General features: G+C 64.2%; 60 protein-coding genes (2 of these 60 cut by a window edge). 30 read left to right on the top strand and 30 right to left on the bottom strand.

What is annotated here, in order from left to right:
• On the bottom strand, positions 1–662 hold the 5' portion of the coding sequence (locus IVB29_RS30485) for a C-terminal binding protein (protein WP_247507116.1). Its footprint begins 382 nt before the window's first position; 662 of the gene's 1044 nt are visible here — the first part of the coding sequence; its start codon is at positions 660–662; its stop codon lies off the left edge, out of view.
• Between the two features lie 261 nt (positions 663–923).
• On the opposite strand from IVB29_RS30485, the gene IVB29_RS30480 reads away from it, so the two are divergent.
• A complete protein-coding gene (locus tag IVB29_RS30480) occupies positions 924–2609 on the top strand; it encodes a methyl-accepting chemotaxis protein (protein WP_247507115.1) in 1686 nt (561 codons plus the stop codon).
• Positions 2610–2746: 137 nt separating this feature from the next.
• On the opposite strand, the gene IVB29_RS30475 is transcribed toward IVB29_RS30480, so the two are convergent.
• Positions 2747–3724 (bottom strand): tripartite tricarboxylate transporter substrate binding protein, encoded by a 978-nt coding sequence (locus tag IVB29_RS30475; RefSeq protein WP_247507114.1) that lies wholly within the window; start codon positions 3722–3724, stop codon positions 2747–2749.
• Between the two features lie 238 nt (positions 3725–3962).
• Complete coding sequence (locus tag IVB29_RS30470) at positions 3963–4898, bottom strand: DMT family transporter (protein ID WP_247507113.1); 936 nt, start codon at positions 4896–4898, stop codon at positions 3963–3965.
• Between the two features lie 105 nt (positions 4899–5003).
• Here IVB29_RS30470 and IVB29_RS30465 point away from each other — a divergent pair, with 105 nt between their 5' ends.
• Positions 5004–5393, top strand: a complete 390-nt coding sequence (locus tag IVB29_RS30465; RefSeq protein ID WP_247507112.1) for a DUF1330 domain-containing protein — start codon at positions 5004–5006, stop codon at positions 5391–5393.
• 12 nt (positions 5394–5405) lie between these two features.
• Here IVB29_RS30465 and IVB29_RS30460 read toward each other — a convergent pair whose 3' ends face one another.
• Positions 5406–6038, bottom strand: a complete 633-nt coding sequence (locus tag IVB29_RS30460; protein WP_247507111.1) for a TetR/AcrR family transcriptional regulator — start codon at positions 6036–6038, stop codon at positions 5406–5408.
• A gap of 73 nt (positions 6039–6111) precedes the next feature.
• Here IVB29_RS30460 and IVB29_RS30455 point away from each other — a divergent pair, with 73 nt between their 5' ends.
• The 3 genes from IVB29_RS30455 to IVB29_RS30445 all read left to right on the top strand — a co-directional run bounded on the left by IVB29_RS30455 (position 6112) and on the right by IVB29_RS30445 (position 7579).
• On the top strand, positions 6112–6516 hold the full coding sequence (locus IVB29_RS30455) for a hypothetical protein (protein ID WP_247507110.1): 405 nt from the start codon (positions 6112–6114) through the stop codon (positions 6514–6516).
• 125 nt (positions 6517–6641) lie between these two features.
• Positions 6642–7046 (top strand): VOC family protein, encoded by a 405-nt coding sequence (locus IVB29_RS30450; RefSeq protein ID WP_247507109.1) that lies wholly within the window; start codon positions 6642–6644, stop codon positions 7044–7046.
• Positions 7047–7222: 176 nt separating this feature from the next.
• The gene (locus IVB29_RS30445; protein WP_247507108.1) at positions 7223–7579 is read left to right on the top strand and encodes a hypothetical protein; all 357 of its coding nucleotides are present in this window, start codon (positions 7223–7225) and stop codon (positions 7577–7579) included.
• Between the two features lie 189 nt (positions 7580–7768).
• Here IVB29_RS30445 and IVB29_RS30440 read toward each other — a convergent pair whose 3' ends face one another.
• Both IVB29_RS30440 and mgtA read right to left on the bottom strand, forming a co-directional pair.
• A complete protein-coding gene (locus IVB29_RS30440; protein ID WP_247507107.1) occupies positions 7769–8701 on the bottom strand; it encodes a DMT family transporter in 933 nt (310 codons plus the stop codon).
• A 157-nt stretch (positions 8702–8858) separates the two neighbouring features.
• Positions 8859–11357: a magnesium-translocating P-type ATPase gene (gene mgtA, locus IVB29_RS30435; RefSeq protein ID WP_247507106.1), complete on the bottom strand. Its 2499-nt coding sequence runs from the start codon at positions 11355–11357 to the stop codon at positions 8859–8861.
• A 306-nt stretch (positions 11358–11663) separates the two neighbouring features.
• Here mgtA and IVB29_RS30430 point away from each other — a divergent pair, with 306 nt between their 5' ends.
• Both IVB29_RS30430 and IVB29_RS30425 read left to right on the top strand, forming a co-directional pair.
• On the top strand, positions 11664–12956 hold the full coding sequence (locus tag IVB29_RS30430) for an adenylosuccinate synthase (RefSeq protein ID WP_247507105.1): 1293 nt from the start codon (positions 11664–11666) through the stop codon (positions 12954–12956).
• Between the two features lie 37 nt (positions 12957–12993).
• A complete protein-coding gene (locus tag IVB29_RS30425) occupies positions 12994–14658 on the top strand; it encodes a hypothetical protein (protein ID WP_247507104.1) in 1665 nt (554 codons plus the stop codon).
• A gap of 105 nt (positions 14659–14763) precedes the next feature.
• Here the strand turns inward: IVB29_RS30425 and IVB29_RS30420 are convergent, their stop codons facing one another.
• The 3 genes from IVB29_RS30420 to IVB29_RS30410 form a co-directional block, all read right to left on the bottom strand.
• Positions 14764–15315: a hypothetical protein gene (locus tag IVB29_RS30420; protein ID WP_247507103.1), complete on the bottom strand. Its 552-nt coding sequence runs from the start codon at positions 15313–15315 to the stop codon at positions 14764–14766.
• An 87-nt stretch (positions 15316–15402) separates the two neighbouring features.
• On the bottom strand, positions 15403–15699 hold the full coding sequence (locus IVB29_RS30415; RefSeq protein WP_346731315.1) for a hypothetical protein: 297 nt from the start codon (positions 15697–15699) through the stop codon (positions 15403–15405).
• A gap of 284 nt (positions 15700–15983) precedes the next feature.
• Positions 15984–16229 (bottom strand): hypothetical protein, encoded by a 246-nt coding sequence (locus IVB29_RS30410; RefSeq protein WP_247507102.1) that lies wholly within the window; start codon positions 16227–16229, stop codon positions 15984–15986.
• A 149-nt stretch (positions 16230–16378) separates the two neighbouring features.
• On the opposite strand from IVB29_RS30410, the gene IVB29_RS30405 reads away from it, so the two are divergent.
• Positions 16379–16804, top strand: coding sequence for a DUF5413 family protein (locus tag IVB29_RS30405; protein ID WP_247507101.1), 426 nt, complete (start codon positions 16379–16381; stop codon positions 16802–16804).
• Between the two features lie 61 nt (positions 16805–16865).
• The gene (locus IVB29_RS30400; RefSeq protein WP_247507100.1) at positions 16866–17420 is read left to right on the top strand and encodes a DUF4112 domain-containing protein; all 555 of its coding nucleotides are present in this window, start codon (positions 16866–16868) and stop codon (positions 17418–17420) included.
• A gap of 247 nt (positions 17421–17667) precedes the next feature.
• On the opposite strand, the gene IVB29_RS30395 is transcribed toward IVB29_RS30400, so the two are convergent.
• The 4 genes from IVB29_RS30395 to msrA form a co-directional block, all read right to left on the bottom strand.
• Positions 17668–17961 (bottom strand): hypothetical protein, encoded by a 294-nt coding sequence (locus tag IVB29_RS30395; protein WP_247507099.1) that lies wholly within the window; start codon positions 17959–17961, stop codon positions 17668–17670.
• A 212-nt stretch (positions 17962–18173) separates the two neighbouring features.
• On the bottom strand, positions 18174–18338 hold the full coding sequence (locus IVB29_RS30390; protein ID WP_129275289.1) for a DUF3309 family protein: 165 nt from the start codon (positions 18336–18338) through the stop codon (positions 18174–18176).
• Positions 18339–18444: 106 nt separating this feature from the next.
• The gene (msrB, locus tag IVB29_RS30385; protein WP_247507098.1) at positions 18445–18879 is read right to left on the bottom strand and encodes a peptide-methionine (R)-S-oxide reductase MsrB; all 435 of its coding nucleotides are present in this window, start codon (positions 18877–18879) and stop codon (positions 18445–18447) included.
• A 45-nt stretch (positions 18880–18924) separates the two neighbouring features.
• Positions 18925–19629 carry a peptide-methionine (S)-S-oxide reductase MsrA gene (gene msrA, locus IVB29_RS30380; RefSeq protein ID WP_247507097.1) on the bottom strand — a complete coding sequence of 235 codons (705 nt, stop codon included), beginning with the start codon at positions 19627–19629 and terminating at the stop codon, positions 18925–18927.
• Positions 19630–19956: 327 nt separating this feature from the next.
• Here msrA and IVB29_RS30375 point away from each other — a divergent pair, with 327 nt between their 5' ends.
• Positions 19957–21645: a caspase family protein gene (locus tag IVB29_RS30375; RefSeq protein WP_247507096.1), complete on the top strand. Its 1689-nt coding sequence runs from the start codon at positions 19957–19959 to the stop codon at positions 21643–21645.
• 130 nt (positions 21646–21775) lie between these two features.
• Here the strand turns inward: IVB29_RS30375 and IVB29_RS30370 are convergent, their stop codons facing one another.
• From IVB29_RS30370 to napE, 6 genes are all read right to left on the bottom strand, one after another.
• Complete coding sequence (locus IVB29_RS30370) at positions 21776–22891, bottom strand: ATP-dependent RecD-like DNA helicase (protein WP_247507095.1); 1116 nt, start codon at positions 22889–22891, stop codon at positions 21776–21778.
• A gap of 88 nt (positions 22892–22979) precedes the next feature.
• Positions 22980–23633 carry a NapC/NirT family cytochrome c gene (locus tag IVB29_RS30365; protein WP_247507094.1) on the bottom strand — a complete coding sequence of 218 codons (654 nt, stop codon included), beginning with the start codon at positions 23631–23633 and terminating at the stop codon, positions 22980–22982.
• On the bottom strand, positions 23630–24100 hold the full coding sequence (locus IVB29_RS30360) for a nitrate reductase cytochrome c-type subunit (RefSeq protein WP_247507093.1): 471 nt from the start codon (positions 24098–24100) through the stop codon (positions 23630–23632). Before IVB29_RS30360 ends, IVB29_RS30365 begins: the two co-directional genes overlap by 4 nt.
• A complete protein-coding gene (gene napA, locus IVB29_RS30355; RefSeq protein WP_247507092.1) occupies positions 24097–26610 on the bottom strand; it encodes a nitrate reductase catalytic subunit NapA in 2514 nt (837 codons plus the stop codon). Before napA ends, IVB29_RS30360 begins: the two co-directional genes overlap by 4 nt.
• A gap of 16 nt (positions 26611–26626) precedes the next feature.
• Complete coding sequence (locus tag IVB29_RS30350) at positions 26627–26941, bottom strand: chaperone NapD (RefSeq protein ID WP_247507091.1); 315 nt, start codon at positions 26939–26941, stop codon at positions 26627–26629.
• Positions 26942–26967: 26 nt separating this feature from the next.
• Positions 26968–27153, bottom strand: a complete 186-nt coding sequence (gene napE / locus IVB29_RS30345; RefSeq protein WP_247507090.1) for a periplasmic nitrate reductase, NapE protein — start codon at positions 27151–27153, stop codon at positions 26968–26970.
• A 266-nt stretch (positions 27154–27419) separates the two neighbouring features.
• Between napE and IVB29_RS30340 the strand changes: the two genes are divergently transcribed.
• The 7 genes from IVB29_RS30340 (at position 27420) to IVB29_RS30310 (ending at position 34279) form a co-directional block, all read left to right on the top strand.
• Positions 27420–28625 carry an LLM class flavin-dependent oxidoreductase gene (locus IVB29_RS30340; protein WP_247507089.1) on the top strand — a complete coding sequence of 402 codons (1206 nt, stop codon included), beginning with the start codon at positions 27420–27422 and terminating at the stop codon, positions 28623–28625.
• 241 nt (positions 28626–28866) lie between these two features.
• Positions 28867–29655, top strand: a complete 789-nt coding sequence (locus tag IVB29_RS30335) for a LuxR C-terminal-related transcriptional regulator (RefSeq protein ID WP_247507088.1) — start codon at positions 28867–28869, stop codon at positions 29653–29655.
• A gap of 235 nt (positions 29656–29890) precedes the next feature.
• Positions 29891–32050, top strand: coding sequence for a PQQ-dependent dehydrogenase, methanol/ethanol family (locus IVB29_RS30330; protein ID WP_247507087.1), 2160 nt, complete (start codon positions 29891–29893; stop codon positions 32048–32050).
• Between the two features lie 141 nt (positions 32051–32191).
• On the top strand, positions 32192–33064 hold the full coding sequence (locus IVB29_RS30325) for a L,D-transpeptidase (protein ID WP_247507086.1): 873 nt from the start codon (positions 32192–32194) through the stop codon (positions 33062–33064).
• A 109-nt stretch (positions 33065–33173) separates the two neighbouring features.
• Positions 33174–33476, top strand: coding sequence for a plasmid stabilization protein (locus tag IVB29_RS30320; RefSeq protein ID WP_247507085.1), 303 nt, complete (start codon positions 33174–33176; stop codon positions 33474–33476).
• Positions 33477–33485: 9 nt separating this feature from the next.
• Positions 33486–33809 carry a four-helix bundle copper-binding protein gene (locus IVB29_RS30315; RefSeq protein ID WP_247507084.1) on the top strand — a complete coding sequence of 108 codons (324 nt, stop codon included), beginning with the start codon at positions 33486–33488 and terminating at the stop codon, positions 33807–33809.
• Positions 33810–33892: 83 nt separating this feature from the next.
• Positions 33893–34279, top strand: coding sequence for a hypothetical protein (locus IVB29_RS30310; protein ID WP_247507083.1), 387 nt, complete (start codon positions 33893–33895; stop codon positions 34277–34279).
• A 164-nt stretch (positions 34280–34443) separates the two neighbouring features.
• Here the strand turns inward: IVB29_RS30310 and IVB29_RS30305 are convergent, their stop codons facing one another.
• Entirely contained in the window at positions 34444–34656 is a 213-nt protein-coding gene (locus IVB29_RS30305) for a hypothetical protein (RefSeq protein WP_247507082.1), read from the bottom strand.
• A gap of 409 nt (positions 34657–35065) precedes the next feature.
• Here IVB29_RS30305 and IVB29_RS30300 point away from each other — a divergent pair, with 409 nt between their 5' ends.
• A complete protein-coding gene (locus tag IVB29_RS30300) occupies positions 35066–35242 on the top strand; it encodes a hypothetical protein (RefSeq protein ID WP_247507081.1) in 177 nt (58 codons plus the stop codon).
• 99 nt (positions 35243–35341) lie between these two features.
• Here IVB29_RS30300 and IVB29_RS30295 read toward each other — a convergent pair whose 3' ends face one another.
• Complete coding sequence (locus tag IVB29_RS30295) at positions 35342–36031, bottom strand: Crp/Fnr family transcriptional regulator (protein ID WP_247507080.1); 690 nt, start codon at positions 36029–36031, stop codon at positions 35342–35344.
• 235 nt (positions 36032–36266) lie between these two features.
• Between IVB29_RS30295 and IVB29_RS30290 the strand changes: the two genes are divergently transcribed.
• The 9 genes from IVB29_RS30290 to IVB29_RS30250 all read left to right on the top strand — a co-directional run bounded on the left by IVB29_RS30290 (position 36267) and on the right by IVB29_RS30250 (position 43225).
• Positions 36267–36497, top strand: a complete 231-nt coding sequence (locus IVB29_RS30290) for a hypothetical protein (RefSeq protein ID WP_247507079.1) — start codon at positions 36267–36269, stop codon at positions 36495–36497.
• 167 nt (positions 36498–36664) lie between these two features.
• Positions 36665–36922 carry a hypothetical protein gene (locus IVB29_RS30285; RefSeq protein ID WP_247507078.1) on the top strand — a complete coding sequence of 86 codons (258 nt, stop codon included), beginning with the start codon at positions 36665–36667 and terminating at the stop codon, positions 36920–36922.
• A 110-nt stretch (positions 36923–37032) separates the two neighbouring features.
• Complete coding sequence (locus tag IVB29_RS30280) at positions 37033–38229, top strand: cytochrome P450 (RefSeq protein ID WP_247507077.1); 1197 nt, start codon at positions 37033–37035, stop codon at positions 38227–38229.
• Between the two features lie 148 nt (positions 38230–38377).
• The gene (locus tag IVB29_RS30275) at positions 38378–39340 is read left to right on the top strand and encodes a sulfonate ABC transporter substrate-binding protein (protein WP_247507076.1); all 963 of its coding nucleotides are present in this window, start codon (positions 38378–38380) and stop codon (positions 39338–39340) included.
• Positions 39341–39539: 199 nt separating this feature from the next.
• Complete coding sequence (gene ssuD / locus IVB29_RS30270) at positions 39540–40697, top strand: FMNH2-dependent alkanesulfonate monooxygenase (RefSeq protein ID WP_247507075.1); 1158 nt, start codon at positions 39540–39542, stop codon at positions 40695–40697.
• Complete coding sequence (gene ssuC, locus IVB29_RS30265; RefSeq protein WP_247507074.1) at positions 40694–41500, top strand: aliphatic sulfonate ABC transporter permease SsuC; 807 nt, start codon at positions 40694–40696, stop codon at positions 41498–41500. The genes ssuD and ssuC overlap by 4 nt, the downstream gene beginning before the upstream one ends.
• A gap of 19 nt (positions 41501–41519) precedes the next feature.
• Positions 41520–42368: an ATP-binding cassette domain-containing protein gene (locus IVB29_RS30260; protein ID WP_247507073.1), complete on the top strand. Its 849-nt coding sequence runs from the start codon at positions 41520–41522 to the stop codon at positions 42366–42368.
• A 32-nt stretch (positions 42369–42400) separates the two neighbouring features.
• A complete protein-coding gene (locus IVB29_RS30255; protein ID WP_247507072.1) occupies positions 42401–42982 on the top strand; it encodes a flavin reductase family protein in 582 nt (193 codons plus the stop codon).
• An 87-nt stretch (positions 42983–43069) separates the two neighbouring features.
• Complete coding sequence (locus IVB29_RS30250) at positions 43070–43225, top strand: hypothetical protein (protein WP_247507071.1); 156 nt, start codon at positions 43070–43072, stop codon at positions 43223–43225.
• 84 nt (positions 43226–43309) lie between these two features.
• Here the strand turns inward: IVB29_RS30250 and IVB29_RS30245 are convergent, their stop codons facing one another.
• From IVB29_RS30245 to IVB29_RS30205, 9 genes are all read right to left on the bottom strand, one after another.
• On the bottom strand, positions 43310–44458 hold the full coding sequence (locus IVB29_RS30245) for a M20 family metallopeptidase (protein ID WP_247507070.1): 1149 nt from the start codon (positions 44456–44458) through the stop codon (positions 43310–43312).
• Positions 44459–44714: 256 nt separating this feature from the next.
• The gene (locus IVB29_RS30240) at positions 44715–46100 is read right to left on the bottom strand and encodes a sigma-54 dependent transcriptional regulator (protein ID WP_247507069.1); all 1386 of its coding nucleotides are present in this window, start codon (positions 46098–46100) and stop codon (positions 44715–44717) included.
• Positions 46101–46150: 50 nt separating this feature from the next.
• Positions 46151–46501 carry a flagellar motor switch protein FliN gene (fliN, locus tag IVB29_RS30235; protein ID WP_211382323.1) on the bottom strand — a complete coding sequence of 117 codons (351 nt, stop codon included), beginning with the start codon at positions 46499–46501 and terminating at the stop codon, positions 46151–46153.
• A gap of 3 nt (positions 46502–46504) precedes the next feature.
• Positions 46505–47125, bottom strand: coding sequence for a FliH/SctL family protein (locus IVB29_RS30230; protein ID WP_247507068.1), 621 nt, complete (start codon positions 47123–47125; stop codon positions 46505–46507).
• The gene (gene fliG / locus IVB29_RS30225) at positions 47125–48216 is read right to left on the bottom strand and encodes a flagellar motor switch protein FliG (RefSeq protein ID WP_247507067.1); all 1092 of its coding nucleotides are present in this window, start codon (positions 48214–48216) and stop codon (positions 47125–47127) included. The genes IVB29_RS30230 and fliG overlap by 1 nt, the downstream gene beginning before the upstream one ends.
• An 18-nt stretch (positions 48217–48234) precedes the next feature.
• Positions 48235–49851, bottom strand: coding sequence for a flagellar basal-body MS-ring/collar protein FliF (gene fliF / locus IVB29_RS30220; RefSeq protein ID WP_247507066.1), 1617 nt, complete (start codon positions 49849–49851; stop codon positions 48235–48237).
• A gap of 188 nt (positions 49852–50039) precedes the next feature.
• A complete protein-coding gene (locus IVB29_RS30215; RefSeq protein ID WP_002714638.1) occupies positions 50040–50315 on the bottom strand; it encodes a DUF1153 domain-containing protein in 276 nt (91 codons plus the stop codon).
• 216 nt (positions 50316–50531) lie between these two features.
• Complete coding sequence (locus IVB29_RS30210; protein ID WP_247507065.1) at positions 50532–51242, bottom strand: flagellar hook capping FlgD N-terminal domain-containing protein; 711 nt, start codon at positions 51240–51242, stop codon at positions 50532–50534.
• 13 nt (positions 51243–51255) lie between these two features.
• Positions 51256–52857, bottom strand: coding sequence for a flagellar hook-length control protein FliK (locus tag IVB29_RS30205; protein WP_247507064.1), 1602 nt, complete (start codon positions 52855–52857; stop codon positions 51256–51258).
• Between the two features lie 347 nt (positions 52858–53204).
• Here IVB29_RS30205 and mnmA point away from each other — a divergent pair, with 347 nt between their 5' ends.
• The 3 genes from mnmA to IVB29_RS30190 all read left to right on the top strand — a co-directional run.
• Complete coding sequence (mnmA, locus tag IVB29_RS30200) at positions 53205–54386, top strand: tRNA 2-thiouridine(34) synthase MnmA (protein WP_247507063.1); 1182 nt, start codon at positions 53205–53207, stop codon at positions 54384–54386.
• A 250-nt stretch (positions 54387–54636) separates the two neighbouring features.
• The gene (locus tag IVB29_RS30195) at positions 54637–55275 is read left to right on the top strand and encodes a class I SAM-dependent methyltransferase (RefSeq protein ID WP_092034816.1); all 639 of its coding nucleotides are present in this window, start codon (positions 54637–54639) and stop codon (positions 55273–55275) included.
• Positions 55276–55319: 44 nt separating this feature from the next.
• Positions 55320–55381: the beginning of a hypothetical protein gene (locus IVB29_RS30190; protein ID WP_247507062.1), read on the top strand. Its footprint extends 295 nt past the window's final position; only the first 62 of its 357 coding nucleotides appear in the window; its start codon is at positions 55320–55322; the stop codon falls past the right edge of the window.

Below are 55381 nucleotides of genomic sequence, written 5' to 3'. Positions count from 1 at the left end.
TGATGCACTTCGGGCCTTGCAGGTGCGTGCATCGAGACGAAGTCGGATTGCGACAGCACCTCGTTCAGCGTCGCCGGGATCACGCCGTGGTCGGACATCAGCGTTTCCTGGATGAAGGGATCGTAGGCTATCATGCGCAGGCCGAACGGCGCCGCGCGCTTCGCAACCGCACGTGCGACGCGGCCGAACGAGACGAAGCCGAGCGTCTGGCCCATCAGCCGCGGGACTTTCAGCAGCGCCGGCCGGCCTTCAGTCCAGCGGCCGTCGCGCACCATCCGGTCCTGCTCGACCAGGCGGCGGAAGCCCGCGAGCAAGAGCATCATGGCGTGGTCGGCAACCTCCTCGATGAAGGTATCGGGGATGTTGGTGACGGGAATGCCGCGTGCGGTCGCGGCCTTGACGTCGACGCTGTCGACGCCGACCGAGCCGAGCGTGATGACCTTGCAGCTCTCCAGTGCATCGATGATGGTCTTGGTGATCGCGATGCCCTTGGCGTAGATCGCGTCGGCATTCTTGGCGGCGGCGATGAACTCCGCCTCGTTGGCCGGAGCCTCGACGATCTCGGCACCGATCGGATCGAGCGCCTCGCGCTCGTAGGAATAATCGCTGCCCGCGACCGTGAAGCTCGCGCCCTTCGGCGTTACCACCCTGTATTTCGGCATTTCCTGCTCCCGATTTGGTTTGTCGGTTCTTGTTGCGGGCCCGGCCTTCTTGGCGGGCCTTTGCGTCTTTTACGCGAAATCGATACGCGTGCGTACAATTCACGGTTGTCCGGCGCGATGATTATTGCCGATTTTGATGGCATCGTCCGGGCTTCTACGGAGGCACGTAAGTAACTTGCTAAGGGGTCTCACACTAAAAGTTGATTCAATTTCGAGCGATTCACTCGCGTACCCGTATCCCTTTTTTGCCGGAGCCATCCCGTGAAGTTGAGCAATCTGAAGATCGCCCCAAAGCTTGGCATCCTTGTCGGCGTCACCCTGTTCGGCCTGTGCGTCTCCGGAGTTCTCGCCGGCTATCTGATGAAGCAGGAGATGGTGAACGCGCGCATCGACCAGGCCAAGGCCATCGTCGACATGGGGCGCAATTATGCTGTCGCGCTGAAGAAACGGGTCGACGCCGGCGAGATGACCAAGGACGCCGCGATTGCCGACCTTCGTCGCTATGGCAACGCGATGACCTACGACAAGGGCGCCGGCTACCTGTTCGGTACATCTTTTGATGGCATCACCCAGCTCGCGCCCGATCCGAAGCAGATTGGCACCAACCGCATGGACGTCGTGACCAACGGTCGCAAACTGTCGTTGGAACTGATGAATGGCGTGAAGGCCAACGGTTCTATCCTGCTGACCTATGAATATGCAAAGCCGGGCCAGGAAGGGCTGATCCGGAAAATGGGTTACGCAGTGGCCGTCCCCGAGTTCGAGATGTATCTCGGCACCGGTGCTTATCTCGACGACATCGACGCCAAGATGGGCCCGGTCTACTGGATGCTCGGCTTCGCCATGCTCGGCATCGTCATCGTCGCCGGCAGCGTCGCCTGGATGATCGGCCGCAGCATCAGCCGTCCGCTGGCACTGCTCGGCGCCCGCATGAAGGATCTCGCCGACGGCAAGCTCGAGGGTGACATCCCCGGCGTCGGCCGCGGCGACGAGGTCGGTGCGATGGCTGCGACCGTCCAGATCTTCAAGGACAACGCGCTTCGTATCCGCGAGATCGAGAAGGCCGAGGTTGCTGCCAAGGAGCGTGCCGCGGCGGAACGTCGCAGTGCGATGGAAGATATCGCCAGCGACTTCGAGCGCAGCGTCAACGGCATCGTCCGCTCGGTCTCCTCGGCCGCGGCCGGCATGCAGACCACCGCGCAATCGATGACCGCGACCGCGAGCGATGCCTCGTCGCGCGCTGCCACCGTCGGTGCGGCCTCGTCGAAGGCCTCCGGCAATGTCGGCACGGTTGCGGCGGCCGCCGAAGAGCTGTCGAGCTCGGTTGCGGAAATCTCTCGCCAGGTGACGCGCTCGACTGAAGTTGCGAGCCGCGCCGTCAACGACGCCGAGCGCACCAACGCCACGGTGCAGGAGCTCTCCACGGGCGCCGAGAAGATCGGCGAGGTGGTCAAGCTCATTCATTCGATCGCGGCGCAGACAAATCTGCTCGCGCTCAACGCCACCATCGAAGCGGCACGGGCGGGCGAGTCCGGCCGCGGCTTCGCCGTCGTCGCCTCCGAGGTCAAGGCGCTGGCCAACCAGACCGCCAAGGCCACCGAGGAAATCTCCGCTCAGGTCGCGGCGATGCAGACTTCGACCAGCGATGCGGTCGCCGCGATCGGCGGCATCACCCAGACCATCGCCGAGATGAGCGAGATCACGGCGGGCATCTCCGCCTCGATCGAGCAGCAGGGCGAGGCGACCCGCGAGATCGCCCGCAACATCCAGTCGGTCGCGGCCGGGTCGAGCGAGATCAATGCCAATATCGGCAGCGTCACCTCGGCCGCGGAAGCGACCGGCAGTGCGGCCAGCGACGTGCTCACCAACGCCCGCGAGCTGGACAGCCAATCCGGCGCGCTGCGCAGCGCGGTGGATGGCTTCCTCTCCAAGGTCCGTGCGGCGTAAAGCAGGTCTCGTGCCCCGGGCGCAGCGCAGCACGAAAGTGACGCGCTGCTGAACCGGGGCCCATGCCGCAGCATTCTGGGTCCCGGCTCTGCGCGGCAGCGTTTCACGCTGCAGCGCGTCCGGGACACGATACCGTCCTACTGCTTCTCGATCCCCGCGTCCCGGATCAGCCGCTCCCACAGCACCAACTGCTCGTTCACGAATTTGCCGAGCTCCTCCGGCGTTCCGGAAAACGCATCCATGCCGAGCGTGGCGAGCTGGGCCTTGATCTCCGGCTTCTCCACGATCTTGCGGATCTCGGCATTGAGCCGCGTCACGATCTCCTTCGGCATGCCGGCCGGGCCGAAATAGCCCTGCCATGACGAGATGTCGAAATCAGGCACGCCGGCTTCCTGCATCGAGGGCAGGTTCGGCACCAGCGGCGTGCGGTCCCTGGTGGTGACGGCGAGCGCCCGCAGCGCGTTGCCCTGCACATGCGGCAGCCCGGTCAGGATGTCCACGAACATCATCGAGACGCGGCCGCCCATGACGTCGTTGAGCGCCGGCGGCGAGCTCTTGTAGGGCACGTGCAGGAGGTCGAGCCCGGCATTGTGCGCGAACGTCGCCCCCGACACGATCGCCGACGACGAGCCCGAGGCGTAGCTCAGCTTGCCCGGATTGGCCTTGCCGTAGGCGACCAGCTCGGCGACGGTCTTGGCCGGCACCTCGGGATGGATCACCAGCATGAAGGGCAGATCGCCGGTGCGCGCGATCGGGGTGAAATCCTTGACGGGATCGTAGGTCAGGCTTTTGAGCAGATAGGGATTGGCCGAATGCGTGGTGTTGGTCGTCACCAGCAGCGTGTAGCCGTCGGGCGCCGAGCGTGCGACATAGGTCGCAGCGATCATGCCGTTGGCGCCGGCCTTGTTCTCGATCACGATGCCGACGCCGAGCGCCTGCGCGAGAAGCTGCGAGATCAGCCGCGTCGTGGTGTCGGTGCCGCTGCCGGCCGCAAACGGCAGCACCAGCGTGATGTTGCGGCTCGGCCAGGTATCGGCTTGCGCGGCGGATGCGGCTGCAAGGCAGAGCGCGGCCGCGCCGGCGGTCCGCAGGGCCCGGATCAGTGATGACAGCATGTGTTGGTCGTTCCCTCTTTTTCGTTGGCGGGGAACCTAGCGGGTCCAAATCGAAACCGAAAGACGGGAGTTAACTCGATCTCGTGCCCCGGACGCAGCGCAGCGCTTCCCCGGCGATGCGAAGCATCGTCCGGTGCAGCGGTGCGCTGCAGAGCCGGGGCCCATGCCGCTGCAGTCTGGGTCCCGGATCTGCGCTTCGCTTGTCCGGGACACGACACCGCGTGTCCGCGCCGCGGAATTACTTCACCGCAGACCCCCGGCGCGCGGCGATCACGACGCCGGCGAGCACCAGCGCGTAGCCGATCAAATGAAACGGCTGCAGCTTTTCGCCGAGCAGTAGGATCGCCATCGCCGAGCCGAACACCGGCACCAGATGGAAAAACGGTGCGGCCCGGTTCGGACCGATCAGCGCCACGCCGCGATTGAAGAAGAGATAGGCGAGCGTCGAGGGGAAGATCAGGATGTAGCCGAGCGTCGCCAGCGTCACCGTATCGAATTGCAGCACGCGGCCGCTGAGGGCTTCCCAGATTGCGGTGGGCAGCAGCATGATCGCGCCACAGCAGGTGGTGAAGGAGAGGAAGGAGAGTTGATGAACTTTTGGCCGGCGCGGAATGAAGGCGGAGTAGATTCCGAACGCCACCAGCGAGGAGGCGAACATGAGGTCGCCCCTGTTGAAGCTGATGCTCGCGAGCGTCGCGAGATCGCCGCGCAGGATGATGATGAGCACGCCGAGAAGCGAGATCCCGATGCCGGCGAGCTGTCCGCCCGTCAGCCGCACGCCGAACAGCACCAGCGACCACAGCGCCACGAACAACGGTCCGGCCGACTGGATCAGCAGCGCGTTCAGCGCCTCCGTGTATTGCAGCGCCCAGTAGGAGATCGCGTTGTTGAAGGCGAAACCCACCAGCGACAGGAACAGCATCAAGGGCAGGCTGTTGCGCAGAGCCGGCCAGTCGCGCTTCAGATGTGGCCAGGAGAACGGCAGCAGGATCAGGAACACGCCGAACCAGCGGATCGTGGTCACCGTCAGCGGCGGCACATGCGCGCCGACATGGCGCGCGAGCACGATATTGGCCGCCCAGAACAGCGAGCTCAGGCTGAGCAGCAGATAAGGCTGGTTGTTGAGCCAGCTGGCCGGACTGGAGGCCTTTGGCGCGGGCGAAGCAATCGTCATTGGCGTCAGATACGACCTTGCGCCGGATTGCCGTCGTGACACAAGTCACGCCGCCGCAATGCTACAATGCAGGCATGACCTGAGGAGGTGCCGTTGGCGGTTAATATGTTGAACATCGAAGGCCTGAATGGTCTCGACCGGAACGCGCCTGTCGTGATGCTGAACCTGATGCGTTTCCACGCACGCTCGCGCGACGGCGATGGAACGGGTTGGGACGCTTACTTGCGTTACAGCGCGATCACGGTGCCCATGATCAGGGCACGCGGCGGCACGCTGCTCTGGACCGGCGAGGGCAAGACGGTCGCACTCGGCCCGCACGCGGGCAACGACTGGGACTTTGTCGCGCTGGTCTACTATCCCACCGTCGCTGCTTTTCTCGACATGATGACGTCGGAGGCCTACGAGTCGCAGGCCGATCCGCATCGTGTCAATGGCTGCGCCGAGCACGTCATCATCGCCACCAGCGAGGCCTACAGCAAGTTCAAGCTGAGTTGACGGCGGCAACACTCACGTCTTGCGCGGCGCGCTTTCGCGTTCGTCCAGGGCATCGACGACGGAATGGCAAGTCGCCTGCAGCAAGCGGCAGACCTCCTCCGGCGAGCGCCGCGGGCGCAGCGCCGCAAACGTCTGATAGCTGGTCAGCACGAAGATCAGATCGACCGTGTCCTGCAAGGCCGGCTTTGCCGCGCGCTTCTCTACGATGCGCCCGACCAGCTCCATCAGCAGCGCGCGCCGCCGCTCGTTGCGTTCGATCAGTGCCTCGCCGAATTCGGGATCGGTTGCGATCGCCTGGTTGAGCCCGCCGACGGCGGGATCGTGCCCCCAGAAAGTGCAGAAGGTCTCAATGACGCGGTCGAGCGCGGCGCGGGGATCGGCCATCGCCATCACCTCGGCCAGATCGAACAACCCGCCCCGACGTGCGATGTCGTCGAAAACGGCCTCCAGCAATCCGCGCCGCGATCCGAACTGGTTGTAGACGGTCAGCCGCGTCACGCCGGCTGCCTTGGCCACCACGTCGAGCGAGAAATTCGCGATGGCCGCATCCTTCCGCAACAGCCGGGCGCCGGCCGCAATGATGCGTTCGCGCGTCTCCGTCGACGCCGAGGCCCGGACCGAACTCACATAGCTGCGCTTAGGCATGCCGTTGCCATTCTCTTGACGTATTGAATATACATATTGTATATCAAATTAAAGGCTGGGTTTGGAGCTTGCCATGCAGACTGCCCTCGTGATCGCCCTGTCGCTTCATGTCTTGTCATCCGTGTTCTGGGCCGGATCAAGCTTTGCGCTGGCGCGGACCGGCGGAGCCGGTGGAGAGCAGCTCGTTTTTCCGCAACTTGGGGCAGCGACGATCGCGGTCCTGACCGGAGCCTATCTCGGTCATCTCGCTCACGCCGGCGGCTTCGGTACAGCCGAGCAGGTACTTGCGGTTGGTGCGGTCTGCGCATTGGTCGCAGCCGCGGTTCAGGCCGCGACCGGCCCCCGGGCGTTGTTGAAGCTGCGTCGTGGCACAAGCGAGCCGGCGGACGCGCGTTCGCGCATCGCGATGGCTCAGCGCGTGGCCGCCGCTCTGCTCGCCATCACCGCCGTCTGCATGGGCGCGGCGCGCTACATCTAGGTTCATGACCCATTGATCCGGTTAAGAGCTGATGGCGGAGCGCCACAACAGATGAAGCCGGCGAGATATTCATAAGCAGAACGTAGCAGCAGCGTGGCATTCCGCCACGGAAGAGAAGGAAAACGATGTCCAAGATGATTTTGTTGAACCTGCCCGTGCGCGATCTCGTCGCCTCGACGGCGTTTTACGTGGCGCTGGGCGGTACGGTGAATCCGCAGTTTTCGGGCGAAAATTCGACCTCGCTCATGTTCGCGGACACCATCGGCGTGATGTTGCTGACACACGATCAATATCGCGAATTCACCAAACGTCCGATTGGAGATGCACGACGCGACAGTCAGGCTTTGATCGCCCTTACCGTCGACGACCGTGACGCCGTCGATGCAACGCTGACCCGCGCGTCGGCGGCGGGCGGGCGAGCCGATCCCAACCCGGCACAGGATCTCGGTTTCATGTATAACCGCCACGTTGAAGACCCAGACGGCTACGTTTGGGAAATCGTGTGGATGAGCCCGTCAGGTAACGCCTGATCGTGGAAGACGCCGCAATGAGCGGGACTAGGGGGTGTACTCGTAAACGTCAGCTTCCGAGGGTTAAGCGGAAGTCGTCCCGCTCGGTCGGCATCGACTGCCTATGACGACCCATAGCAGACGTGCCGCTTGCGGTGCTGCGCTCCACCTGCTTACGTTGCTTGGAGTTGGAGTACGTGACCGTGAAATGTCATCTAACCGCTTCAGCACTCATCAGTTTGGCGCTCATCTTCAGCAGCAAGTACGCAGCCGCGTTCGACTATAAGTACGTTGGCGACCACAGCGCAGGGTACGACAAGAAGATCAACGGCGGCAAAGGCTGCATCATGGGCGATTGCAGCAAACGACAAGAGCGGCTCAAAGGTCAGCGGCCTGCTGTGAGTTGCTCTCACCGTGCCGATTCATGCCGTATGAAGAACAACTCCAATCCGAGCATGTCTTCACGATGCGAGGCCGCCCGCTTAGCCTGCCTCAAAACCGGTACCTTTGTCACGCTATCCGGTGAAAAGAAAGCCGGTACCATAAGGGAATGATCAAGGCGACTTAAGAGAAGCTTGGTGGTCGTTTCCTGATCGCCCACAATCCTGAAAGGAGTGAACGTCGGCTTCCGGCCCAACGCGGAAGTCCTGCGACATTCCGATTTCGCGCCGCTATCAGTGGCATAGCGCAGGTCAAATGGCGTCCCAGGTTTATCAGTACACGCCCGAGGCCGGGACTTGAGCCTAGCTCGCCTGTTTCCTCGACGCCGCGAACACCCCCGCCAGCACCAGCGCAAACCCGAGGAAATGGAAGGCTTGCGGGTTTTCACCCAGGAACACCATCGCCATGATCGAGCCGAACACAGGCACGACGTGGAAGAACGGTGCGGCGCGATTGGCGCCGATCAGGCGCACGCCCCGATTGAAGCAGAGATAGGCGAGCGTGGACGGGAACACGGCGACATAGAACAAGGTGAGCAGGTTCGGCACATCAAGCTTCATCACCGGGCGTGCATACAACTCCCAGATTTCGAGCGGGATGAGACAGGCAGCGCCGGCGCCGAAGGTGAAGGCGAGGAACGACAGGCCGTGCATCGCCGGCCGCTTCAGGCTCAGCACCGAATAGAGCGCGAAGAAGATCAGCGCGACGATGAAGATGAGGTCGCCCTTGTTGAAGTCGATGTTCGACAGCGTGGTGAGATCGCCGTGCAGCAGGATGATCAGCACGCCGCACATTGAGAGCAATACGCCGAAGGCCTGCGCCGCGGTGAGGCGGATGCCGAGGATGGCCAGCGACCACAGCGCCACGATCAGCGGCGCGGCCGACTGCAACAGCAGCGTGTTGAGCGCTTGGGTATGCTCCAGTGCCCAATATTGCAGGGTGTTGAAGGCGCCGATTCCGATGATCGAGAGCGTCACCATCAGGCCGAGCTTGCTGCGGATCGCGGGCCAGTCCTGCGCAAGGTGTTTCCAGGCGAACGGCAGCACCAGCAGGAACGCGAACGACCAGCGCAGGAACGACAGCGTCACCGGTGGGATATGGCCGGCGGCAAGCCGCCCGACGATGGCGTTGCCGGCCCAGCACAGCGCGGTGATGCTGAGCAGAACATAAGGCTGGTTGGCGATCCAGTTGTGACCGGATGTATCTGTGCTCGTGGTCTGGCCGGTGGCGGACATTGTGATTGTAATGGCCCCGCGTCATACGCCTGGGCCCCGGCCCTGCGATATCAGGGCCGGCTCATAGCCCGGCGCCGCCCAGAGACACGGAAATCTGCCTGATATCAATGGGGCGAGGCGCATCGCCTCCATGCGCGGGACGACACGGCGGGAACCTTCAATCCTTGCGCCCGCTGCGGATCGCAAGCGGCTTCAACAGTTCGGCGCAGGCGAGATAGACGACGACGAGCAGCGCGATGGCGGCCATCACGATCGCTGGTGGAGCGACGAAGCCGAACCAGGCTCCCAGTGGTGTGAACGGCAGCACCATCGCGACCAGCAGCGCGGTCAGCGAGGACACCGCGAGCGCGGGATCGGGCCAGTTGCGCCACGGCCGTCCATTGGTGCGGATGATAAAGATCACGAGGATCTGCGTCGCCATGGATTCGACGAACCAGGCGGTGCGGAATTCCTCCGGCGAAGCCTTGAACAGATACAGCAGCGCAAGGAAGGTCAGGGCGTCGAACACCGACGACAGCGGTCCCATGATCGCGGCGAAACGCACCAGGCGCGACATGCTCCACACCTGCGGCTGCGACGTTGCCTGCGCCGAGACGCGGTCGAAGGGAATGCCGAGCTCGGAGAGATCGTAGAGCAGATTGTTGAGCAGGATCTGCGTCGGCAGCATCGGCAGGAACGGCAGCGCGAGCGAGGCGGCCGCCATCGACAGCATGTTGCCGAAATTCGAGCTTGCGCCCATGCGGACATATTTCAGGATGTTGGCGAAGGTGCGCCGTCCTTCCTCGACGCCGTCGGCGACGACTTCGAGATCGGAGGCGAGCAGGATCATGTCGGCGGCGGCCTGCGCCACGCCGGTCGCGCCGTCGACCGACAATCCGACATCGGCCACTTTCAAGGCCGGTGCGTCGTTGATGCCGTCGCCGAGGAAACCGACCACCTCGCCGCCGGCCTGAAGCGCCTTCACGATGCGCGACTTCTGGTCCGGCGCGAGTCGTCCGAACGCATCGGTGGAGCGCACCTGCACGGCGAGCGCCTCGTCGCTGAGCGCGGCAACATCGGCGCCCGACAGCACGCGCTCGGGGGTCAGCCCCACCAGGCCCGCAAGCCGCTTCACCACCACGGGATCGTCGCCCGACAGGATCTTCAGTGCCACGCCGCTTGCGGCGAGCCGCGCAATGGCGGCCGCGGCCGTCGGCTTCGGCGGATCGGCGAAGGCGCAAAAACCTTCGAAGACGAGATCGGTCTCGTCATCGGTCTCGACCTCGCGCAGCGCGCCGGTCCACACCCGCGAGGCAATCGCGATGGTGCGCAGGCCATCGCCGGCGCGCTCGCGCACCCGTGCCAGCGCAGCATCGCGTGCGCGCTCGTCCGTCGTACACAATGGGAGCACGGTTTCCGGCGCGCCCTTGACGATCAGCCGCGTGCCTTCGGGGCTGGTCGCGAGCACCGATCCGAGCCGGCGCGAGAAGTCGAACGCCTGCCGCCCGGCCAGGGTCCAGCCTTGCGCGGCGTCCGGCCGGTCGGCGACGAGCGCGGCATCGAGCGCGCCGCGGTCGCCGCCGAGCGAGGCTGCGATGGCCCCGAGCTGCGCGGCGCGGGCATCGTCCTTGCCCTCGGCATTGACGCTCCCAGCGAGCGTGATCTCGGCCGAGGTCAGCGTACCCGTCTTGTCTGTGCACAGGACCGTCATGGCGCCGAGATCGTGGATCGCGGCGAGGCGCTTCACGATCACCTTGCGGCCGGCCATGCGCAGCGCGCCGCGCGACAGCGTCACCGTGGTGATCATCGGTAGTAGCTCCGGCGTCAGTCCGACCGCGAGCGCGACCGCGAACAGCAGCGAATCGAGCACCTCGCGGCCGAACACGACGCGGACGGTGAGCACGACCAGCACCAGCGCGAGCGTGGCGCGTGCGACCACGAGCCCGAATTCGCGCAAGTCCCGCTCGAACGGGGAGGGCGCCTGCGTTTCGGCAAGCGCAGAGGCCGCCGCGCCGAACACGGTGTCGCGGCCGGTCCTGACCACCAGCGCGATCGCCTCGCCGGTCTGCGCCACGGCGCCGCGGAACAGCGCATTCGATGTGTCGTCGGGGGAAGCGGCGGCACCGGCACGCTTCTGCACCGGATAGGGTTCGCCGGTGAGCGCCGCTTCGCCCGCGGTGAAGGCGGTGCTCTCCAGCACCAGTGCGTCCGCGGGGATGATGTCGCCGGCGCGAACGCGCAGGAGATCGCCGGGAACGACCTTATCCACGTCGATCTCGCGGAAGGCGCCGTCGCGCCGGACCTCGGCCTTGAGCGCCACCGAGCGGCGCAGGATCTCGGCAGCGCGGACCGCGTGGCCTTCCTGGACGGTGTCGAGCCCGATCGATAGTGCGAGAATCAGCACGATGATGAGCCCGCCGATGTCGTCGCCGGTCAGCATCGAGACGATGCCGGCGACCAGCAGGATCAGCGACAGCGGCTCCAGCAGCCGGCGCAGGATCGCGCGCGCCGCCCCTTCGATCCGCGGCGGCGCGTCGCTGTTTGGCCCGAAACGGTCGAGGCGTTCGGCGGCTTCACGTGCGCTCAGGCCCTGCAGGGAGCAGCCGAGCTGGGTGCCGAATGTATCGGCGGACAGGCGCCAGAATTGGCTCGCCTGGCTGTTGGGTGGCTTGGTCACGGCATGTCCGAAAATGGAGGGCCTTGAGGCCAGTGGGGGGTAAGCTGCTGAGGTGACAGCTATCCCTTGCCGCAATTGCGGGCCGGAGCGGTTGATGCGTGTCAATCGGGCTGCCCGCAGGCCCCGAAGGTTGCAAGATTTTAAGGGGATATCAAAGGCTTGGGGTGCCTTGCGGACCTCGAAAAAGCCCCGTTCTTGCTTGCCTAGAGAGGCTGCTTCCGTTATCCGGTTGGCTGCCTCGCATGCGAACGGCTCCGGCCGCCAGCTGGGCTGGCGCATCTAAAATCTTCAGAGGATTACCCGCGAATGGCCAACGTTGTCGTCGTCGGCGCCCAATGGGGCGACGAAGGGAAGGGCAAGATCGTCGACTGGTTGTCGGAGCAGGCGGACATCGTCGCGCGCTTCCAGGGCGGCCATAACGCCGGCCATACGCTGGTCATCAATGGCGAGACCTACAAGCTCGCGCTGCTGCCCTCGGGCGTGCTGCGCCCGTCGAAGCTGGCCGTCATCGGCAACGGCGTGGTGTTCGATGCGCAGGCCTTCCTCGACGAGGTCGCCAAGCTGCGCGGGCAGGGCGTGGCGATTAGCCCGGAGAATCTGCGCGTCGCCGAGAACGTCACCCTGATCCTGCCGTTGCATCGCGAGCTCGATGCGCTTCGCGAGTCCTCCAACTCGGCGACCGCGATCGGCACCACCCGTCGCGGCATTGGACCCGCCTATGAGGACAAGGTCGGCCGCCGTGCCATCCGCCTGATGGACCTCGCCGATCTCGACACCCTGCCGCACAAGATCGACCGGCTGCTTGCTCACCACAACGCGCTGCGCCGCGGCCTCAATTTGCCGGAGTTCGACGGCAAGGACATCCTGAAGGAGCTGAGCGCGCTAGCGCCGCAGCTGCTGCCCTATGCCGAGACCGTGTGGCGTCTGCTCGACCAGGAGCGTCGCGCCGGCAAGCGCATCCTGTTCGAAGGCGCGCAGGGCGCGCTGCTCGACGTCGACCACGGCACCTATCCCTACGTTACCTCGTCCAACACGGTGGCAGCGCAGGCGGCGACCGGCACCGGCATGGGCCCGGGCGCGGTCGGCTATGTGCTTGGCATCTGCAAGGCCTACACGACCCGGGTCGGCCAGGGCCCGTTCCCGACCGAACTCCTGAACGAGATCGGCGAGGAGATCGGCCGCCGCGGCCGCGAGTTCGGGGTCAATACCGGACGCAAGCGCCGCTGCGGCTGGTTCGACGCCGTGCTGGTACGACAGACCGTCCGCACGTGCGGCATCACCGGTTTGGCGCTGACGAAACTCGACATTCTCGACGGCTTCGATGAGATCGAGGTCTGCGTCGGCTACAAGCTCGACGGCAAGGAGATCGATTATTTCCCGGCCGGCGAGGGCGCCCAGGCTCGGGTCGAGCCGATCTACGAGACCATCGAGGGCTGGAAGGAGCCGACCGCCAACGCCCGGTCGTGGGCGCAGCTGCCGGCCCAGGCCATCAAATATGTCCGCCGGATCGAGGAATTGGTGGGGTGCCCGGTGGCGCTGCTTTCCACCAGCCCCGAACGCGAGGATACTATCCTGGTGCAAAATCCGTTTGAGGCTTAACGATGTCTTACCGGGACGCGCGTATCATTGAGTAGAAATGGCTGATTACTATCCGCTGATCGCCCGCGCTATTGCCGCCCTGGACCCCAGCGCTCCCGGCGAAAGCCGTCGCGCGCTCTATGAGCGGGCGCGCACGGCGCTGATCGCGCAGCTTCGCAGTGTTCAGCCGCCGCTCTCCGAATCCGAGATCACCCGCGAACGGCTGTCGCTGGAAGAGGCCGTCCGCAAGGTCGAATCCGAGGCCGCCCAGCGCGCTCGCGAGGCCTCGCGTCCCGGTGGCGGTGCTCGCCCCAGTGGCAGCGGCGATGCGTTCCGCCGGGCCAGCACCCGTGCCGCCGAGGGTAACCCGACGGCTGCTGCGCCTCCGGCTGGTCCGCCCCGCACCCGTCCGGCGCCGCCGCCGCCGCGTGCCGACCGCCCGTCCTTCAACGTCGATGATCAGGGCGATGCCCAGCGTCCGCCGCGCGCGCCGCGTTTCGACGCGCCGCGCCAGGGCGGTCCGTCCGCACCGCCGATGCCTGAGCCGCCGGCTCCTCCTCCGGCTGGACGCGATCGCGCAGGTCCGCGCCGTCCGGCGGACGCCGGACCGCCGTCGGCGCCGCCGCCGGCCCCGGGTGTACGCGGCTTCCGCGACATCACGGCCGATGCCAACGATCTCGGCGGCGCCGCCGCGCAGGCCAACCGCGCCGCGCGCCGCACCTATGCCAACGTGCCCTCGCCCTCGCCGGAATTCGACCGGCTCGAGCCGAGCCTGGAAAATCGCGTTGGCGAGGGCGAGGCGCCCTATTCCTATGACGAGTCGATCGAGGAGGCCGAGCGCTATGCGCCGCGGCCGCCGTCGGGGCGCCCGCACATTCCCGTCCTCGACCGCAATGCCAAGAAGCGCACGCGTGGCTCCGCTTTTCCGTTCAAGAGCGCGATCGCCATCGGCATCGTGATGGTTCTGATCGGAATTGGCCTGATCGCCGGCAAGTCGATCGTGCAGACCGCGACCAATCTGTTCAAGCCCTCGCCGACCCAGGTGGCGGAGGCGCCGAAGGATTCGTCGCAACCGCAGAGCAAGCCCAAGATCCCCGATCGCGTCGGCCAGCCCTCGGCGAGCGACCAGCCGGTCGCGCCGGTGGCGCAGAAGGTCGTGCTCTATGACGAGGATCCGGCCGATCCGAAGGGCAAGCAATATGTCGGATCGGTGGTGTGGCGGCTCGAGCCGATCAAGGCCTCGGGCACCCAGAAGGCCGACGTCGCCGTGCGCGCCGACATCGAGATTCCCGACCGCAAGTTCAAGATGACGATGTCGTTCGTGCGCAACACCGATGCATCGCTGCCGGCGAGCCACACCATCGAATTGAACTTCACCGTTCCCACGGATTTCGCGGGCGGCGGCATCGCCAATGTGCCAGGCGTCCTGATGAAATCGAACGAGCAGGCCCGCGGCACGCCGCTTGCGGGATATGCCGTCAAGGTCACGGATTCGAAGGTGACGGATCCGCTGAAGGGCCCGACCGGCATCTCGACCCTCTTCCTGGTCGGATTGTCGAATGTCGACGCGGATCGCTCCCGCAACATCCAGCTGCTGAAAGAGCGCTCCTGGTTCGACATGCCGATGGTCTACACCAACCAGCGCCGCGCCATCATCGCGATCGAGAAGGGCGCCCCCGGCGAACGCGCCTTCAACGACGCGTTCGCGCAGTGGGGCGACTGAGCATGATTCGGAAAACTGCGCAGCGGTTCTCCGAAAAGATCATGCTCAAGCAATAAGCTGAAGCGCGATGACGATTGGTCCTGACCGGATCGCGCTTTAGGCCCGCTATTTTGAATCCGAACCGATCGGATGTTCGGGCGAGCCAAGGCCCGAGCCGGAGCTGCCGATCGCTTGTCCGTTGGCGGAGTGGCCGACGCCGGCACCTGCCCCACTTACTGTGCCGGACGACTGGTTCGCGCCCGGTGCCGTATTCGAGCCGTTGACGGCCGAGCTTTTCTGAGCGGCCGCCGTCGGGCTCGGGCCGCTGAGCGACGGATCGGAGGGGACGAAATAGTTTGTCGCCTTCTTCGGCGTGGAGGCCACGCCGCCCGCCGTTCCGGTCGTGCTGCCCGTGCTCTCGGTCGTTCCGGAGTTGGTCGGCCGCGCGAGGACGTTGGCTCCGCTGAAAGACCCCGTGCTCGGCGCGCCGTAACCGCCGGCGCCATAGGCACCGGCTCCATAAGCGCCTGTCGAACCCGCGGCCGCCGCGCCCGTGCCTCCGGTGCCGCCAGCACCGGCACCAGCTCCGCCCGCGCCTCCTGCGCCTTGCGCCAGTGCCGGCACAGCGAAGCCGATCACGGCAAGCGCGACCAGGGTTTCAAGTGTCCGTAAAGTCATGTTCCGCTCCGATGATTGTCGAAGCGGATCAATGTCGGACATCGCCAATGTTTCCCTCGGACCAGGGTTTCGCAGGCGATCCGCTGGTTATTGCGCCGTCGCTTCCCGCTTGCGCGATGTTGTGGCGGCGGCCGCCTCGCGGTCCATCACGGCGCGGCAGCCGGGGCTGACCTGCGCCTTCTTCTGCACCATACAGGCCCTGATCCGGGGGATGTCGGGGATTTCACTGGAGCACAGCCGCATCGCATCGCCCGAGCACATCTGCTGCGCTTCGGACGAGAAGGCGAGGCCGGGCGTTGTCTGGAGTGCGATGGCGGCGGTGGCGAAGGCCAACAGCGAAGCGGTGGTCTTAAACAGCGAAGCGATGGTCTGATAGCGTGTCATGCGAAATGCGTCCCCGAGTTCCGTGGATTGAACCACTTGGTTTTGGGGCGCCGCACGCGGCTTGAACTGCCGCATGTCTCAGCCTTCACGCCGGGATCTCAATCCCGCATGTGGTCGCTCGATTTCATGATGTTCGAATCGAAAAGTGCTGCGCCGCCCGAGTGAAGTATGCGCCATTGTCAAACAGCTGCAATGGGCGGCGCGAATGAATTCGCAATTGTTGCGCGTACGTCACGCACAATGCGCCTCCGCACTCACATGTGGATCTTGCATTCCAGTGGATCTTACATTCCATGGCTCGCGAACACCTTGCTGCAAGACCTCGACAGTTTTGCGCGGTTGGCTTGCAGGCAGCCTTGCACCGCGCCGTCGTTGCCGAGATCCTTGCGGCACAGCCGCGACGCATCGCGCGAGCAGGCGTTCTGCTCCTGCGACGTTCCCATATGGCCTTGCGCGAGAACCGGCGTCATCGATGCACCGGTCAGGGTTGCGAGGACGAGTGTCGCGGAGAGTACGGATTTGCGGAACATCGACACGACTCCAATTGATGACGGGTGATTTCAAAGTCCTGTCAAAACTCGTCGCCTTGCCACTTGTTCCCCCTTCGGGCGGCCGGGAACCCCGCTATCCAAGCTTCCCGCCGCACTGCTATAAAAGGGCGGATAGGTGAGGGGTTTTGATGAAACGCTATCTGGTGTTTGCGCTGGTTGGTCCGTTCGTCGGCGGGTTCCTGCTGCTGCTGACGACGACCTATCAGTCCGGCTATTGGGCCCAGACCAACCTCGGCGAGGTCGGCAAGCTGTTCGTGGTGTTCTTCAAGTCCCTGCAATACAGCTATCTGTTCGGCTTCCTGCCCTCGCTGATGATCGGCGCGGTCGATGACATCCTGATCCATATCAGGCGGGTCGGCCCGGGCTTGCGGATGCTGCTGGTCGGGCTGTTCGCCTTCGCCCTGGCGTCGCTGACCTACAGCTCGCGCGGGCCGGATTCGGGCGCGGTGCAGTTCATCCTGTATGGCCTCGTCGGCTTCGTGCCGGCGGCGATTTCGTCCTGGTTCGTGCATAGATATATCGAGGAGCCGCAAGCCGCGGCGTCCTCGACCTGACTGCGCGACCTTCGGGCGCGGGTCAGCAACCTCCACGGCGCTGGTGCGTTCTCTCAAGGCCATGACCATGTCTGACGACGATATACTTGCTCCGCGCCGGCCCCGTTCCGGGGACCGCTCGCGCGCGCCCTTTTCGGACACCGCGCGCGGGCCGATCATTGACCAAGAAGGGCATGAGATCCGCTCCGAAACGTTGAAGGAGGGACTTCAGGAGTTTCGCTTCGACTTCGGCAAAGACGGTCAGTTTACCGGCAATCCGTTCGCCAATCTCACGCGGGAGCAGCGGATCGCGCGGATCGAGGCAATCGCAAAACTGCTCGATGTCGCCTTCGTCCTGCCCGGCACCAATATCCGCTACGGCATCGATGGCCTGATCGGGCTGATCCCCATCGTCGGCGACATCATCACCACTGCGATCTCGCTGTGGCTGGTGCGCGAGGCGCGCGCGCTCGGCGCGCCCTGGTACATCACCGCGCGCATGCTCGGCAATGTCGCGGTCGACGGCGTGGTCGGCATCGTGCCGTTCGCGGGCGACGCCTTCGACGTCATGTTCCGCGCCAACATGCGCAATGTGCGGCTCCTGCGCCGCTGGCTCGACAAGCAGCCTCGCGTCTAGAAACGAATGCTTCTTTCTTCGCCTCTCCCCGCGTGCGGGGAGAGGCCGACACGCGAAGCGTGGCGGGTGAGGGGGAGTCTCCGCGAGTCCAATTCTCAATGTCCTCGCGGGTAGAGCCCCTCACCCCAACCCTCTCCGTAAGAACGGGGAGAGGGGGAAGAGAGAGCACCGCCCCAAAAACGCAAAAAGCGCGACGACCTTTCGGCCGTCGCGCTTTCAGCGCACATCAGAGACTTGGCGAAAAAGCTTACGCCGCGTCGGCGTCGGTCTCGGCGACCGGCTCGGGCTTGCGGTGGCGCTCGAGCGGGAAGGCTTCGCTCTCATAGAGCGAGCGAATGCCGTTCTGGTCGAAGCGGGCTTCCTCGACCTGAAGATAGGCGCCGTTCAGCGAATCCGTCGGCAACTGCTCCATCGCGAACTGCACGGCTTCGGCCGCAGTGCCGAACCGGCGATACGTGAAGCCGGCGCGCTTCTTCTTGCGGATCGCAGCGGGGAAGAGCTCGGCGGAGGTGGAGAAGTTGAACGGACGCAGTGGACGCATGGTCAAAGACCTCGTGATCTTGTCTGGGGCTTTAAGCGCGTGGGGTTTGGGAGTGCGGAGGCCACAATCGGGTGGGCCCGCCGCGCATCACTTTCGTCCACCAATATAGGCTGTTTTGACAAAATTGCGACCCCCGCGATGGGAGATGATGAATCCGCGCATGGCAGCCCCGCAAGGGCTATAAATCAAGTAATTTCAATATCTTGGATGGTTTATAGTTTGCCAAGCAGCAGCAGCACGATCAGCACCACCAGCACGAGGCCGCCGATCCCCATGCCGGAATGGCCCATGCCGTAGCCATAGCCGCCGATCCGCCCGGACATGCCGCCCAGCAGATAGATGATCACCAGGATGATCAGGATGGTCCCAAGACCCATGGCATCCTCCCTGGCGGCCGTCGCGAAAACGACGATCGACCGCACCGCCAGACAAGAAAAGCACATCGCGCCGCCGGGTTCCATGGTGGAACCCGGCGGCGCAACGTTATTTTGGCTCGAGCTTCAGCGAAGCCGAATTGATGCAGTAGCGCAGGCCGGTCGGCCCCGGACCGTCGGGGAAGACATGGCCGAGATGGCCGCTGCATTTGGAGCAGAGCACCTCGGTGCGGAGCATGCCGTGGCTGACGTCCCGCTCCTCGTCGACATGGCTATCGACGGCGGGCTGGGTGAAGCTCGGCCAGCCGCAGCCGGAATCGAACTTGGCATCGGATTCGAACAGCACGTTGCCGCAGCCGGCGCAGACGTAGGTGCCGGCGCGGTGGTCGTGCTCATACTCACCGGAGAAGGGACGCTCGGTCGCCTTCTCGCGCAGCACCGCGTACTGCATCGGCGACAGCTCGCTGCGCCACTGCTCTTCGCTCTTGACGACCTTGTCGTCAGTGGTTTGGTCGTTGGTGGTTTTCGTCTTGGTGTCGGGCATGGGTCTCCCGTTTCTTGAGTGATCTTGCTTTGTGCGATCTCGCGATCAGTTGGTGGCCTTGCTGGCACTCACCAGCGTCGGCTTTTCAATATAGTTATCCGCGAACAGCTTTTTCAGGTTCTCGACCTTGGGGAGGTCGTTATAGGCGATGTAGGGCTGGTTCGGATGCAGCGTCAGATAGTCCTGGTGATAGGCCTCCGCCGGATAGAAGGCGTCCAGCGCGCCGACCTTGGTCACGATCGGCTTGCCGTACACCTTGGCGGCGTTGAGCTGGGCGATATAGGCATCCGCCACCTTCTTCTGCTCGTCCGAGGTGGTGAAGATCGCCGAGCGATATTGCGTGCCGCTGTCCGGCCCCTGGCGGTTGAGCTGGGTCGGGTCGTGCGCGACCGAGAAGTAGATCTGGAGGATCTTGCCGTAAGAGATCTTCTTCGGGTCGTACTTGATCTCGACCGCTTCCGCGTGGCCGGTCCGGCCGCCCGAGACGGTCTGGTAGTCGGCGGTCGCCTTGGTGCCGCCGGCATAGCCGGAGACCGCATTGACGACGCCCGCGGTGTGCTGGAACACGCCCTGCACGCCCCAGAAGCAGCCGCCGGCGATGACGGCGGTCTGGATACCGCTCGCCGGCGTCGCGTCCATGGTCGGCGTGGGAATGACGACCGCATCTTCGGCGGCCCGGGACGGCACGGCAAAGGCCAGCGTCAGGGCGGTGGTCGCGGCGAGCAGGGTCAGGAGGGCGGGACGGCGCATGGCAGAGCCTCTTTCCGGAAGGTGGGATAGTCTAGGTCGGTTGGCGCCGGGCGAACAGCCTGCCGGCGGCGTTTTCGCATCATTTGAGATACGGGCGCACCCGCAGATTGTTACGCCGGGACGGACACCAGTCTGTGAAAAATGCCGCATGCTGGGCCGGCTTGGCGGGATCAGGAACTCCGCGCTAAGAGCATGATCCGGACCCGAAGGGCGCGTTAGCGAAACGTGTGAAGCGGTTTTCCGCAAAGATCATGCTCAAAACGAGAGATGAACCCGCGCGATCGTCGATCGACTTAAAAATGTGGTGGCTGGAGCTGACCTGACAAAATGCTGCGCGTCGTTTTCCTGACCCTCATCGCCCTGGCCGCCTGCGCCAGGATCGCCATGGCCGACCCCCAACCCGGCGACGACCTTGCCACCTGCCGCGACGGACGGGCAGAGACGCAGGCGCGGATACAGGCCTGCGAGAACCTGCTCAACGCGGACCGTCTCACCGGCAAGGACAAGGTGATGGCGCTCGTGGTGCACGGGAATGCGCTGCTCAACAAGCGCGACAACGACAAGGCGCTGGAGGCCTTTTCGACGGCCCTCGACCTCGACCCGGACAACGTCTTGGCGCTCGACGGACGCGGCATCGTCCGCGGGCGCAAGGGGCAGGACGATTTGGCGATGGCCGACTACAATCTCGCCATCCAGAAGCGGCCGACCTTCGGTCCTCCCTATAACAACCGCGGCACCATTTATCTGCGCCAGAACGCCCTGCAAAGCGCGCTCGACGACTTCAACCTGTCGATCAAATATGCGCCCAAATTCCTGTTCGGCTGGACCAATCGAGCCCGCGTGCGCACGCTGACCAAGGATTATGACGGCGCGATCGCCGATTTCGCGGAAGCCGAGAAAATCGACCCGACTTCGCCGCAGATCGTCAGCAACCGCTGCATCACCTACGGCTTGATGGGCAAGTTCGACCAGGCCTTCGCTGACTGCAATGGCCTGATCGAGAAGCAGCCGAAAAACGGGTTCGCGATCATCAATCGCGCCGAGGTCTACGTGATGAAGGGCGACCTCGACGCAGCGCTGAAGGACTACAACGCCGCCCTTCAGCTCAACCCGAACAGCGTGCGCGCCCATTCCGGCCGCGGCCAGCTCTACGAGCGGAGGAAGGATCTCGCCCAGGCCCGCGCCGACTATCGCGCGGCGGCCTATTCGCTGACGAGGTTCGACGAGCTCGACGTCGCGCGCGCCCGTGCCATCGCGCAAGCGCGGCTCGCCGCGCTGACGCCGCAAGTGCCTGCGGGCGCGCCGACGGGGCGCCGCGTCGCGCTGGTGATCGGCAACGGCGCCTACAAGAACGTGCACGCACTGCCCAATCCGCCGCGCGATGCGAAACTGATCGCAAGCGTGCTGCACGATGTCGGTTTCCAGACCGTGATCTCGGTCAGCGACCTCACCCGCGACAAGTTCTTCGAGGCGCTGAAGACTTTTGCCGACGAAGCGGAAAAGGCCGACTGGGCGGTGGTCTATTACGCCGGCCACGGGTTTGAGATCGGCGGCGTGAACTATCTCGTCCCTGTCGACGCCAAGCTTGCCGCCGACCGGGACGCCGAGACGCAAGCGGTTGCGCTGGAGCAGGTGATCGCAGCGGTGGGCGCTGCACGTAAAGTGCGTCTGGTGATGCTGGATGCCTGCCGCGACAATCCGTTCGCGCCGACCATGCAGCGCACGCTGTCGCTCAAGCTGGTGGACAAGGGCTTTTCCAACATCGAGCCCGGCACCGGCTTCATGGTGGTCTATGCCGCCAAGCACGGCGAGACCGCGATGGACGGCGATGGCGGCGCCGACAGCCCGTTCGCCACCGCGCTCGCCCGCGAGATCAAGACGCCCAAAGTCGAGATCAGAAAACTGTTCGACATCGTCCGCGACGACGTCTGGTCCGTGACCAAGCACGAGCAGCAGCCGTTTTCATACGGCTCGCCGCCGGGGAGAGAGGATTTTTATTTTGTGGCGGGGAAGTGAGGGCTACGACGGTGCCGTAGGGTGGGTTAGCCCTGCAGATGCGCGAAGCGCATCTGCTCGGCGTAACCCACCACTTCTGCCGCCGCGGAGATTAAACAGGTGGGTTACGCTACGCTAACCCACCCTACAGTCACACCACGATACTCAACCGTTTCGCCGCCCGCGTGATCCCCGTGTACAGCCACCGCGCCCGGCTCTCCCCGAACGCAAAGCTCTCGTCGAACAGCACGACGTCGTCCCATTGCGAGCCCTGCGATTTGTGCACCGTCAGCACATAGCCGTAGTCGAACTCGTCATAGGGCTTGCGCTGCTCCCAGGCGATCGCCTCGACGCCGCCCTCGAAGCAATCGGCGCGCACGGAGACTTTTGTGATCTTGTGGCCAAGATCCTCGTCCGGCGACAGCCGCATGCTGAGGATGCGCGATTTCGAGCGCGAGGTGTTGCGCGACTTCACGCGCCACAGGCCGCCGTTGAACAGGCCCTTCTTGCGGTTGTTGCGCAGGCACACCAGCTTGTCGCCGGCGACCGGGAAGACGTCCTCGATGTTCTGGCGCTGCCGCACCCGCATGTTGTAAGCGCGTCGCGTGTTGTTGCGGCCGACCAGAACCTGGTCGGCGCTCATGACGCGATCGGGATCGAGCTCCTTGCGCGACACCACCTCGCTCTCGCCGTAGCGGCCGATGTCGAGCTCGCGGCCCTCGCGCACGTCCATCGACATCCGCACGATCGGGTCGTCCTGGGCCTGGCGATGCACTTCGGTCAGCATCGCGTCGGGCTCGGTGTTGGTGAAGAAGCCCGCGCCCTGGATCGGCGGCAGCTGCGCGGGATCGCCCAGCACCAGCAGCGGGCAGTCGAACGACATCAGATCGCGGCCCAGTTCGGCATCGACCATCGAGCATTCGTCGATCACGATCAGCTTGGCCTTGGAGGCCGGCGCGTCGTCCCACAATTCAAAACTCGGCTGCTCCTCGCCGGATTCGCGCGCACGGTAGATCAGCGAATGGATCGTGGAGGCCTCGTCGCAACCCTTGTTGCGCATGACCAGCGCGGCCTTGCCCGTGAAGGCGGCAAATTTCACCTCGCCGTCGACACCGTCGGCGATATGCCGCGCCAGCGTGGTCTTGCCGGTGCCGGCAAAGCCGAACAGCCGGAACACCGGCGGCGTGCCGTTCCGGCCGGGTTTTGCTTTCAGCCAGTCGCCAACGGCTTTCAGCGCGGCGTCCTGATGCGGGGTGAATGTGGCCATGTCTGTCTTGAGGAAGGGGCGAAACGGAGCGATTCGCCATCCCCAAAACTAACCATTCGCCCCGCCCATTCAAGCGGCGCGGCCGCCCCTACTGCCAGCCGGGGACGCCGCGCATGTCGGGCAGATGGTGGGCGATGCCCTTGTGGCAGTCGATGCAGGTCTTTTCCTTGGTGAACAGGAAGCGCTGGTGCGCCACCGAGGCCCGTGGCGACTGTTTTGTGATGTCCATGGAATCGGCGCTGTGGCAGTTGCGGCATTCCAGCGAATCGTTGGCCTTGAACCGCGCCCATTCGTGCGCGGCGAGCTCGAGGCGGTGGTCCTGGAATTTCTCCCGCGTGTCGATCGTGCCGAAAAGCTTGCCCCAGACCTCCTTGGAGGCCTGCATCTTGCGCGCGATCTTGTCGGTCCAGTTGTGCGGAACGTGGCAGTCCGGGCAGGTCGCCCGCACGCCGGAGCGGTTGGTGAAGTGGATGGTCGACTTCAGCTCGGCGAAGACGTTTTCGCGCATCTCGTGACAACCGGTGCAGAATTTTTCGGTGTTGGTCAGTTCCAGCGCGGTGTTGAAGCCGCCCCAGAAGATCACGCCGGCCGCAAAGCCTGCCAGCACCAGCACGCCGAGCCCGAACACCGAGCTCGGCCGGATCAGCACCTGCCAGAGCTCGCGCGCGAAATCCCAGGCTCGCAGGATAAAGCTGCGCTTGGCCTCCAGCTTCTCCTTGGGCTCGTCAGCAGTCGTCGTCATCGCCGGCCACCGGGGCTTGCGCGCGACAGCAGCGTGTCGATGTCGGTGAAATCGTTGCTCACGGGCGGCGTCGCGGTGTTCTGAGGCACGTGGCATTCCGTGCAGAAAAAGCGCCGCGGCGAGATCGAGGCCAGGAACTGGCCGTCGCGGTCCATGAAATGCGTGATCGAGACCATCGGCGCCTGCGATTCGGCCGTGCGCGACCGCGCGTGGCAGGACAGGCATTTGTTGCCGTTGAGGTCGATCTGGTAGCCGTCGATCGTATGCGGGATCACCGGCGGCTGCTCCGGATAGTTGCGCGACTCCTTTTCAGAAGTGTTGCGGTTCGGCAGCATCGGCGGCGCCGGGCCCTCGTCATTGAGCGGGGTCGGGCCGCGCAGGCCTGACGTCACCGTCTGCGCGGTCAGCGAGCTCGCGCCGGCAGCGATCGCGCATGCGAGTAGCGCAATTGCAAATCGTTTCATCATGACACGTTCACCCGCTCGATGCGCACTGCGCATTTCTTGTAGTCGGTCTGCAGCGAGATCGGATCAGTAGCGTCCAGCGTCACCTTGTTGATCAGCTTGGATTCGTCGAACCACGGCACGAACACCAGGCCACGCGGCGGCCGGTCGCGGCCGCGCGTCTCGACGCGGGCGCGGATGAAGCCGCGGCGGGATTCCACCTTCACTTCGTCGCCGCGCCGGATTTTCGCTTCCGATGCGTCGTCAGGATGCATGAAGCAGACGGCCTCGGGGAACGCCTTGTAGAGCTCGGGCACGCGGCGCGTCATGGTGCCGGAATGCCAGTGCTCCAGCACGCGGCCGGTCGAGAGCCAGAACGGATAGTCGTTGTCGGGCGATTCCGCGGCGGGCTCGAAAGGCAGCGCGAAGATGCGCGCCTTGCCGTCGGGATAGCCGTAGAACTGCACGTCGGTGCCCTGCTTGACGTAGGGATCGCTGCCCTCACGGAAACGCCACTTTGTCTCTTGGCCGTTGACGACGGGCCAGCGCAGGCCGCGCTCTTTGTGATAGCTCTCGAACGGCGCAAGGTCATGGCCATGGCCGCGGCCGAAGGAGGCGTATTCTTCAAAGAGCCCCTTCTGCACGTAGAAGCCGAATGCCTTGGATTCTTCGTTGGCGTAGCCGTCCTCGATTTCGGAGGTCGGGAATTTATCGACCTGGCCGTTCCGGTAGAGCACGTCAAACAGCGTCTTGCCGCGAACCTCCGGCTTCTTGGCGATCAGTTCCTCCGGCCAGACTTCCTCGATCTTGAAACGCTTTGAGAATTCCATGAGCTGCCAGAGATCGGACGTGGCCTCGCCGGGCGCCTTGACGAGCTGGTGCCAGAACTGCGTGCGCCGCTCGGCATTGCCGTAGGCGCCTTCCTTCTCCACCCACATCGCGGTCGGCAGGATCAAATCGGCAGCGAGTGCCGTCACCGACGGATAGGCATCCGAGACCACGATGAAATTGTCGGGATTGCGGAAGCCCGGATAGGTCTCCTCATTGGCGTTGGGACCGGCCTGGAGGTTGTTGTTGACCTGCACCCAATAGGCGTTGATCAGGCCGTCCTTCAGCATCCGGCTTTGCAGCACGGCGTGGGCGCCGGGCTTGTCGGGAATGGTGCCCTCGGGCAGCAGCCAGAGGTGCTCGGCCTTGTCGCGATGCTCCTTGTTGGTCACGACCATGTCGGCGGGCAGGCGGTGCGAGAAGGTGCCGACCTCGCGCGCGGTGCCGCAGGCCGAGGGCTGACCGGTCAGCGAGAACGGGCTGTTGCCGGGCGAGGCGATCTTTCCGGTCAGAAGATGGATGTTGTAGACGAGGTTGTTGCACCAGACGCCGCGGGTGTGCTGGTTGAAGCCCATGGTCCAAAACGAGACCACTTTGGTCTTGGGATCGGCGTAGAGCTCGGCGAGCGCCTCCAGCCGGTTCAGTGGCACGCCGGACATCTCGGCGGCCTTCTCCAGCGTGTAGTCCGAAATGAACTTCACGTACTCGTCGTAGCTCATCTCGGTGGAATCGTTGGCCTTGGCCGCGCCCGTCGCCTTCTTTTGCAGCGGATGCTCGGGCCGCAGGCCGTAGCCGATGTCGGTCTGGCCGCGCCTGAAGATGGTATGTGCGGCAACGAAGTCCTTGTTGACCCGGCCGGTCTTGATGATGTGGTGGGCGATCGCGTTGAGGATGTAGAGGTCGGTCTGCGGCTTGAAGATCATGCCGATGTCGGCGAGGTCGAACGAGCGGTGCTCGAACGTCGAGAGCACGGCGACGCGGACATGCGGCGCGGACAGCCGGCGGTCGGCGAGGCGCGTCCACAGGATCGGGTGCATCTCCGCCATGTTGGAGCCCCACAGCACGAAGGCATCGGTGGCCTCGATGTCGTCATAGCAACCGGCCGGCTCGTCGATGCCGAAGGTGCGCATCATGCCGGCGACGGCGGATGCCATGCAGTGCCGCGCATTGGGATCGATGTTGTTGGTGCGGAAGCCGGCCTTGTAGAGCTTCGAGGCGGCATAACCTTCCCAGATCGTCCACTGACCGGAGCCGAACATGGCGAGGCCGTTCGGCCCGCGCTTCTTCAGCGTCTCCTTCCACTTCACTTCCATGATGTCGAAGGCTTCGGTCCAGGTGATGGGCGTGAAGTCGCCGTTCTTGTCGTATTTGCCGCCTGTCTTGCGCAGCATCGGCTGCATCAGGCGGTCGTGGCCGTACATGATCTTGGAGAGGAAGTAGCCCTTGACGCAGTTGAGGCCGCGATTGACCTCGGCCTTGATGTCGCCATGGGTGGCGACGACGCGGTTGTCCTTGGTCGCGACCATCACGGAGCAGCCGGTGCCGCAGAAGCGGCAGGCAGCCTTGTCCCATTTCAATTCCGATGTGTCGCGCTCGGTGACGAGATTGGCGGCGAGCGCCGGCGCCGGCATGCCCGCGGCGGCCATCGCGATGGCGGCGGCCTCGAGCTTCAGCATCTGGCGGCGGTCGAGCTTTGGCGATGTCATGATGGCTCTTCCTGACTCAGGCGGTTTCAATGGCGTGGAAGACGAGCGCTGCGGAATAGACGTCCGGCAGCGACTGGATGGTGTTGAGCATGGTGCCGAGGCTGCCGGCGTCAGGCGCTTCGGTCACGACCACGAGCTTGCCGCGCGGATCGCGGCCGTGAATCTCGCAGCCGGGAAGGGCTGTGATCGCGGCTTCCAGCGCGGCGAGACGCTCGGGGCGCGCCTGCACGATGATGCTGGCGATCTCGCAGCCGGGCGGGGAGACGACGCGGTCGGCACTGAGCACCCGTCCCGTGATCAATGCACGGCGGTTGAGTGAGATGTGGGCCATGATGCCTGTCTTTCGCTATGAGGAGATCAATGCGGGGAGGTCGGTGGACCCGGCGGGCCGGCGAACATCTGGTAGATCCAGACGCCGAGCCCGTAAGAGCCGACCGTTCCGACCGCGAGGACGGGCATCACGACCGCGGTCAGGAACAGGAACGCGAAAATCTCCATGCGCTTACGGCGCACGCGCGAAGTCGCCTCGTCAGGGGCCGACATGTTCCGTCTCTCTGAAATGTTGGGAATCGAGACGGCATCCGGGCCGTTGCCTTGCTGTACTTTTGATACGTTCGAGCCGCTAACGCGTTGATCTGGATCAACCGCTCAAGTTCGCCGCGCCCCCGTCGTGCGCGCCGGAATCGGGCTTTCATCGCTGTTTGCAGGCGAGAGATTGATCTCCCGCGCGACGGAATTGCTGCTCCGTAGACAGCCGCGCCTCACGCATTAAGATGTCGTCAACAACAATAAGCGGGAGAGGCGTCGTCATGAAGTTCGGCATCTTCTACGAGCTGCAGCTGCCACGGCCCTGGGTGGCCGGCGACGAGCTCAACCTCTACCAGAACGCGCTCTCGCAGATGGAACTCGCCGACAAGCTCAATTACGACCACGCCTGGGTCGTCGAGCATCATTTCCTCGAAGAATATTCGCACTCACCCTCGCCGGAGTCGTTTCTCGCCGCTGCCAGCCAGCGTACCAAGAACATCCGCCTCGGCCACGGCATCCTCCAGCTCACCACCAATCATCCGGCGCGCGTTGCCGAGCGCGTCGCGGTGCTCGACCTGCTCTCCAACGGCCGCTGCGAATTCGGCATGGGCGAGAGCGCCTCGATCACCGAACTCACGCCGTTCGGCCGCGACATGGAGACCAAGAAGGAAGTGTTCGAGGAGGCCGTCGCCGCGATCTTCCCGATGTTCAAGGACGCCGGCAGTGAGCACCACGGCAAATATTTCGACATTCCCTTGCGCAACGTCGTGCCGAAGCCGGTGCAGAAGCCGCATCCGCCGCTGTGGATGGCCTGCTCGCAGCTGCCGACCATCGAGCGCGCCGGCCGCCACGGTTTTGGCGCGCTCGGTTTCCAGTTCGTCAGCGCCGATGCCGCGCATGCCTGGGTGCACGCCTATTACAACGCCATGACCAAGCGGCTGAACAAGCTCGCCGACTACGAGATCAACCCGAACATGGCGCTGGTCTCGTTCTTCATGTGCGCCAAGACCGATGAAGAGGCCCGCGCGCGTGCCGACGGCGCCACCTTCTTCCAGTTCGCGCTGCGCTTCTACGGCGCCTCGCAGAACCGCCAGCGTCCCGCACCCTACACCGTCAACATGTGGGACGAGTACAACAAGTGGAAGCGCGATAACCCGGAGGCGCAGGAGGCGGCGCTGCGCGGCGGCCTGATCGGCTCGCCGGAGACGATCCGCAAGAAGCTGAAGCGCTTCCAGAGCTCGCACATCGACCAGGTCATCCTGCTGAATCAAGCGGGCAAGAACAGCCACGAGCACATCTGCGAATCGCTCGAGCTGTTCGGCCGCGAGGTGATGCCGGAGTTCCAGAACGATCCGGCGCAGGCGGAGTGGAAGCAAGGCGTGATGAGCGGCGAGATCAAGCTCGAAGAGATCGACACCGAAGCCTTCAACGACCGTTACGGCAAGCTCGCCGTCAACGTTGCCCCGGCGAAGGCCGTGGCGGGGTAGGCTACATCTGGCATGGGCCCCGGCTCAGCAGCGCACCGCTGAAGAAGCGCTGCCCTGCGTCCGGCGCACGAGACTATCTTCTGCATCGACCAGCAACACTCTCGTGTCCCGGACGCGATGCAGCACGCAGTGCTGCTTCGCAGAGCCGGGACCCAGAAGCGGCATACACTGACCTAGCCGGCTTCCTGCCAACTCGCCTTGCTGATATCGTCCGCCAAAAGAACCTTGGCGGAGGAAACCCATGCGGCCCCACGCGATGGCCTCGAATCCGGCGGCCGGCGACATCACGCCGGCGGTGCTCGCCATCGGTCGCCCGGATTTCCCAAAAGTGCTGATCGACACGCTACGCCGGCAAGCCGGCGTCGGCCATTGCATGGTGTTCGCACTGACGCGCACGGGTGCCGCAAGCTGCCTGCTCGATGTCGGCAATATCCCGACCGGCGCCGATCTTGGCGCGGCCTACGCCGGCCAGTTCCACGAATCCGATCCCAATCGTGACGCGCTGTTCGAGGCCGAAACCAGCGCACCGATCGTGCTGCCCTCGTTCGCCCCGCGCATGTACGGCGCGCGCTATCGCAAGATCTTCTTCAAGGACTCTGACATCGTCGACAAATGCGCCACCGCGATCTGGGTGGATGACACCTGCTTCTACGTCAATTTCTACCGCGTCACGTCCCAGGGCTGCTTCGGCGATGCAGAGCGTGCGCGGCTTCAGACAATTGCGCCCGCGATCGGCGCCAGCGTGGCGCGCCATTTCCAGCAGGCCGCGACCGCGCCGCTCGACCAGTCCCTCGCCGCGTTGTTCGCGACGCGCGCGCCACTCTCCGCGCTGACGCCGCGCGAGCATGAGGTCTGCCGCCGCATCATGCTTGGCTTCAGCTCCGAGGCGATCTCGCAAGCGCTCGGCATCAGCCTGCATTCGATCCTGACCTACCGCAAGCGCGCCTATCAGCGGCTCGGCATCTCCTCGCAGAGCGAGCTGTTTGCGATCGTGCTGCGCCTGTTCGCAGGGCCGCGCAGCCTGAACTAAGTCTCTGCTTCCGAGAGCAAAGCGGACCGCGGCCCGCCGCGCAATTTGCTGCGCTTGTGGATATGGGGCGCCTTCGGTTCGGCGCAGGACGCTTGCTTACAACTGCAATCCGGAACGTCAGGACTGAAATACTTCAGTAGCACCGTCGAGGGAGGCTTGACGCTTCATATCAACGGAAGCGGGCGCAGGCATGCGCGCGCATCGTGGTCTCGACGTGCGCGGAAGAGGGTAAGGAATGGAACGATCCAGAATATTCGAGATTCAAATTCCCTTCCGCAAGATCGGCCTCGTTAACATCAGCCTCGTTCTTGCTCTCTTGGGTCTTTCCCTTCCTTCCAGTGCATGGGCGCAGACCGGGGCCGACGCGAAGCCTCATAGCATCAAGGCGAATATCTCGCGAGTCGACGGCGACTTCATCAAAGCAAATACCAAGACATCCTGGGATTGGCCGACCGTCGGCCTCGACTACGCCGAAACGCGGTTCAGCAAGCTCAATCAGATCAACGCCGACAACGTCGGGAATCTTGGGCTCGTCTGGAGTTACAATCTCGAATCATCGCGCGGGATCGAGGCAACGCCGCTCGTCGTCGATGGCATCATGTATCAGTCGGCGCCCTGGAGCGTGGTCCATGCCATCGACGCGCGGACCGGGAAAAAAATCTGGTCGTTCGATCCCGGTGTCGACCGCTCAAAGGGCTATCGAGGGTGCTGCGACGCCGTCAGCCGGGGCCTCGCCCTTTACAAGGGCAAGGTCTTCGTCGCCGCCTATGACGGACGCCTGATCGCGCTCGATGCCGGGACCGGGGCCAAGGTCTGGGAAAAGGACACGCTGATCGATCATCAGCATTCCTACACGATCACCGGCGCGCCTCGTGTCTTCAAGGGCAAGGTCGTGATCGGCCAGAGCGGGGCCGAATACGGTGCGCGCGGCTATGTCACGGCGTACGACGGCGAGACGGGCCATCAACTCTGGCGCTGGTTCACCGTGCCCGGAGATCCATCGAAGCCATTCGAGGACGCTTCGATGGCAGTCGCGGCGAAGACCTGGGATCCCTCGGGCAAATATTGGATCAACGGCGGTGGTGGCACGCCGTGGGACACGATCACGTTCGATCCCGATCTGAACATGGTTTATGTCGGTACTGGAAACGGCGGTCCCTGGAATCGCAAGCTTCGCAGTCCGTCGGGCGGCGACAATCTTTATCTCGCCTCGATCGTCGCACTCAACGCCGACACGGGCCAGTATATCTGGCACTATCAGGAGACGCCCGGCGACAACTGGGATTACACGTCCACCCAGCCGATGATCCTGGCCGACATCGAGATCGACGGTGTGCCGCGCAAGGTGATCCTGCACGCGCCGAAAAACGGCTTCTTCTTCGTCATCGATCGCACCAACGGCAAGTTCATCTCGGCGAAGAATTTCGTCGAAGTGAATTGGGCGACGGGATACGACGCCAAGGGACGTCCGATCGAGCTGCCGGCTGCGCGCGACGCAGATCAATACGAGTCCATTCCCGGACCGGATGGAGCGCACAATTGGCAGCCGATGTCGTTCAATCCCGTGACCGGCCTCGTCTACATTCCGGCGCAGCACTTACCGGTCAATCTGACGCCGGAAAAGTCGTTCAAGCAGAATGCCGTTGCGCCAAATAAGGCCGGGGCCTTGTTGGGCGCAAATCTCGGCTTCGCTTTCAACCCGTCCCCGAAGTCGACCCCGTTCGGACGTCTGCTCGCCTGGGATCCGGTGCATCAAAAGGAAGTCTGGCGGGTCGAGCATGTGTCGCCATGGAACGGCGGTACGCTGACCACAGCCGGCAATCTGGTTTTCCAGGGGACGGCGGATGGCCGCTTCGTCGCTTATGACGCTGCAACAGGAACCAGGCTGTGGGAAATCCCGACCGGCACCGGCGCGGTGGCGGCTGCCGGCACCTACATGGTCGACGACAAACAATACGTCTCGATTGCGGTCGGCTGGGGCGGCTCTTACGGCCTTGCCCATCGCGCGACCGAGTACCAGAACCCGGGAACGATCTATACATACGCGCTCGGCGGCACGGCGAAGCTGCCGGAGTTCGTCAAGTATCAGACCGAAGGTCTGCTGCAGGGCGTGAAGTACGATCCGAAGGATATAAAGGAAGGCGCGGACATCTACGTCACGGCGGCCTGCATAGCCTGCCACGGCGTGCCCGGCGTCGACCGCGGCGGCAACATCGTCAATCTCGGCTATGTCGGCACTGATGTGATTACCAACCTCAGGAACATCGTCTTCCACGGTCCATTCCGCGACCAGGGCATGCCCGATTTCAGCGGCAAGTTGAAGGAAGGGGACGTCGCCAAGCTCCAGGCCTTCATCCAGGGAACTGTCGACGCCATCAGACCGAAGAGCAGGTGACGAGCCAGCTTACGAACACGCGCCGGCCGTACTCCAACTTCCATTAACCATCCCCCCGCAGTTCCAGTCCGAGCGACATCGCTTCGAAGTTTCTTAAATTTTGCTGGGTACCTCTTCGGGCATGGTGACCTGGGGCAAGACATGAGCAAGCGGGCCAAACGTCGAAAGGCAGAGACGCTCGCAATCCCGATGGCCGCGAGAGTTGCAATTGGCGCCGTGGCCGTCGCCGCATTGGGGTACGGTTTGCTGTCTCAGCCGGCGAGCGTGCAACCGGTGCGAAAATCGTCCGCGTCCCAAGCCCAAGCCCAGGCACAGGCATCGTCAACTCCGGTCTACGTGGCAACTCCGGTTCATGCAGTAGCGCCAGCGCCGGCTCCGATTCCGGCCCCGGCGCCTCTGGTCGAACCACCAAAGGCCGTTGAGGGCCCCGGCGCACTTGTCCGGCAGGTGGTCGACTACGCCAGCCGCCAGACGCCGGGCACCGTGATCATCGATACCAAAAACACATTTCTCTATTTCGTTCTGAACGACACGCAGGCGCTGCGCTACGGCATCGGTGTTGGCCGTGAAGGTTTCACATGGTCCGGTGAGCAGAGCGTGGCCCGCAAAGCAGAATGGCCGGATTGGCATCCGCCCGTAGAGATGATTGGGCGTCAGCCGTATCTGCCGCGGTTCATGGCAGGCGGTCCCGGCAACCCGCTCGGCGCCCGGGCGATGTATCTGGGCGAGACCGAATATCGCATCCACGGCACCAACAACCCCGATACGATCGGGAAGAAGGTTTCGTCCGGCTGTATCCGGCTGACCAATGACGACGTCGTTGACCTGTATGAGCGGGTGAAAATCGGAGCGAAAGTGATCGTGCTCCCGGCAAGCGCGGCCCGCCGGCCTTTCCAGGGAGCGCCGGCCGACGCCGCTTTCCGCTTGCCGGACCCGGCATCGCCGTCGAAGCGGCCCTTGGCGGCTAACGCACGGATGCTGTCATCTGGACCGAAGATCGCCGAGGCGCAGTAACTCGGTTCTCCGTGCTCGGCCTGCTCGCGGCGTCCGGTCGTCCGAACGAAAGCCGTTGGAACGATGGCGAGGCATCCCGGTTCACAGGAAACAGAGATGGAGGTTTCCGATGCCCCGTGGCGACAAATCCAGCTACACCGGCAAGCAGAAACGAATGGCTGAACACATCGAGGAAGGCTACGAGAAGCGTGGCGTTTCCGAGGACGAAGCCGAGCGCCGCGCTTGGGCGACCGTGAACAAGGAAACCCACGGCGGCAAGAAAAGTGGTTCCGGGCGAGGCACCGAAGAGGATCACGCGCCCTCCCGCAAGGGCGGAAAGCTTGGCGGCGAAGCATCGGCGCGCAGGCCCGCGGCGGAGCGTTCCGCCTCGGCCAAGAAGGCCGCCCGCACCCGCAAGAAGCGCGCGGCATAGGGGTGCGTCATGAACGAGGAGATGACGCGCTGCATCGAGACCTGCTTGTCCTGCTACAAGACATGTCTCTCGACGGCGATGAACCACTGCCTTGAAATGGGCGGCAAGCACGTCGAGCCCGCCCACCTCCGCCTGATGATGGCATGCGCGGAAATGTGTCGGACCTCGGCTCATTTCATGTTGATCAACACGCCGCATCACAAGCATACGTGCAGGGAGTGTGCCGAGATCTGTGCGGAGTGCGCCAGCGACTGCAAGCGGATCGGTGACATGGACGAATGTGTCGCCGTCTGCGAGGCCTGCGCCGAATCCTGCCGCAGGATGGCTGCATAAGCGAACGCGCGGCCCCCAGCTCCTGCACGTTGCTGGACGACCGCGCGTTCCGGCGCCTGCTCAGGCCGCCTTCAGGTTCTATCGTGCCCGTACCGGTCGCGGACAAGCTGATCGGTTATCCGGTCCCGGCGACGGTCCCGGTAGTGCCAGTTCAGCGTCCCGTAGATCAGGGCGGCGAGAAGCAAAAACGCTCCGACGAAAAAGACGATTTCCATGATGTCATTCCCTTCCGCATGTGCGGGAAACACAGTGGGCCGTCGAGCGTTCCTATCGGTAGCTCATGCCAGGAGGCCAACATGCGAGACAAGAGCCAAGGCATTACACTCGACGAAAAGGCTCAGGAGCAGCCTAAGGATAAGGAACGAGCCCAGACCGCCCACAAGACCGAGCCGGGGCACATGCCACCGCAACCCGATCAATCAGGCAAGGACGACGAGCTTCAGCCGTTGCGGGAGAAGAGCGGATTCTAAAGCATGATCCGGAAAAGTGCGAAGCGGTTTTCCGAAAAGATCATGCGCAAACAACAGCCTAAAGCGCGATGACGATTCATCCCAATCTCGTCGCGCGTTAGGACGGGGTCGCGGTTCTGAGAAAATCCAGGCTCGCGGCCGATCCGGCGCTGAAGCCGATTGTTCTAGTGCCTTCTAGACCCGGGGATTTTCCCAAGAACCACTCCTCGGGAGTCCCGAACTGACACCGTACGGCCGGTCTGTTCTGCGATCCGCTTAGCGAGTTGAAGCGCCTCGGCTTCGTCGGCGAGGTCGGCGACCATCATCGAGAGGGTTCCGACGCCAGCACCGGTGATGACGATATTGTTGCTCTTGCCGGTATCACTCTTGTCGGTCACAGCTCGATTCCCTGGGCAGTCCGGATGTCACGATGGAGGCTGAAGGTAGCTAGCCAGACGCCGGATGTCGTTTGAGGTCAGGGGATCGGCGATCACCCTGGTCTCGATGAAACGACATTTCGGGCATTCGAAGATTCGCTTTTCGGAATTGTCCGGTTTTGGAGATGCGCTCAGCAGCTCCATGCGAGTCTGGCATCTCCCGCAACGCGGCCGCTCGATGGCGATCAATGAACGCGCTGTCGGTACAGACATGACTCCCACCCGTAAAACAGAGGACAAATTAAAGCCCCGTCCCCTTCCTGCCGTCCGTCCGGTAGCCGACATACGCGTCAAAAAAATTCGACTTTGAGCAGCCGAAGGTCAGAACTAAAATTGGTTCGGAAGTCGAGTTGCCCAGAACGAGTTGGCGATGACTGCAAAGCGGAGACGATTCAAGCAGACGCTTTCGCTCGATGAGCGCCTCAGGAAAACCGCGGAGGAATATCGTGCCAAAGCCAAGCTTCTTCAGGGCAAGGAGAAGCAGGAGCTTTTGGAAAAGGCGCGCGAATTCGAAGTGCAGGTTTCGATCAACAGGCTGTTCGACTAAAGGTTTTCGTGCGAATTTGATGCCGGTTCGCGAACGGAAAACGTATCAAAGCCAAAAATCTGGAGCCACGTTCCGATTCTCATCGGACCGGAAACGGCTCTAGATCACATTCTGCTCGCGAAGCATCTCAAAGCACTCGCAGGCCCGTGCTTTCAAGGCATCGAGGTCGAGGATGTTGATGACGCCACGCGAGTAACTGATGAGCCCATCCTCTTGAAGTTTTTGGGCGACCTCGGTGACCGACGTCCGGCGGACGCCGAGCATTTCAGACAGGAATTCCTGTGTGAGGTGAATGGTCATGCTTTGCGTCACCGAGCTGGTCTGCAACAGCCACCTGCAAAATCGCTCTTCAATCAAATGAAGAGCGTTGCAAGCGGCTGTAACACGGGCCTGGGCAAGCAGGTTCTCGGTGGACCGCAAGCACATCAGCTGAAGCGCCTTGCTGGTCTCGCCGTGCCGTCTCATGGACGCGGCGGGAATGAGGGCTGCGGTCATCGATATCTGAATGATCGCCCGAACCTGCGACTTGTACAGGCCGAACGTCGCAGCGGTACCGAACGCTCCGTCCCTGCCGATCGTCGACGTCTCAACGGCCTTGCCATTTCTCATGATCGTGAGGAGCGAGATCATGCCACCGAAGGGAAAGTAGACCTGGTCGATTTCGTCGCCGACCTCGGCGAGCACCTTGCCTTGCGCGAGCGATGTCACCGTCATCTGCGGCCGAAGCTGTTCAAATTCGGCCCGCGGCAAACTTGCCAGCAGGGAGTTGGCGAGCGGAGCGGTCGGCATTGTGTATCCCGCCCAGTCGGTCTGGGCCGTCTTCCGCGGGGATTGACGTGGCGTTCCGAGTTGACGCCTCCACGGGAATTTCTAGGTAGGCTACAAACCGGCATTTCGTCGGTACGGTTTCCGACACATGCCAGGAGCTGAATTCCACGAGCGCTGTTAACTAGACGCCTCATTACAGCGTAATACTAGGGCGCACGAAATATTTAATGTCCGAGACCGGACTCAAGAGGGAAACATGCCGCGATTCTTCTTCGTCGTCGTCGACGGCCGAAACATGGAAGTCCAGAACGACGGGCTGGAGCTGCCCGATCGCGATGCCGCCTGGGTGGAAGCGACGACGGCCTGCGGAGAGCTTCTCCGCGACCTCGATGGCAAGCTCAAACCCGGAGATCAGTGGTGCATGAAGGTCCGGGATGCGTCCGCCACTGACATCTATCTGCTGGAGTTCAAGACCAGAGCAGTCTGACGAGACGACGTGCGCAGGACCCTGGAACCGTATCATCCGAGGGAACCAAACCCTGCCGTTGTGTTCGGTATCCGACATAAGGTAATCTCCCTCATCACCGTCCCGCCCGCGGCTTCGACCGGTGACTGAGAGAGAATCGTGCTCCCGCCTGGTTCATGGTGGTGCCGATGCATGACTCCGAGCCTACAACGACGTCCTACCGGCTCCGGATTTTGACCAATGGGATCGAAGAGGAATGGTCGGTTCCTCTGGACGGCAATGATGCAAGCGCGCTTTGGGACGAAGCCGCCCTGACAGCGTGCGACATGATCCGCGACATCAGGTTCGGCGGCATGAGGCCAGACCTCGATTGGCGTTTCGAGTTCTGCGATCCGGCCGGGACTGTGATCAGTAGATTTTCGTTCAAGGCGGAACGTCTCGCCTAAAAGACGGCTCACACGCCCCAATGTCGCTGTCCCTATCGCCAGGGACAGACGCCCGCACCGGATTTCGCTAGTCTGGCCTGGAAAAGACGAGAATCCAGGGGGAGACCGCCTTGAGCACCGCGCCGCGTGTCGAGATCGATCTGGCCGCGTTCTGGGCCGACCCGTATCCGATGCTCGCAAAAATGCGCAAGGAGGCGCCGATCGCCTTCGTGCCGCAGCTGGGCTCGACATTGCTCAGCTGCCGCGACGACATCTCGATCTCGGAGAAGCAGATCGACGTGTTCTCCTCGCATCAGCCGGCCGGCCTGATGAACCGGCTGATGGGGCACAACATGATGCGCAAGGACGGCGAAGCGCATCAAATCGAGCGGCGCGCGATGTTTCCGACGGTGTCGCCGAAGACGGTGAAGGCACACTGGACCGCGCTGTTCCAGGCCCATGCCGATCGCATTCTCGACGCGATCGAACCCGGGCGCATCGATTTCATGCGCGACTTCGCGCTGCCGTTTTCCGGCGAATGCCTGAAGTCGATCACCGGCCTCACCAATATCGGCTTTGGCGACATGGACGCGTGGTCGCAGGGCATGATCGAAGGCATCGCCAACTACTCCGGAGATCCCGCCGTCGAAGCGCGTTGTCACGCCGCGACCTCGGGCATCGACGCCGCGATCGACGACATCCTGCCGGTAATGCGCAAGCACCCCGACCAGAGCATCCTCGGCGTGCTGCTCGCCTCGGGCATGCCGATGGAGAGCGTGCGCGCCAATGTCAAACTCGCGATCTCAGGCGGCCAGAACGAGCCGCGCAAGGCGATCGCCGGCACGGTGTGGGCGTTGCTCTCCCATCCGGATCAACTCGATCTCGTGCGCAAGGGCGAGGTGACCTGGCTCGAAGCGTTCGAGGAATATGCCCGCTGGATCTCGCCGATCGGTATGTCGCCGCGGCGCATCGCAAAGCCTTGGAGCATTCGCGATGTCGCGTTCGAAACCGACGAGCGCGTGTTCCTGATGTTCGGCTCCGCCAACCGCGACGAGAAGCATTTTGAACGCGCCGACCAATTCGATGTGCGGCGTGACACGTCCAAGAGCGTCGCCTTCGGCGCCGGGCCGCATTTTTGCGCCGGCGCCTGGGCCTCGCGCGCGATGATCGCCGACGTCGCCCTGCCGACGGTGTTCGCGCGTGCCGGGAAGATCGAGATCGCCGATGACGAGCCGGTGCGGATCGGTGGCTGGGCGTTCAGGGGCTTGCAGAACCTGCCGGTGAATTGGCCCTCACGTTCGCGTGCGGAAAAAAATCCCTCTGCATGAGCGCGGCCCCTTGAAAGATTAATCATGCGCGCGGCCACAGGCGCAGTGCGCGCATCGCTATTTTCCTCGGCGTCTCGACAGCTCCACTGACCCGCATCATCATTCTAGAAACCTGATGATGACGGCCGCATGCGGCCGGGAGTGTGGAATGCAGCGTCGCGATTTTCTGAAACTGTCCGTTGGAACCGCAGCCGCCGCTGCGTTGGCCTCGCATGCGAGCGCCCAAGGAAATTCACAAGGCGCGGCGAAGGAAATTCGTATCGGCTACCAGAAGAACGGCGTGCTGGTCATCACGCGCCAGCAGGCCACCTTGGAAAAACATTTCGCATCCCAGGGCATCGAGGTGAAATGGGTCGAGTTCTCCTCGGGGCCGCCGATGATGGAGGCGATGAATGTCGGCAGCGTCGATTATGGCGCGGTCGGCGATTCCCCGCCGGTGTTCGCGCAGGCGGCCGGCGCCGCGATCGTCTATGCCGCGGGCCAGCCGATCACCAACGGCCAGGGCATCCTCGTGCCGAAGGATTCGCCGATCCGCTCCATCGCTGAACTGAAAGGCAAGCGCGTCGGCTTCACCAAGGGCTCCAGCGCCCACAATATCGTGGTGCAGACGCTGGAGAAGGCGGGCCTCACCTATGCCGACATCACGCCGGTCTATTTGACGCCGCCGGATGCAGGCCCCGCCTTTGCCAATGGCAGCATCGAGGCCTGGGCGATCTGGGACCCGTACTTTGCAATCGGCGAGACCAAGCAGAGCGGCCGCATCCTGATCAATGCGCGCGAGGTCACCAAGACCAATTCCTTCTACATCGCCAACCGCGACTTCGCTGGGAAACACGGCGCCATCCTGCAGCAGATCGTCGACGTCACGAGCGCGACCGCCAAATGGGCCGAGCAGCACCGCGACGAAGTCGCGAAATCGCTCGCCGCCGTCACCGGCATTCCGCTCGACATCCAGACCATTGCCGCGAACCGCTCGTCTTACGCAGTCGGCCCCGTCACCGACGACATCGTCGCGACCCAGCAGGGTGTCGCCGATCGCTTCCACAAGCTCGGCCTGATCCCCAAGCCGATCGTCATCCGCGACATCGTCTGGCGCAACCCGGCAGCCTGATCGTGCCGACCGATCTTCCCACATCAAGAGGTCCAAACATGAGGCGCATCCTTCAGCGTGTGATCGCAGCCATCGTCACGTCGATCGGTATCGTCGCTGCCGCCGTCGGCACGACCTACGGCTAGAGCATGATCCGGAAAAGTGTGGAGCGGGTTTCCGAAGGGATCATGCTCAGGCAACAAGTGATCGGAGCACATCCATGAGCAACGCCAACATCCTCTGGTTCCTGCCGACCCACGGCGACGGCCGCTATCTCGGCACCGGCATCGGCGGCCGCGAGGTCAATTTCAACTATCTGCGCCAGGTTGCGCAGGCCGCCGATCAGCTCGGCTATTTCGGCGTGCTGCTGCCGACGGGACGGAGCTGTGAGGATTCCTGGATCGTCGCCTCCTCAGTCGCGCCGTTCACCGAACGGCTGCGCTATCTCGTGGCTGTCCGCCCCGGCCTGCAATCGCCGAGCGTGGCCGCGCGCATGACCGCGACGCTCGACCGCATCACAGGCGGACGTCTGCTCGTCAACGTCGTCACCGGCGGCGATCCCGTCGAGAACAAGGGCGACGGCATCTTTCTTGGGCATGACGAGCGCTACGAGGTCACGCGCGAGTTCCTCAGCGTCTATAGCGAGCTGCTCGCCGGCAAGACCGTCGATGTCGAGGGCAAGCATATCCGTGTCGAGGGCGGCAAGCTGCTGTTCCCGCCGGTGCAGTCGCCGCGCCCGCCGCTCTATTTCGGCGGCTCGTCGGATGCCGGCATCGACGTCGCGGTCGACGCCGTCGACAAATATCTCACCTGGGGCGAACCGCCGGCGCTGGTTGCCGAGAAGATCGCGAAGGTGAGGGAGGTCGCGAGCGCGCGTGGCCGAAAGCTCTCCTTCGGTATCCGCCTTCACGTGATCGTCCGCGAGACCAACGAAGAAGCCTGGCGCGCGGCGAACGAGCTGATCAAGCATGTCAGCGACGAGACGATTGCGACGGCGCAGAAGAACTTTGCCCGCATGGATTCGGTCGGCCAGCAGCGCATGGCGCAGCTCCATGGCGGCCAGCGCGACAAGCTCGAGATCGCGCCCAATTTGTGGGCCGGTGTCGGCCTCGTGCGCGGCGGCGCCGGCACGGCGCTGGTCGGCGACGCCCGGACGGTCGCGGCGCGCATCAAGGAGTATCAGGATATCGGCATCGATACCTTCATCATGTCGGGCTACCCGCATCTGGAGGAAGCCTATCGCTTCGCCGAACTGGTGTTCCCGCTGCTCTCGCTGGAGCAGCCCTCTAACGTGACCAAGCTGCACTTCAACGGCGGTCCCTTCGGCGAGACGGTCGGCAGTGATTACCGTCCGCAACATCGGGTGTCGCAATCATGAGCCTCATTGACAGCATCTCCTTCCCGCGCAGCTTCCGCCTGCCGCGCCTCGATGGACTGGTCCAGTGGATCGTGCCGTTCGCCATCATCGCGATCTGGCAGGTGGCGAGTGTCACCGGCTTCGTGCCGACGCGCGTGCTGCCGGCGCCGAGCGATGTTGCGCTCGCCGGCTGGAAGCTGCTGCTCTCCGGCGAGCTCGTCCGCAATATCTGGGTCTCGTTCTGGCGCGCCTCGATCGGCTTCTTGATCGGCGGCAGCATCGGCTTCGCCTTCGGGCTCGCCAACGGTCTGTCGCAGCTCTCGGCAAAACTTACCGATACCACGCTGCAGATGGTGCGCAACGTGCCGCATCTGGCGCTGATCCCGCTGGTCATCCTGTGGTTCGGCATCGACGAGAGCGCAAAACTGTTTTTGGTGGCGCTCGGTGTGTTCTTCCCGATCTACCTCAACACGCTGCATGGCATCCGCACCGTCGATCCGCAGCTGATCGAGATGGGCCGCATCTATGGCATGACCGACAGCGAGCTGTTTCGTCGTGTGATCTTTCCGGGCGCGCTGCCCTCGATCTTCGTCGGCATCCGCTTTGCGCTCGGCATCATGTGGCTGACCTTGATCGTGGCCGAGACCATCGCGGCGTCCTCAGGGCTGGGCTACATGGCGATGCAGGCGCGCGAGTTCATGCTGATCGACGTCGTCGTGCTCTCGATCCTGATCTACGCCCTGCTCGGCAAGCTCGCCGACAGCGCCTCCCGCGTGCTGGAGCGGGCGACGCTCTCCTGGCACCCCGCCTTCCAGAAACGCTAGCAGAAATACCGGGAATCACATGCAGACAGCGCTTCGTACGTCCCTTCCCGAGACCGAGCTCGCCAGCCGCGCCAATTTCACGCCTCACGCCCGTGTCGTGCACGAGGAGCGGCAAGAAGAACGCCAAGTGCAAGCCACCGGCTTGCCGCTCAGCATCCGGGGCTTGCGAAAATCCTTCGGCGACAACGAGGTGTTGCGCGGCATTGATCTGCACATCCCCGCCGGCCAGTTCGTCGCCATCGTCGGCAAGAGCGGTTGCGGCAAGAGCACGCTGCTGCGCCTGATCGCCGGCCTGGACAAGATCGATTCCGGCAGCATCAGTTTTGGCGACGAAGTCCAGGCCGAGGACGTCCGCGTGATGTTTCAGGAGCCGCGGCTGCTGCCTTGGGCGCGCGTCCTTTCGAATGTCGAAGTGGGGCTCGGTCGCGATCGTTCGTCCAGCGACGCGCATGCGCGTGCCGAGAAAGCGCTGACCGAGGTCGGTCTCGCCGACAAGCGCGACCAGTGGCCCTCGGTGCTGTCGGGCGGCCAGAAGCAGCGCGTCGCGCTCGGCCGTGCATTGGTCTCGCGTCCGCGCGTGCTCGCCTTCGACGAACCGCTCGGTGCGCTGGACGCGCTGACCCGCATCTCGATGCAGCGCCTGTTGGAGCGGGTCTGGCGCGACCAGGGCTTTACCGCCATCCTGGTCACCCACGACGTCGCCGAGGCGGTCGCCCTGGCCGACCGGGTGCTGGTGATCGACGAGGGCCGGATTGCCCATGATGTCGTGGTTAATACGGCCCGGCCGCGCGAGCGCGGCTCGGTCGAGCTTGCCGGCCTCGAAGGCTCGATCCTGAGCCACCTTTTGTCGGCGGACGATCGTACCTAAATAGAAGGGACCCCCGCTTCGGGGAGCAAGCCATGAATGTAGTGCCCCGCGAGCTCATGACCGAAACTCCCGTTTTGCCCGCCGATTTCCGCAGCGCCATGCGCCACCTCACCGGCGGCGTCAGCGTCATCACCGCCGGGCGGGGTAAGGACATCACCGGCATGACGGTGACCTCCGTGGCCTCGCTGTCGGTCGATCCGCCGACGCTGATCGTCAGCATCAACCGGGATGCCTCGTCGTTCCCGCTGATCAAGCGTTACGGCGTCTTCGGGGTGAACATGCTTGCGGCCGACCAGCTCGATGTCGCTGAGCGCTTTGCCGGCAAGGGCGGGCTGAAGGGCGCCGATCGCTTTGCAGGCAGCCGATGGGTGACGTCGGTCTCGGGCGTTCCGCTGCTGGTCGGCGCCTTGTCTGCCGTCGATTGCGAGGTCGAGGAGATCGTCGAACGCCACTCGCACGGCATCGTCATCGGCCGCGTCAGGGACATCAGGAATTCGACCCGCAACGCCGCGCTGGCCTATTGGCACGGTCAGTACGTTGCGGTCGATCAGGACGAAGACGCAGCCAGGCTCGCGGACGTCAGCGTGCCCACGCACAGCCGGCGCGGCGTTTGACCGCCAGCCCGCAGGCTGGCCTTTTCCCCGGCATCGCTCTAGAAGCGCGCCTGAGCCTTCCCGCCGGGACGGCAATGGAGCGGAACGATGAAGCGCGTCGCGATCCTAGCCTTCTACGCCGTCGGCGCGCTCGCGATCGCCTATCTCGCGCTCTACGCCTATGCGATGTTCAGTGGCCGGCCGATCGTGCCGGGCGATCCCATCCACATTTTTCGTAAGCCGGACGCGCCGAGTTATTCGTGAGGAATTTGTAGTGTGGGTTACGCCTAGTGGATGCGCTTGCGCATCCACGGCGCTAACCCGCCCTACGCAGCTATGGCACCTGCGTCACCCCCGCAAAATCGCCAGCGCCAATGCCTGTGCGCGCGGCACGATGCTGTCGATCTCCAGATATTCCTCCGGCGTGTGCGCGAGCCCACCGACCGGTCCGAGGCCGCAGATGGTCGGCGTGCCGACCGCGGCGGTGAAGCCGGAATCGGCGCAGCCGCCGGAGAACTCGCCCTGCAGCGTGGTGAGGCCGACCTTTTTTGCGGCGGCCTGATAGCCTTCGAACAGCACCTTCGAATCCGCGCTCTGCACCACCGGCACGAATTCGCCCTTGATCGTCAGCGTCGCGCTGGTGCCGGGCACGTAGGACGTCGCGATGATCTTTTCGATCGCGGCCATCACCCTCGCGCGATCGGCCGGATCGACATAGCGCAGGTCGATCTGACCCTCCGCGTAAGGCGCCGTGGTGTTGACGGACTGCCCGCCCGAGACGAGGCCGACATTGAGCGTGATGCCCTTGTCGAGATCGGTCAGCGCATGGATCTGCACGATTTTTTGCGCGAGCTCTCCGATCGCGCTGACGCCCGCGGCAAAGTTGGCGCCGGAATGCGCCGCTTTGCCGGTGATGGCCATGTGCATGAAGATGCCGCCCTTGCGCCCCGTCACGACGTTGCCTGTGGGGCGGCCCGGCTCGGAATTGAACACGGCGCGCGCGGCGCGCCCTTCGCGCTCGATCACGGGGCGCGAGGAGGGCGAACCGATCTCCTCGTCGGAGGTGATCAGCAGCTTGATCGGATGCGGGCTGCCGCCGAATTTATGGAAGGCGGTGGCCACGAAGATGTTCATGACCACGCCGGACTTCATGTCGGCCACGCCGGGACCATAAGCGCGGTTGTCCTTGATCGTGAACGGACGGCGTCCGGCCTCGCCCTTGCCGAACACGGTGTCGCGATGTCCCAACAACAGCACCGGCTTCTCGTTGCTGCCGGGCTTTGCGACCTCGGCGTGGATCGCATCGCCGAACGTGGAATCGCCCTCGCGCCGGCAGGGAATGCCATGCTCGGCGAAATGCCGCTCGAACCGCGCCCCGACCGCATCGACGCCTTCCTTGTCGTAGGACCCGGAATCGATGTTCACGACGTCGCGCAAGAGATCGATCATCGCCTGCCGCTGCGACGCCAGCCAGTCGGTGATTTGAGCTTCAGACATGTTGACCCTCGGTGGTTCTCACGCGGGGTTATAGGGCCTGTCGTGCTGGCGGCCTAGTCGCGTGGCGCGGTCCCGTTATGCGGGGAGCGCTCTCAGCGCCGTCATCGCGAGCGTGGCGCAACAATCCAGACTGTTTCCGCGGAGGGTTTCTGGACTGCTTCGCTGCGCTCGCAAGGACGAGGTTGGCAGCCTGCATTCAAATAAAAATGCCCGGGACTGGCCCGGGCATTCGTATTCTCGGCCAGCGTGAAGCGCCTTACGCCCCCACCATCGGCATCCGCGGATATTCCCCCGGCATGCCCGCCGGCGTGATCGGGATGCCGCCGTCGGAATATTCGTTGAGCTTGTTGCGCAGCGTGCGGATCGAGATGCCCAGGATATTCGCGGCATGGGTCCGGTTGCCGAGGCAGTGTTTTAGCGTCTCCAGGATCAGGTCGCGTTCGACGTCCGCAACGGTACGCCCCACCAGCGCGCGCGTCACCTGCTCGGCGGCCATCGTCGCATGCGCCACGGCCGGGGCGGTCTTGGCGAGGTCGAGGCGGTCGCCGTCCGGCGTGAGGATTGCGTCGGGGCCGATCTCGTCGCCCTGCGCCATCAGCACCGCGCGGTGCATGGTGTTTTCGAGCTCGCGGACGTTGCCCTGCCAGCGGTTGGTGGAGAGCACAAGGCGGGCGTCCGCCGAGATCGGCCGCATCGGCACACCGTTGGCCTCGGCATATTTCTTCACAAAATGCTGTGCGAGCTCGAGGATGTCGAGGGGACGCTCGCGCAGCGGCGGGATCTTCAAATTCACGACGTTGAGGCGGAACAGCAGATCCTCGCGGAACGTGCCTTCGCGCACGGCTTCCACCAGATTGCGGTTCGAGGTCGCGATGATGCGGATGTCGACGGGGACGGGCTTGGTGCCGCCGACGCGGTCGATCACGCGCTCCTGGATCGCGCGCAACAGCTTCGACTGCAGGCGGACGTCCATCTCCGAGATTTCGTCGAGCAGCAGCGTGCCGCCGGTGGCCTCCTCGAACTTGCCGATGCGGCGGGCGATTGCGCCGGTGAAGGCGCCCTTCTCGTGGCCGAACAGCTCGGACTCCAGCAGGTGCTCGGGGATCGCGGCGCAATTGATCGAGATGAACGGGCGCTTGGCGCGCGTCGAGCGGGTGTGGACGTAGCGGGCCAGAACTTCCTTGCCGGTGCCGGATTCGCCGGTGACCATCACCGAGGCATCGGAGCCCGCAATCTGCTGGGCGAGCTTGACGACCTTCGCCATCGCCTCGTCGCGATAGATCAGCTCGCGGGAATCGTTGGCGACCGCGGCCAGTACCGCGGCGATCAGCTCCGGATCCGGCGGCAGCGGGATGTATTCCTTGGCGCCGGCGTGGATCGCGGCAACCGCGGCGCGGGCGTCGTTGGTGATGCCGCAGGCGACGATCGGAGCGTGGATGTGCTCGGCCTCGAGCCGCATCACGAGGTCGCGGATGTCGAGGGCGACGTCGACCAGCAGGAGGTCGGCGCCCTTGCCGCCGCGCAGCACGCGCATCGCCTGGTCGTGATCCTCGGCGTGGGTCACTGTGGCGCCGTTGTCCATCGCGATCTTGGTGGCGGTGGTGAGCTGGCCCTTCAATGTGCCAACGATGAGAAGCCGCATGTCAGTCTCCTGTCCGTCTGGTCGCGCTGCCGCGCGTCATTCCCTGCGCTTTAGGCGCGTTCGGTCTTGATGATTTCGGTCATGGTCACGCCGAGCTTGTCCTCGACCAGGACAACTTCGCCGCGGGCAACCAGCTTGTTGTTGACATAGATGTCGATGGCCTCGCCGACGCGCCGGTCGAGCTCGAGCACGGTGCCGGGCCCGAGCTTCAGCAGCTCGCTGACGTCCATCTTGGAGCGCCCGAGCACGGCCGAGACCTGCACCGGCACGTCGAACACGGCCTCCAGGTCGGCGGCGGCGCGTGCCGCATATTCGTCCTCGGTGTAGCCGACGTCCGTGCCGGTCGGCGGCATCGGGCCGTTGAGATCTGGCAGCGGGACCTGTCCGTCGGTGTCGCTCATGGCTTAGCTCCCCCTCCGGGACGCGATATAGCGCCCGACCATTTCGTCGATCTTGGCCGCGATGGCGCCGCGCTCGAGCACGACGCCGCCATCGGCCCACTCGATCCGGCAGTCGCCGGTGGCAATGTCAGGCTCGGCTAGAATCACGAGCCGGCCCTCGAAGCCGCTCTGCTTGGCGAGCCGCTCGATCTTCTCGCGCGCAGCCTCGTAGAGCGCGTCGTTGATGCGAACGACGAGATGCGGGGTGGCGACCAGATGCGAGAAGCAGTCCTTGACCAGCGCCATGATCTCGCCGAGCGGCTCGGCGGCGACCAGATCGGCGCACAGCTTGCGCGCCACCGCGATTGCGACGTCGACCGCCTCGGTCTCCATCTTGCTCTCGATATTGCCGATGCCCGAGGCGATGCCGCGAACCGAGATGCTGATCTCTTCCATCGCGAGCGCGACGCGGCGGTCGCTCTCGGCCTTGGCCTCGCGCTGGCCGGCGTCGAAACCGTCCCGATAGGCGCGCGCCTCCGCTTCCGCCACCTTCTGCGCGATCTCGGCGGCGGTCGCAGCCTTCTCGCGCGTCCGGTCCGGCGCGGCGAAGTCGGTATCAAACAGGAATTTTGCCGGAGCCCCCATCAATACACCAGTTCGTCGTCGGCACGGTTCTTGGTCAGCATGATTTCACCCTTGGCCGCGAGGTCCTTGGCGAGGTTGACCAGCAGCGCCTGGGCCTCGTCGACGTCGCGCAGGCGCACCGGGCCCATCGCCGCCATGTCGTCCTGGAGCATCTTTGCCGCGCGCGAGGACATGTTGCCGAAGAAGAAGTTGCGGACGTCCTCGTTGGCGCTCTTGAGCGCGACGCCGAGCTTGTCCTTGTCGACATTGCGCATCAGCGTCTGGGCCGAGCCGGAATCGAGCTTCACCAGGTCGTCGAAGGTGAACATCAGCGCCTTGATGCGCTCGGCCGATTCGCGGTTGTCTTCTTCCAGCGAGGTGATGAAGCGGGTTTCGGTCTGGCGGTCGAAATTGTTGAAGATTTCCGCCATCACCTCATGGGCGTCGCGGCGGCGGGTCTGCGAGAGGTTGGACATGAATTCGGTGCGCAGCGTCTTCTCCACGCTCTCGATCACCTCCTTCTGGACCGCTTCCATCTTCAGCATGCGGTTCACGACGTCGAGCGCGAGATCCTCGGGGAAGATGCCGAGCACGCGGGCGGCGTGTTCCGACTTCAGCTTCGACAGCACCACTGCAATGGTCTGCGGATATTCGTTCTTGAGATAGTTGGCGAGCACCTCCTCCTGCACGTTGGAGAGCTTCTCCCACATGTTGCGGCCTGCGGGCCCGCGGATCTCGTCCATGATGCCGTTGACGCGCTCGGGCGCCAGGTACTGCTGGAGCAGCCGCTCGGTGGCGTCGAAATTGCCCATCAGCGCACCCGATGCCGACATGCGCGAGACGAATTCGAGCAGCATGTCCTCGACGGTGTCGACCTCGACGGTGCCGAGCGTCGACATTTCCAGCGAGAGCTGGCGCACCTCGTCGTCGTCGAGCAGTCCCCAGATCTTGCCGCCATATTGCTCGCCGAGCGCCAGCATCAGGATGGCGGCGCGCTTCGGCCCCGCCACCGCGTCGACCTTGGCGCCGCCGCGGCTGCCGGCACGCTGTCCGAGCGTGGAGATCACGCTGGTGATGTCGTTCGAGTTGGCGTTTTGCAAATTGCCGGCCATGTCAGTTCACTTCTCGAATCATTTTGCGGGTTCGGTCAGCCATTGACGGATGATGGCGACGGTTTCGTTGGGGTTGCGCTCGGCGAGCTCGCCGACGCGATGAACGGACTGGGCGTGGACCTGGCCCTGGACGGTGGCGACGTCGATCGCGCTGGCGGTGCCGCTCGGCAGCAGCGGCTGGCCGCTGTTGGCCGGCGCGGATTCGTCGGAGGCAGACGGGCCGGAGAGGACGCCGGAGATCGCTGCGACGACTTCGTCGGAGGCGAGGATGCGCTTGACCAGCGGGCGGATCACCATGAACAGCACGACGAGGCCGAGCAGCATCATCACGCCGAGCTCGACGAAGTACATGACGTCGTCCTTGGTGAACTGGAGCATGCCGAGGAAGCCGGAGGGCTCGGCGATCGGGGCGGTGGAGGGCGCATCGGCAAAGCGCAGATTGACGACCTCGACCTGGTCGCCGCGCTTCTGGTCGAAGCCGATCGCCGAGCGCACCAACGCGGAGATGCGGTCGAGCTGCTCCTTGGTGCGGTCGGTGTAGGCGAGCTCGCCCTTGTCGTTCTTGGTGTAGATGCCGTCGACCAGCACTGCGACCGAGATGCGGTTGACCCGGCCGGCCTCGGTCACCTCGGTCTTGGTGGTGCGGGAGATCTCGTAATTGTTGGTCTCTTCGGTCTTCTTGCTCTGGTCCTTGGCCGCGACGCCGCTATTCTGCCCGTTGCCCGGAAGCTCGTTGTTGACGGTGACCTGGCCGTTGTTGTCGGCGGTCATGCTGCTCTCTTCCCGAGTCTGGGTCGAGCGCAGCACGCGGCCCTCGGGGTCGAACTTGTCCGAGGTCTGCGTCACCTTGTTGAAGTCGAAATCGGCCGAGAGCTGGACGCGGGCACGGCCCGAACCAACCACCGAGGAGACGATGTCCTCGACCTGCTTGCGCATCCGCTTCTCGTAGGCGGTGCGGCGCTCGTCGCCGACCGCCTGATCCGCATCTGTCGCGGCACCGTCGGCGAGCAGCTGGCCGGCTTCGTCGACGATCGAGACCCGCTGCGGCTTCAGCCCGTTGACGGCGGAGGCGACGAGGTGGCGGATGGCCCTGATCTGCCCTGCTTCGAGCGCGCCGCGGACCCGGACCACGATCGAGGCCGACGGTTCCGGCGCCTCGCGCGAGAACAGCGGGCGCTCAGGCAGCACGAGATGGACGCGGGCGGCCTGGATGCGGTCGATGGCGCGGATGGTGCGGGCAAGTTCGCCTTCCAGCGCGCGGAGATGATTGATGTTCTGGACGAAAGAGGTGGTGCCGAGCGCGTCCGACTTGTCGAACACTTCGTAGCCGACGCCGCCGCCCTTGGGCAGGCCGCCCTCGGCGAGCTTCATTCGCAGCCGCGTGACCTTGTCCTTGGGCACCATGATGATGCTGCCCTCATTGCGGATCTCGAACTGGATGCCCTGGCGCTCCAAGTCCTTGATAATGCCGGAAGAATCCTCGACCGAGAGGTCGGTGAACAGCGTGGTCATCTGCGGCGTGGTGACGCGCATGATGACAAACGCGAAAAAGCCGACGAGCGCGGCGGTGACCGCGATCATCGCCCCGAAACGGGCGGCGCCGATACCCTTTAAAAAGTCCGCAAGACCTTGCAAGCAACCGCCCCGAAGCTTCGACCCGCAACTGAGCGGCCGACTGGGCAATTATTGCCTAGGTGATGGTTTCGATATGGTTAACGAAGGTTAAGAGCTCGGACAAAAGTAGCGCCAAAACGAAACATGAAAAAAATCGGCCTCGCAAAGCGGGGCCGATTTTCGTCAAAAGCCGCAGATTTCCGGATCGCCTACTGGCGATATTGCTGGATGCGGGTGGTGCGAAGACCCGCCAGACCGTGCTGGTCGATGGAAAACTGCCAGGAAAGGAATTCGTCAACCGTCAGGGTATAACGGCTGCAGGCCTCCTCGAGGGAGAGAAGTCCGCCACGCACAGCAGCGACGACTTCGGCCTTGCGGCGGATAACCCAGCGTTTGGTGCCGGGCGCGGGCAGATCTGCAATCGTCAGCGGACTGCCGTCCGGCCCGATGACGTATTTTACCCTCGGGCGATGGGGTTCTGTCATGGCGTACTCACAAACTCTCAACCACTGAACTCACATTGAAACCCTACGCGCGGCGGCTTAAAAATCCGCTAAGCCTAAGGCTTCAATACAATTCTCGTTGAAACTTGCGGGAACGCGGGTCGTCTCGGCCGGTGGAACGGTGGTCTCCGGGCCGCTCAAGGGGGTCTTCGTAAATACTTTCCTAACAAAAAGGGCGCATCGGGCGCCGCGCGAGCCTTAGTTGCTGCTGGCGGCGACGATGCTCTTCACCTGGTTCAGCGTGTAGCTGTTGCCGTCGATCGTGAGCAGCGGCGGCGACTGGGTCAGGTCGACGGAGGACACCACGCCCTGCACCTGGGCGGCGATGCCGACATTGTTGTTCGCGATGTCCTTGCCGGTGGCCGAGATCGTGTACTTGCCGTCGGGCCATTGCGTGCCGTCATTGCCCATTCCGTTCCAGGTGAAGGGAATGTCGGAGCCGGTGGCAGCGGTATATTTGCCGGTGAACACGGTCTGGCCGCTGGAATTGGCGACGGTAATGTCGACGGTCGAGTCGCTGGGCACGTTGAGATGCCAGGTCGCCGACGACTTCGTCATGGTCGCGGTCGAGCCGTCGACCAGCGCGGTCTTGCCGACGAAGTCCAGCGCCTGCGTCGCCTGCGTGGTCTTCTGGAGGGTGACGAGCTGGGTCAGCGCATCGTTGGTCTTGAGCTGCTGCTCGACGCCGGCGAATTGCACCAGCTGCTGGGTGAACTGGTTGGTGTCGAGCGGGGAGAGCGGGTTCTGGTTCTGCAGCTGCGTCGTCAGCAGCGTCAGGAAGGTCTGGAAATTGCCGGCGAGCGTCGCGCCGGTGGACGAGCCCAGCGAGCTCGACGAGGAGGACGACGATGACGTCGGGGTCGTCCCGGAGACGGGTGTCGGCGCAGTGGCGGCATTCGTGGTGGTCATGGTCGAATACTCCTCACACTCTGATGTCGACGCCGCTGCTCGATCCGAGCATGCGGCCGTAGCCGCGCCCGACGGGCGCGGCAGCAACGGTGTCGTCCTCGCTGATGATCAGCCGGCGGGAATTGCCGCCATTGTCGTTGTTCTGGCCGGACTGCTGGCCCGATGAATTCTGGTCGCGCAGGCTGAAGGACAGCCCGTTGCTGCCGGTCTTGAAGCCGGCATCGTCGAGCGCGCGCTGCAATTGCGGCGCGTCCTGCTTCAGCATCGCCAGCGTCTCCGGCTTCTCAACGGTGAGATGCGAGGTGACCTGGCCGTTGCGGTCGACATTGACGCGGACGTCGATGCGGCCGAGATCGAGCGGATCGAGGCTGATGTCGAAGCGCGTCTTGCCCGCGCGTACGGCGGCGGCAATCTCGATCGGCACGCCGCTGATCGGCACGGCATTGGCATTCGCCGCGGTCGCGGTGAGCGTTGCGGTCGAAGCGGTCGCGGCCGAAATCGTATTGGTCACCGGCGCCTGGATGGCGGATGCCGCCTGCGCGCTGGTGTCGGTCGTGGCGATGGTTGCCTGCGTATCTGCATGCGCGTGCGGCGTTGCCGGCGTTGAATCGGCGCGGTCGGAGGCCGCAGCCTTGGCGTCGGTCGTGCCGGCGTCGACTTGCGGCTTGGCGTCTTGCGGATGCGCGGCGGCCGTTGCGGGAGTCTGCGCGGCGGCGTTCGCCTTGCCGGCCTCTTGGCCGATACTGGAGACGTCGCTGCCGCCTTGCGCGGCGACGGCAGCCTTGAACGAGGTTTTTGGCGTGCCCTGGTCGACTGCGGCGATCAATCCGCCATTGGTCTTGGCATCGGTCGCGGTCGCATCGGTCGTGCCGGCGGCGGCATCGCCAAGTGCCGTCGTGGTGCTCGCATCGACCTTGGCGGCAGCCGTCTTGGCGCTCTTGTCACCGGCTGTCGCGGTATCGGTCTTGCCGCCTGCGATCTGCGCGGCAGTGGATGTGCTGGCGGCGATGCCGGCAGCGGCGATCGTCAGCGGCGAGGAGGTCGCGGCCTGGCTGGCGGCCGCATTCGGATCGACCGGCACCACAGGCGCGGCAACCGGAAGCGCATTCGGATCCGGCACGGCGGCCTGCGTCGTGTCGATTTGCGCGGTCGCGGCGGCATCGACGGCGGCGGCAAGGCCGTCGGTGCCGGTCTTGCCATCCTTGGTCTTGTCGGATTTGTCGGACGATTTGGTGTCGGAGCCCTCGGACTTGGTCTTGCCGTCAGCCTTTGATGCATCCTTGGACGTATCTTTGGATGCATCCTTGGCGGGATCGGCCGTCGTATCGGTCTTGGTGGAATTGTCGGTGTTGTCGCTCGCCTTGCTCTGCGAGGACGGGTCGCTGGCGGAGGTATCGCGCGGGCTCTTGTCCGAGGCGGACGACGACGAATCGGTCCGGCGCGGCGCGCTATCCTGCGACGACGAATTGTTGCTGATCGCCTGCGTGTTGCTGTCGACCAGTGAGCCGAAGGAGTCGCTGCTGGACGTGTCTTTCGAGCTCTGCGACCGGGCAGACTTTTGCTGCGCGCTCTGGACAGGCACGTTTGCCGCTACATCTGACGTACGACCAACCACGGAATACCCCTTGGAAACATCTTCGGCATAAGAGGGAGCAAGGAGCGGGCCAGCCTCGTATTTTTCGATTTACACTAGTAAAATCAATGTATTAATTGATTTTCGCCGCCGCCGCGAGGGCGGCAAAAACCCCGCCATTTCTGCCGCCCCGGCAAGAATTGCCCCAAGCTTTGGGCCAGCCCGATTGCTTCACCGGAATGCCGCCTATATTAAAGAGGCCGCTCTCAGCCGCTTTCGACCGGGCAGCTCGTCCTCCGGGGGAACCAGGGTTCCCGGGGATCGCCGATGTCCCGCCGGAAGCATCAGAATCGCGGATCGCAAAACGCCGCCGTCACACCTTGAAAGCCATGCTCAACAGTCTGGATCTCGAAGGCCGTCCTGAGGATACCAGGGTCGTCGTTGCCATGTCGGGCGGCGTCGATTCCTCGACGACGGCTGCGCTGCTGAAGGCTGAAGGCTACGACGTCGTCGGCATCACGCTGCAGCTCTACGACCATGGCGCGGCGACCCATCGCAAGGGCGCCTGCTGCGCCGGCCAGGACATCCACGACGCCCGCGACGTCGCGGCCAAGCTCGGCATTCCCCATTACGTGCTCGACTATGAGGACCGCTTTCGCGAGTCCGTCATCGACGTCTTCGCCGACAGCTACGCGCTCGGCGAGACGCCGGTGCCGTGCATCGAGTGCAATCGCTCCGTCAAATTCCGCGACCTCCTGAAGACCGCCCGCGAGCTCGGCGCGCAGGCGCTTGCCACCGGCCATTACGTCGCCTCGCGCCGCAGCATTGACGGCTCGCGCGCGCTGGTCTGCGCCGCCGACAGCGATCGCGACCAGAGCTATTTCCTGTTCGCGACCACGCAGTCACAGCTCGACTTCCTGCGCTTCCCGCTCGGCGACATGACCAAGCCCGAGACGCGCGAGCTCGCGCGCCGCTACGGCCTGAGCGTTGCCGACAAGCACGACAGCCAGGACATCTGCTTCGTGCCGACGGGGCGCTACACCGACATCATCACCCGCCTGCGTCCGAACGCGATGGACCCCGGCGACATCGTCGATCTCGACGGGCGCGTGCTCGGCCAGCATCACGGCATCGCCAATTTCACCATCGGCCAGCGCCGCGGCCTCGGCATTGCCGCGCATGCGCCGCTGTTCGTGGTGCGGCTGGATGCCGCCAACCGCCGCGTCGTCGTCGGCCCGCGCGATGCGCTGAGGATGCACCGCATCACCTTGCGCGACGTCAACTGGATCGGCGGCGGCGACATCGACCGCGCCATCGGCGATGGCCTGGAGATGTTCGTGCGCGTGCGCTCGACCCGCGCGCCGCAGCCGGCATGGCTGCGCGGCAGCGATGGCCATTACGAGGTCGAACTCGTCGCCGGCGAAGAGGGCGTCTCGCCGGGCCAGGCCTGCGTGTTCTACGACGCAGCCAGCGGCCAGGCCCGCGTGCTCGGCGGCGGCTTTATTCAGAGCGCCGCGGCCAAGGCCACGAGCAACGCAGCGAGGCCGCTGGTGGAAGCGGTTCGCGGCTAAACATCATGAGATCGAGCCCGACTGTCACCGCAATGACGGTGCGCTCCCTCTCCCGTGTGCGGGAGAGGGTTGGGGAGAGGGCTCTCTCCACCCGCGATATCTCGCGAGTCGGTAAAGCCCTCACCCGCCACGCTCTTGCGAGCGTGTCGACCTCTCCCGCAAGCGGGAGAGGCGCCAGACCGCGCGCGGGGCTGACTTCGATTTCACCAATGAACAACACTCTCTCAAGTTTCGCGTAAGGGCAGGGGGCATGGCAGCAGACATCTCGCGGGCCGGGGTCGAGAAGGCCTATGGCCGCTGGGCGCCGGTCTATGATCTCGTGTTCGGCAAGGTGTTCGACGCCGGACGGCAGTCGACCATCGCCGAGGCCGACCGCATCGGCGGCCGCATCCTCGACGTCGGCGTCGGCACGGGTCTCTCGCTCTCGGACTATTCGCGCACCACAAAAATCTGCGGCGTCGACATCTCCGAGCCGATGCTGCGCAAGGCGCAATCGCGCGTGCGGAGCTTGCGCTTGAGCAATGTCGAAGTGCTCTCGGTGATGGACGCGAAGAACCTCGCCTTCCCCGCAAACTTCTTCGACGCGGTGGTGGCGCAATACGTCATCACCGCCGTGCCGGATCCCGAAGGCACGCTCGACGAGTTCGTGCGCGTGCTCAAGCCCGGCGGCGAGCTGATCCTCGTCAACCACATCGGCGCCGAGAGCGGTTTTCGAAAGCTCTCCGAGCTTGCGTTTGCGCCGCTCGCCCGCCGCCTCGGCTGGCGCCCGGAATTCCCGTGGGCCCGCCTCGTCAACTGGGCCGCCAAACACGGCGGCGTCACGCTTGCCGAGCGCCGCCCGATGCCGCCGATGGGGCATTTTTCGCTGATCCGCTACCACAAATCGTGATCGTGCAGCGGGAACGGGGCACCTGATCCGCGCGTTTCCCTTCCATGCGCACCACATCAAACATCATCCTGGCCAGCCTCCTGATCGCCGCCTCCGGCAGCGCGAT

Source organism: Bradyrhizobium sp. 1 (assembly GCF_023073315.1).
In the GTDB taxonomy this organism is placed as follows: Bacteria; Pseudomonadota; Alphaproteobacteria; order Rhizobiales; family Xanthobacteraceae; genus Bradyrhizobium.
Note: the sequence above shows the minus strand (reverse complement) of the source record. Positions and strands in the feature narration are given on the sequence as shown.

Coding starts and splice junctions, on each gene's coding strand:
- IVB29_RS30475 (WP_247507114.1), bottom strand. CDS start 3,724: ATGCTGTCATCACTGATCCGGGCCCTGCGGACCGCCGGCGCGGCCGCG.
- IVB29_RS30470 (WP_247507113.1), bottom strand. CDS start 4,898: ATGACGATTGCTTCGCCCGCGCCAAAGGCCTCCAGTCCGGCCAGCTGG.
- IVB29_RS30465 (WP_247507112.1), top strand. CDS start 5,004: ATGTTGAACATCGAAGGCCTGAATGGTCTCGACCGGAACGCGCCTGTC.
- IVB29_RS30460 (WP_247507111.1), bottom strand. CDS start 6,038: ATGCCTAAGCGCAGCTATGTGAGTTCGGTCCGGGCCTCGGCGTCGACG.
- IVB29_RS30455 (WP_247507110.1), top strand. CDS start 6,112: ATGCAGACTGCCCTCGTGATCGCCCTGTCGCTTCATGTCTTGTCATCC.
- IVB29_RS30450 (WP_247507109.1), top strand. CDS start 6,642: ATGTCCAAGATGATTTTGTTGAACCTGCCCGTGCGCGATCTCGTCGCC.
- IVB29_RS30440 (WP_247507107.1), bottom strand. CDS start 8,701: ATGTCCGCCACCGGCCAGACCACGAGCACAGATACATCCGGTCACAAC.
- IVB29_RS30430 (WP_247507105.1), top strand. CDS start 11,664: ATGGCCAACGTTGTCGTCGTCGGCGCCCAATGGGGCGACGAAGGGAAG.
- IVB29_RS30425 (WP_247507104.1), top strand. CDS start 12,994: ATGGCTGATTACTATCCGCTGATCGCCCGCGCTATTGCCGCCCTGGAC.
- IVB29_RS30420 (WP_247507103.1), bottom strand. CDS start 15,315: ATGACTTTACGGACACTTGAAACCCTGGTCGCGCTTGCCGTGATCGGC.
- IVB29_RS30415 (WP_346731315.1), bottom strand. CDS start 15,699: ATGACACGCTATCAGACCATCGCTTCGCTGTTTAAGACCACCGCTTCG.
- IVB29_RS30410 (WP_247507102.1), bottom strand. CDS start 16,229: ATGTTCCGCAAATCCGTACTCTCCGCGACACTCGTCCTCGCAACCCTG.
- IVB29_RS30405 (WP_247507101.1), top strand. CDS start 16,379: ATGAAACGCTATCTGGTGTTTGCGCTGGTTGGTCCGTTCGTCGGCGGG.
- IVB29_RS30400 (WP_247507100.1), top strand. CDS start 16,866: ATGACCATGTCTGACGACGATATACTTGCTCCGCGCCGGCCCCGTTCC.
- IVB29_RS30395 (WP_247507099.1), bottom strand. CDS start 17,961: ATGCGTCCACTGCGTCCGTTCAACTTCTCCACCTCCGCCGAGCTCTTC.
- IVB29_RS30390 (WP_129275289.1), bottom strand. CDS start 18,338: ATGGGTCTTGGGACCATCCTGATCATCCTGGTGATCATCTATCTGCTG.
- msrB (WP_247507098.1), bottom strand. CDS start 18,879: ATGCCCGACACCAAGACGAAAACCACCAACGACCAAACCACTGACGAC.
- msrA (WP_247507097.1), bottom strand. CDS start 19,629: ATGCGCCGTCCCGCCCTCCTGACCCTGCTCGCCGCGACCACCGCCCTG.
- IVB29_RS30375 (WP_247507096.1), top strand. CDS start 19,957: ATGCTGCGCGTCGTTTTCCTGACCCTCATCGCCCTGGCCGCCTGCGCC.
- IVB29_RS30370 (WP_247507095.1), bottom strand. CDS start 22,891: ATGGCCACATTCACCCCGCATCAGGACGCCGCGCTGAAAGCCGTTGGC.
- IVB29_RS30365 (WP_247507094.1), bottom strand. CDS start 23,633: ATGACGACGACTGCTGACGAGCCCAAGGAGAAGCTGGAGGCCAAGCGC.
- IVB29_RS30360 (WP_247507093.1), bottom strand. CDS start 24,100: ATGATGAAACGATTTGCAATTGCGCTACTCGCATGCGCGATCGCTGCC.
- napA (WP_247507092.1), bottom strand. CDS start 26,610: ATGACATCGCCAAAGCTCGACCGCCGCCAGATGCTGAAGCTCGAGGCC.
- IVB29_RS30350 (WP_247507091.1), bottom strand. CDS start 26,941: ATGGCCCACATCTCACTCAACCGCCGTGCATTGATCACGGGACGGGTG.
- napE (WP_247507090.1), bottom strand. CDS start 27,153: ATGTCGGCCCCTGACGAGGCGACTTCGCGCGTGCGCCGTAAGCGCATG.
- IVB29_RS30340 (WP_247507089.1), top strand. CDS start 27,420: ATGAAGTTCGGCATCTTCTACGAGCTGCAGCTGCCACGGCCCTGGGTG.
- IVB29_RS30335 (WP_247507088.1), top strand. CDS start 28,867: ATGCGGCCCCACGCGATGGCCTCGAATCCGGCGGCCGGCGACATCACG.
- IVB29_RS30330 (WP_247507087.1), top strand. CDS start 29,891: ATGGAACGATCCAGAATATTCGAGATTCAAATTCCCTTCCGCAAGATC.
- IVB29_RS30325 (WP_247507086.1), top strand. CDS start 32,192: ATGAGCAAGCGGGCCAAACGTCGAAAGGCAGAGACGCTCGCAATCCCG.
- IVB29_RS30320 (WP_247507085.1), top strand. CDS start 33,174: ATGCCCCGTGGCGACAAATCCAGCTACACCGGCAAGCAGAAACGAATG.
- IVB29_RS30315 (WP_247507084.1), top strand. CDS start 33,486: ATGAACGAGGAGATGACGCGCTGCATCGAGACCTGCTTGTCCTGCTAC.
- IVB29_RS30300 (WP_247507081.1), top strand. CDS start 35,066: ATGACTGCAAAGCGGAGACGATTCAAGCAGACGCTTTCGCTCGATGAG.
- IVB29_RS30295 (WP_247507080.1), bottom strand. CDS start 36,031: ATGCCGACCGCTCCGCTCGCCAACTCCCTGCTGGCAAGTTTGCCGCGG.
- IVB29_RS30290 (WP_247507079.1), top strand. CDS start 36,267: ATGCCGCGATTCTTCTTCGTCGTCGTCGACGGCCGAAACATGGAAGTC.
- IVB29_RS30285 (WP_247507078.1), top strand. CDS start 36,665: ATGCATGACTCCGAGCCTACAACGACGTCCTACCGGCTCCGGATTTTG.
- IVB29_RS30275 (WP_247507076.1), top strand. CDS start 38,378: ATGCAGCGTCGCGATTTTCTGAAACTGTCCGTTGGAACCGCAGCCGCC.
- ssuD (WP_247507075.1), top strand. CDS start 39,540: ATGAGCAACGCCAACATCCTCTGGTTCCTGCCGACCCACGGCGACGGC.
- ssuC (WP_247507074.1), top strand. CDS start 40,694: ATGAGCCTCATTGACAGCATCTCCTTCCCGCGCAGCTTCCGCCTGCCG.
- IVB29_RS30260 (WP_247507073.1), top strand. CDS start 41,520: ATGCAGACAGCGCTTCGTACGTCCCTTCCCGAGACCGAGCTCGCCAGC.
- IVB29_RS30255 (WP_247507072.1), top strand. CDS start 42,401: ATGAATGTAGTGCCCCGCGAGCTCATGACCGAAACTCCCGTTTTGCCC.
- IVB29_RS30250 (WP_247507071.1), top strand. CDS start 43,070: ATGAAGCGCGTCGCGATCCTAGCCTTCTACGCCGTCGGCGCGCTCGCG.
- IVB29_RS30245 (WP_247507070.1), bottom strand. CDS start 44,458: ATGTCTGAAGCTCAAATCACCGACTGGCTGGCGTCGCAGCGGCAGGCG.
- IVB29_RS30240 (WP_247507069.1), bottom strand. CDS start 46,100: ATGCGGCTTCTCATCGTTGGCACATTGAAGGGCCAGCTCACCACCGCC.
- fliN (WP_211382323.1), bottom strand. CDS start 46,501: ATGAGCGACACCGACGGACAGGTCCCGCTGCCAGATCTCAACGGCCCG.
- IVB29_RS30230 (WP_247507068.1), bottom strand. CDS start 47,125: ATGGGGGCTCCGGCAAAATTCCTGTTTGATACCGACTTCGCCGCGCCG.
- fliG (WP_247507067.1), bottom strand. CDS start 48,216: ATGGCCGGCAATTTGCAAAACGCCAACTCGAACGACATCACCAGCGTG.
- IVB29_RS30215 (WP_002714638.1), bottom strand. CDS start 50,315: ATGACAGAACCCCATCGCCCGAGGGTAAAATACGTCATCGGGCCGGAC.
- IVB29_RS30210 (WP_247507065.1), bottom strand. CDS start 51,242: ATGACCACCACGAATGCCGCCACTGCGCCGACACCCGTCTCCGGGACG.
- mnmA (WP_247507063.1), top strand. CDS start 53,205: ATGCTCAACAGTCTGGATCTCGAAGGCCGTCCTGAGGATACCAGGGTC.
- IVB29_RS30195 (WP_092034816.1), top strand. CDS start 54,637: ATGGCAGCAGACATCTCGCGGGCCGGGGTCGAGAAGGCCTATGGCCGC.